This window comes from Methylobacterium sp. WL8, from assembly GCF_008040045.1.
In the GTDB taxonomy this organism is placed as follows: Bacteria; Pseudomonadota; Alphaproteobacteria; order Rhizobiales; family Beijerinckiaceae; genus Methylobacterium; species Methylobacterium cerastii.
This window is the reverse complement of record NZ_VRVF01000044.1, coordinates 1-42,648: the sequence shown is the minus strand read 5'-3', so window position 1 is coordinate 42,648 and position 42,648 is coordinate 1. Positions and strand designations below refer to the sequence as shown.

Below are 42,648 nucleotides of genomic sequence, written 5' to 3'. Positions count from 1 at the left end.
GCAGGCCCCGGTGGATATCGAGGAGGACGATCCCTACGGCGCCTCGCCGACGTCGCGCGCCGCGAGCCCGACGCAGGTCGCCCGCGCGCCGGCCCGCCCGGTCGCGCCCTCGGCCTACGCCTCGGCGCCCGCACCGCGCCCGATGCCGGCACGACCCGCCCCGCGCGTCGCGGCGGCCCTGCCCGGCGAAGACCCGGGCGGATTCGAGGAGCCGCTTTCGCTGGCCGCCCCCGGGCTGTCGTCGGGGCCGATCTACTGAGCGCCAAGGAAGCGACGAGTGTGCCTCGCGTGCCCCACCGGATCGCGAAAGCGTGGCCGCCAAGGTCGTCCGGCTTGACTTGAGCGTGCCCCGGGCCAACGTCGCCGGATGCAGGACACCTCGCGGAAAGCACCCGCCATGCGCTCGAACGCTCTCTCGGTCGCCGTCGGCGTCGGCCTCACCCTCGCCGGCTGCCTCCAGCCGGCCTTCGCGCGCTCGGCGCGGGAGGACATCGAGCCCTCCGAGGAGCGCGCCTTCCCGTTCGACGCGAACATCCCGGCCTGCCAGGATGCGGGCGTGCTGGAGAAAGTCTCGACGCAGTTCGCCGAGAAGGAGGCGAAGTTCTGGAACTCGTCCCTGACGATCGTGTCCTACGACACGATCGAGCGGACGGCGTGGCGGCCCTGGGGCCTCGACTACATCCCGCGCCGGTTCTGCAGCGCGACCGCCACCACCTCGGACGGCGTCCGCCGCAAGGTCGACTATTCCGTGCGCGAGAGCCTCGGCATCATCGGCGCGACCTGGGGCGTCGAGTTCTGCGTCCACGGCCTCGACCGCGACCTGAGCTACGCCTACGCCACCGCCTGCCGCATGGCACGCCCGTGAGGCGTGCCGGCCTCGCAATCGCGGCTGCCCGCTCCGCCGCCTTGACGGCCGGCCTCCTCACGGCAGGCGCGCAGGCTCAGGATTACGGCGGCTACGGCCGCGGCAACGACGCGCCCGGCAGCTTCGACTTCTACGTCCTGGCCCTGTCCTGGTCGCCGACCTATTGCGAGACCGCCGGCCAGCGCGACGACCGCCAATGCGCGGCCGGGCGCGGCCTCGGCTTCGTGGTGCACGGGCTGTGGCCGCAATACACCCGCGGCTATCCGCAGAACTGCTCGGCCGTGCAGCGCTCGCCGACCCCGCAGGCGATGGAGGTGGCCGGCCAGGTCTACCCGAGCGAGGGGCTGGCCCGCTACGAGTGGCGCAAGCACGGCACCTGCTCCGGCCTCGACCCGACCGCCTACTTCAACGCCGCGCGGACCGCACGCCTGGCGGTGACGATTCCCGACGACCTCAAGACCTCGGGCTCCGAGCGCCGCCTGGCGCCGATCGAGATCGCCCGGCAGTTCGTGACCGCGAACCAGGGTCTGCGGCCGGACATGATGGCGGTGTCCTGCGCCCGCGGGCAGCTGCAGGAGGTGCGGATCTGCTTCACCAAGGACCTGCGCGGCTTCGCCTCCTGCCCGGAGGTCGCGCGCGGCAATTGCCGCTCGCCCGAGATCACGGTCGGCGCCGCGCGCTGATCCTCGCGGTGAAATCCGCGCCGGACGGCTGGACCCGGGCCGCGCGATCCGCTTGATCAGCGGACATGAACTATCGCCACGCCTTCCATGCCGGCAACTTCGCGGACGTGCTCAAGCACCTCGTGCTGACGCGGGTGCTCGCGCACCTTTGCCTGAAGCCCGCTCCCTTCCGCGCCGTCGACACCCATGCGGGCCTCGGCTTCTACGACCTCACCGCCGACGAGGCCGGCCGCACCGCCGAATGGCTGGACGGCTGGGGCCGTCTCGACGATCCGTTCCCGGAAGCGGTCGAGGACCTGCTGACGCCCTATCGCGCCGCCGTCGCCGCGGTCCGGGCGCGCCACGGTGCCACGACCTATCCCGGCTCGCCGGCGCTGATCCGCGAGTTCCTGCGCGCCGAGGACCAGGGCGTCTTCGTCGAGCTCCATCCCGCCGACCATGCGGTGCTGCGCGAGCGCTTCAACGAACACGCCCGCACCAAGGTGCTCCACCTCGACGGCTGGACCGCGCTGAACGCGATGATCCCGCCGCCCGAGCGCCGCGGTCTCGTCCTGATCGACCCGCCCTACGAGGTGCCGGGCGAGATCGACCGCCTCGGCGCGCACCTCGCCAAGGCGGTGGCGAAGTGGCCGACCGGCGTGTTCCTGGCGTGGTATCCGATCAAGAACCTCGCCGCCGTCGATCGCATGGCGGGCGTGCTCGACGGCGCCCTCGTCCGCCCGGCGCTCCGCCTCGACCTGATGATCGATCGGCCCGACGACACGCGGCTCACCGGCAACGGCCTGATCGTGGTCAACCCGCCCTGGCGGCTCGCCGAGGAAGCCGCCCTGTTCCTCCCGGCCCTGGCCGACCGCCTCGCCCGCGGCGCCTACGGCGCGTTCCGGTGTGAAGTGATCGGGAAGGTCGGTTGAACGGCGTCCTTCCCTCCCCCGCGGAGGGGGGAGGGAATCGACACGCCTCACGCGTGCGCCAGGATCGCCAACAGCAGCAGTGCGATGATGTTGGTGATCTTGATCGCCGGGTTCACCGCCGGGCCGGCGGTGTCCTTGTAGGGGTCGCCGACGGTGTCGCCGGTGACCGCCGCCTTGTGGGCGTCGGAGCCCTTGCCGCCGTGGCGCCCGTCTTCGATGTACTTCTTGGCGTTGTCCCAGGCGCCGCCGCCCGAGGTCATCGAGATCGCGACGTAGAGGCCGGTGAGGATGACGCCGAGCAGGCTCGCGCCCACCGTGGCGAAGGCCTGCGACTTGCCGGCGACGAGCTGGATCGCGAAGAACAGCACGATCGGCATCAGCACCGGCAACAGCGACGGCACGATCATCTCGCGGATCGCGGCGCGGGTCAGCATGTCGACGGCGCGGCCGTAATCCGGCCGGTCGGTGCCGGCCATGATGCCCGGCTTCTCGCGGAACTGGCGGCGGACCTCCTCGACCACGGCGCCCGCGGCACGTCCCACCGCCGTCATCGCCATGCCGGCGAACAGGAACGGGATCAGCCCGCCGAGCAGCAGCCCGACCACGACGTAGGGGTTGGACAGCGAGAAATCGACCGTGACGCCCTTGAAGAAGCGGTACTGCGTGTCGCTGGCGTTGGCGATGAAGTAGTCGAGGTCTGAGGTGTAGGCGGCAAACAGCACCAGCGCGCCGAGGCCCGCCGAGCCGATGGCGTAGCCCTTGGTGACGGCCTTGGTGGTGTTGCCGACGGCGTCGAGGGCGTCGGTCGAGCGCCGGACCTCGGAGGGCAGCCCCGCCATCTCGGCGATGCCGCCGGCGTTGTCGGTGACCGGGCCGAAGGCGTCGAGCGCGACGATGAAGCCGGCCAGCGCCAGCATCGCCGTGACCGCGATGGCGATGCCGAACAGGCCGGCGAGCGCATGGGTGGAGATGATGCCGCCGACGATGACCAGCGCCGGAAGCGCCGTCGATTCGAGCGAGACGGCCAAGCCCTGGATCACGTTGGTGCCGTGGCCGGTGACCGAGGCGTCGGCGATCGACTTCACCGGCCTGAAGTTGGTGCCGGTGTAGAATTCGGTGATCACCACGATCAGCGCGGTGATGACGAGGCCGATCACCGCGCAGCCCAGCAGCCCGCCGGAGGTGAAGCTGACGCCGGTGGAGGTGGTGAAGCTGGTGGACAGGCCGCCGAACAGGGCGAAGTTCACCGCCGCGATCGCCACGATCGACAGCACGCCCGCGGTGATCAGGCCCTTGTACAGCGCCCCCATGATCGACTGGTTGGCCCCGAGCCGCACGGCGTAGGTGCCGGCGATCGAGGTGAGGATGCAGGACGAGCCGATGGCCAGCGGATAGATCATCATCGCCTCGAGCACGTTGCGGCCCGCGACGTCGACCTGGCCGCCGAAGAAGATCGCGGCGAGCACCATCGTGGCGACGACCGTGACGGCGTAGGTCTCGAACAGGTCGGCGGCCATGCCGGCGCAATCGCCGACGTTGTCGCCGACGTTGTCGGCGATGGTGGCCGGGTTGCGCGGGTCGTCCTCCGGGATCCCGGCCTCGACCTTGCCGACGAGGTCGCCGCCGACGTCGGCGCCCTTGGTGAAGATGCCGCCGCCCAGCCGCGCGAAGATCGAGATCAGCGAGGCGCCGAAGCCGAGCGCCACCAGGGCGTCGATGACTTCGCGGCTGGCCGGCGCGAGGCCGGCCCCGCGGGTGAGGTAGAGGTAGTAGAAGGCGACGCCGAGCAGCGCGAGGCCCGCGACCAGCATGCCGGTGACGGCGCCGGACTTGAACGCGACCTCGAGGCCGCCGCCGAGCGAGGTCGAGGCCGCCTGCGCCGTGCGCACGTTGGCGCGCACCGAGACGTTCATGCCGATGAATCCGGCAGCCCCCGACAGCACCGCGCCGATCAGGAAGCCGACCGCCACCTTGATTCCGAGGAAGAAGGCGAGCGCTGCGAAGAGCACGATGCCGACGAGGCCGATGGTGGCGTATTGGCGCTTGAGGTAGGCCTGCGCGCCCTCGGCGATCGCGGCGGCGATCTCCTGCATCCGCTGCGTGCCGGCGTCGCGTTTCATCACGTCGTTGATCGTCACGATTCCGTAGGCGACGGCGCACAGCCCGCCCAGGATGATCAGCAGCAAAGCGGTCATGCACCCGTCCCTTGTTTTCGTGATGCCTGGTTCTCGTGATGCGTGGCGCCGGCTTGGTCGTCGTCGAGCCGAACCCTCAGGGTCCCCTCGATCGGCTCGGGTTCGGCATTCCTTCGCAGAAGTGCCAGACTTGATTGCCAAACTTCGCGGTCGAGCGCAAACGCGACTTTCGATCGGCCCCACGAGATCTTGCTGCGCTGCAGCATAGACTTTTGAATTCTGTTCTTCGGAAGGGCGCTGGTCGCCGGGTGAGTGGCCGTCTAGGCGGCGACGGCGGGCGGCCGCATCGCCGATCGCCGCTTCAGCCGAGCGTTAACCCAGCATTAACCATAGCAACTACTACTCTTGGTTGCATAAAGGAGAGAGTGCTTCACGATGAGCAGCGATCAGGTGGCGAAGCTCGCGGCGACGATCGACGTGCTGACGAGCGCCGTGCAGTTCCTTGTTGCGGAGCGCGTGAGCATGCAACCGCCGGCGCTGCACGGCGCCCTGCTTCAGGTGCTGCAGCGCTCGCTCTCGGTTCCGGCGCAGAGCGACGCGGACGAGCGCGGCGGCGCTGCGGTGCAGGAGGCCGACCTCGCGCGCTGGACCCCGATCGTCGCGACGCACCTGATCGACGACGTGCGGCGCCAGCTCGGCCATCCGCCCGTGGCCGTCGCGCCGACCGCGCCCGCCAAGGTCCGGACGATCTCCGAGGCGTTTTCAGAAATGGCTGAACGCGCCCGCCGCGAAAACGCGCGCGGCGCCCTCGGCATCGCGAAAGCCGGGTAGTCCGCTGCCTGATCCGACGGTGCCGACGACCGAGACCGGCACGCCGGCCGCAGCGGCCGCGGCGCGGAACGCGTCGCAGGAATCGGGGGCCACGGTGCACAGAATCTCGTAGTCGTCGCCGCCGGTGACGGCGACGTCGAACAGGTCCGTCCGGCTCGCGATGGCGCGGGTGGCAGCCGGGGACAGCGGCACCGCCGCCGCGTCGATCTCGGCCGTCGCGCCGGCGCCGGCCAGCATCTTGGCGAGGTCGCCGGCCAACCCGTCCGACACGTCCATCGAAGCGGTCGCGAAGCGCAGGACTGCGTCGGCGAGGCCCAGGCGGGCTTGCGGGTGCAGGTAGCGGTCGGCGAGGTGCGCGCGCGCAGGCGCATCGAGCGCCCGGACCCAGCCGGCATCGGGATCGAGCCGCATCCGCAAGCCGAGCGCTGCGTCGCCGATGGTGCCGCTGACGCAGATCCTGTCGCCGACCCGCGCGGTCGCGCGGCGCACGATGCGCCCGGCAGGGACTTCGCCGATCGCGGTGACGCCGATCAGCGCCGGCCCGCCGGATTTCACCGTGTCGCCGCCGAGCAGCGGGCAGCCGGACGCCCGGCTCGCCTGTCCGAGCCCTTCGGCGAAGCGCGCCAGCCAGGCTTCGGTCCAGTCCGCCGGCAGGGCGAGGGTGAGCAGGAAGCCGCGCGGGACGGCGCCCTTGGCGGCGATGTCGGAGAGGTTCACCCCGAGCGCCTTGCGGGCGAGCGATTCCGGCGGGTCGTCGGGGAAGTAGTGGATGCCGGAGACGATCGCGTCCGCCGTCAGCACGAGGTCGTGGCCGGGGCTCGGCGCGAGGCTCGCCGCGTCGTCGCGCAAGCCGTCGGCGCCGGGGCCGGCGAGCGGGGCGAAGTAGCGCGCGATCAGCGCCTCCTCGGTGGGACGCGAGGAAATCACGTGATCGCCCGCCCGGCCGCTCACCCCTGCTTGGCGCCGGCCAGCTCCGCCGCGCGGGTCTGGCGCGCGACCTTGTCGAGCACGGCGTTGACCATGCCCGGCTCGTCGCCGGTGTAGAAGCTGTGGGCCACGTCGACGTATTCCGAGATCGCGGCGCGGGCCGGCACGTCGCGGCGGAACATCAGCTCGTAGGTGCCGGCGCGCAGGATGGCGCGCAGCACGACCTCGATGCGCTTCAGCGGCCAGCCCTGGCTCAGGGCCTGGTCGATCTGCGGATCGATCGCGCGCTGCTCCTCGACGACACCGCGCAGCAGGTCGCGGAAGAAGGCCGTCTCGGCCGGCGGATGCACCACGCCGTCGATCTCCTTGCCGAGCCAGAAGGTCTCGAACTCGGCGAGCGCGTCGAGGACGCCCTTGCCGGAGATCTCCATGTCGTAGAGCGCCTGCACGACGGAGAGCCGGGCGCCGGTGCGCGGGTTGATCTTGGTCATGCGGGTTCAGGCTCTCGTGCGACGGCGGCCGCGCGCTTGAGCGCGAGCACCGCGAGGGCGGCCTCGGCCGCGCCGCCGCCCTTGTTCATCTCGGAGACGCGGGCGCGGGCGTGGGCCTGCGCCTCGTTCTCCACGGTCAGGATGCCGTTGCCGAGCGGCAGGCGCAGGCGCACCGACAGGTCCATCAGGGCCCGCGCGCTCTCGCCTGCGACGATGTCGTAATGCCCGGTCTCGCCGCGGATGACGCAGCCGAGCGCCACGACGGCGTCGTAGGGCGTGCCGGCCGCCTCGGCCGCCTCGAGCAGGATGGCGACGGTCGCGGGAATCTCCAGCGCGCCCGGCACGGTCACGACCGCGGCGTGGGCCTCCGCCGCCGCGACGGCGCCGAGCGCCCCGGCGAGCAGGTCGTCGGACAGGCCGTCGTAGAAGCGCGCCTCGACCACGAGGACCCGGGCGCCGGGCGTTTTCGGAGGGACGTAGGCGTCGCTGCGGGGGACATGCATGGGACTCGTGGGACTCCGGCGGACCCACCGCGCGTGCGGAGGGCGCTGACCGACGCGCCGTCTCCGGCCGTCTCGCATCCAGGGTGTTCGGGCAGGGTGTCCGAGGGAGCGAGGGTTAGACCGAAGCGACCGGCTCCACAAGCATGCCGGCGCCGGCCCGCCTGCGGACAGGGCATCGCCTCCATGCGCCGGCGCCCGGTGCGACGGCCCGGGCATCGCTTTTACGACGCCGCCGCGCCCGTGATGGCCCGCGGCTTGCTCCCCGGTTTTCGCGAAGGGCGTGCCGACCGAAGGACCCGCATGAACGTCGAGGTGATCCAGCTGACGAAGCGCTACGGCTCGACGCTCGCCGTCGACGCGATCGACCTCAAGATCCCGTCGGGCGCCTATTGCTGCCTGCTCGGGCCGTCCGGCTGCGGCAAGACCACGACCCTGCGGATGATCGGCGGGCACGAGGCCGTCAGCTCCGGCGCGGTGGTGATCGGCCCGCGCGCCGTCGGCGACGCGCCGCCGTCCGAGCGCGGCACCGCGATGATGTTCCAGAGCTACGCGCTGTTCCCGCACCTCACCTGCCGCGACAACGTCGCGTTCTCGCTTCGCATGCGCGGGGTCACCAAGGCCGAGCGCCGCACGAAGGCCGACGCGATGCTTGACCTCGTGCAGATGGGCCACCTCGCGGACCGCCTGCCGGCGCAACTCTCTGGCGGGCAGCAGCAGCGCGTGGCGCTGGCCCGCGCGCTGGTCACCGGCCCGAAGGTGCTGCTCCTCGACGAGCCGCTCTCGGCCCTCGACCCGTTCCTGCGGGTGCGGATGCGGGTGGAGCTGAAGCGCATCCAGGCGGAACTCGGGCTCACCTTCATCCACGTCACGCACAGCCAGGAGGAGGCGATGGCGCTGTCCGACCTCGTGGTGGTGATGAACGGCGGCAAGATCGAGCAGGCGGGCGACCCGCGCACGGTGTTCGAGCGCCCGGCCTCGGCCTTCGTCGCCCGCTTCATCGGCGGCCACAACGTCATCGCCCTGCCCGAGGGCAAGGTCGCGGTGCGGGCCGACCGGATGCGGCTCGGGGCCGAGGCCGGCGCGGGCGCGGTGCAGGCCCGCGTGCTGGCCGTCGAATACCAGGGCGCCAGCGTGCAGGTGGCGCTCGAGGCGGACGGGATGACCGAGCCGGGCGGCCTGAGCGCGGTCCTCGACGACGCCACCTTCGCCGGCCGCCCGCTGGCGCCGGGCGACCGGGTCGCGCTCGGCTGGGACCCGGACGCCGCCCACCGCCTCGACGCCTGACGCGACCGCTCAACATAGACTAAGGAAAGCACGCGGATGACCAACGGCATCAAGTTCACGCGGCGCACGCTGCTCCAGGGGGCAGGCACCGCGCTCGCGGCCGGGCCGATCACCGGGTTTCCCGCCGTCCACGCCGCCGAGCCGGTGACGCTGCGCTATCTCGGCACCGCCGTGAACCAGTCCGGCGACATCGCCCGCAAGGTGAAGGAGGATCTCGGGATCACGATCGAGTACATCCCAGTCGTCACCGACGAGGTCACCAAGCGGGCGGTGACGCAGCCGAACTCGTTCGATCTGATCGACACCGAGTTTTTCAGCCTGAAGAAGATCGTCCCCTCGGGCAACATCCTCGGCATGGATGCGCGCCGGATCAAGAACGCGGACAAGATCACGCCGATCTTCACCAAGGGCGAGATCGCCGGCAAGGCGATCGGCGACCAGGGCACCGCGCCGAAGAAGGTGTTCTACCTCGAAGGCCAGACCGGCAAGTCCTTCGCCTCGTCGCCGACGGAGTGGATCACCCTGATCCCGACCACCTACAACGCCGACACCTTGGGCATCCGCCCCGACCTGATCAAGCGCCCGATCACCAGCTGGAGGGAGCTCCTGAATCCCGAGTTCAAGGGACGCGCCTCGATCCTCAACATCCCCTCCATCGGCATCATGGACGCGGCGATGGTGGTGGAGGCGACCGGCGACTACACCTACGGCGACAAGGGCAACATGACGAAGGCGGAGATCGACCGCACGATCAAGCTCCTGATCGAGGCCAAGCGCGCCGGCCAGTTCCGCGCCTTCTGGCAGGACTTCAACGAATCCGTGAACCTGATGGCGTCGGGCGAGACGGTGATCCAGTCGATGTGGTCGCCCGCCGTCACCAAGGTGCGGACGCAGGGCGTCGCCTGCACCTACCAGCCGCTGAAGGAAGGCTACCGCGCCTGGGCCACCGGCTTCGGCCTGCCGAAGACGCTGACCGGCCGCAAGCTCGATGCGGCCTACGACTTCGTCAACTGGTTCCTCTCGGGCTGGGCCGGCGCCTACCTCAACCGCCAGGGCTACTATTCCGCCGTTCCCGAGACCGCCAAGACCCAGATGGAGCCCTACGAGTGGGCCTACTGGATGGAGGGCAAGCCGGCCGAGAAGGACATCCACGGCCCCGACGGCGGCCTGCTCGAAAAGGCCGGCGCCACCCGCGACGGCGGCTCATTCGAGGCCCGCATGGGCGCGGTGGCGTGCTGGAACGCGGTGATGGACGAGAACACCTACATGGTCCGCAAGTGGAATGAGTTCATCGCGGCGTGACGCGGGTTCTTTCCATATCCGCGACGCCGCTTCCCTCCCCCCTCTTCGGGGAAGGGTGGGCCTCGCATCAGCGAGGGTCGGGAGAGGGGAGCGACAGCGCCGGATACGGCGCTCTCCTCTCCCCCCCTGCTGCGCAGGGTACCCTCCCCCGCAGCGGGGGGAGGGAAGAGCGCGCGCTCCATCGGTCGGAGGTCTCGCAATGAGCGACGTGGCGCTTCCCGCGCTTGCCGACGCCCCGGCGAAGACGGAGCAAACCGAGACGCCCGCCCGCCCGCGCCGGCGCCTGCCCTACCTCCAGGCGGCGCCGATGGCGCTGGTGTTCGTGGTCTTCCTCGCGATCCCGCTGCTGCTGACGCTGATGGTCAGCTTCTGGGAATACAACGAATACGAGATCATCCCGGCCTTCACGCTGCAGAACTACCGCGACGTGTTCGAGGGGTGCGGCAACCTCGCCGACCCGTGCACGACGGTGCGGACCTACCTCTCGACCCTGAAGTTCTGCGCGCTGACGCTGGCCTTCACGCTGATGGTCGGGTTCCCGGTGGCGTACTTCCTCGCCTTCCACGTCCGTTCGCGCGCGGTGCAGATGGCGCTATTCCTGCTGTGCACGATCCCGTTCTGGACCTCGAACGTGATCCGCATGATCTCGTGGATCCCGCTGCTCGGGCGCAACGGCCTCGTCAACGACACGCTCCGCAGCCTCGGGGTGATCGAGCGGCCGATCGAGGGACTGCTGTATTCCGACTTCTCGGTGACGCTGGCCTTCGTGCACCTCTACACGGTGTTCATGATCGTGCCGATCTTCAACAGCATGGCGCGGATCGACCGGTCGCTGATCGAGGCGGCCTACGATGCGGGCGCCACCGGCTGGCAGACCCTGTGGAGCGTCGTCGTCCCCCTGTGCAAGCCGGGCATCGCCATCGGCACCATCTTCGTGCTGACCCTGGTGATGGGCGACTTCGTCACGGTGGGCGTGATGGGCGGGCAGCAGATCGCCTCCGTGGGCAAGGTGATCCAGGTCCAGATGTCGTACCTGCAATTCCCGGCGGCGGCCGCCAACGCCGTGGTGCTGCTGGCTGCCGTGCTGATGATGATCCTCGGGCTGACCCGGGTGATCGACCTGCGCAAGGAGCTGTAGCCGTGAGCGACCGCCCCCGAGGCCTGGCCTTCACCGCGCTGGCGGCGTTCTTCGCGCTCTACGTGCTGTTCCTCTACGGCCCGACCCTGACGATCCTGGCGCTGAGCTTCCAGGGCCCGCAGGGCGGGCTGACCTTCCCGATGAACGGCGTCTCGACGCACTGGTTCGGCAAGCTCTGGGCCGGCGGCGGCATCGTCGACATCTGGGCGGCGTTCGGGCGCTCGCTCCGGCTCGGCTTCGTGGTGATGGTGCTCACCGTCGTGCTGGCGTTCTTCGCGGGCCTCGCCTTCCGCAAGGGCTTTCGCGGCGCCAACGCGCTCTTCGCCATCGCGGTGGCGAGCCTGATCGTGCCCTCGATCGTGGTCTCCCTCGGGATCGGCCTCGAGTTCCGGCTGGTCGACGACGCGATCAACGCGCTGGCCGCCGCCACAGGCTGGGGCTGGCTGCAGGACCACGGCACCGCGATGGGGCTCTACAGCTCGGCGCTCGGCGCTCACCTGACCTGGACGCTGCCCTTCGGCCTGCTGATCATGTTCGCGGTCTTCAACCGGTTCGATCCGGCCTACGAGGAGGCGGCGCGCGACCTCGGCGCGACCGGGGCGCAGACGCTGCGCCACGTCGTGGTGCCGATCCTGGCCCCCGCACTGGTCGGCGTCGCACTGTTCGGTTTCACCCTGTCCTTCGACGAACTCGCCCGCACCAGCCAGGCGATCGGCGGCCGCAACTCCCTGCCGCTCGAACTCCAGGGGCTCACCACCACGGTGACGACGCCGGAGATCTATGCGCTGGGAAGCCTGACGACGGCGGTTTCGGCGCTGGTGATCGGCACGGCGCTCGCCGCCAGCCTCCTCCTGCAGCGCCGCCGCGCGCGCCGGAGCCTGGCCGGCGCCTAGAGCATTATCCGTGCGGTCGCATCGTCTCCACGCGAGCCGGCATCCACGTCGCTTGAAAATGCTCCGGCGCCCTACTCCGCGCCAGCCGGCTCGTCGCCCGATTCGACGAGCGTCAGGCGCGGGGTCGAGGCCTTGCGCTCGGCGGTCTCGATCAGGCGCAGGCTCGTCGCCTGGCGGCTCTTCTTCAGGTCCTCGGCGATCGCGCCGGTGTTCCCGGCGATGCGCTTGGCGCGCTTGTCGTACTCCGCCATCGAGACGACCGAGGAATCACCGGTCTCGGGGGTGCGCGCCATGTCCACCTCGAAGGAAGAGACCGTCCGCACGAGCGCGTGGCGGGCATGGCTTCAACCTAGCACGCTTTCGCGTGATCGCTCCGAGGATTCGCGGGCGACGCACCGCGGGTTCGAGCGGCGGCGACATCGCTCGGCCGGGCACGCTTTCGTGTTCGTGCCGGTTGGTGTTTGCAAAATGTCGCGGGGTGTGCAAAAAGTACAACATCGACTTCTGGTCAGATATCCGGCCGCTCCGCCCGTAATGGTCGTGCGCTGTGTTTTCTCCCACAATTCGACGATTAGCGATCTGGCGCGTGATTCACATGCGCCGGTCGGCTTATGACGCCTGATAAGATGCGGAATTTTCTATGAGCACCGGCACCGTCAAGTGGTTCAACGATCAGAAGGGCTTCGGCTTCATCCAGCCGGATGACGGCGGCAAGGACGTCTTCGTGCACATCTCGGCTGTCGAGCGCGCTGGCATGCGCGGCCTGACCGAGGGCCAGAAGATCTCCTACGAGATGGAGACCGACCGTCGCAGCGGCAAGCAGTCCGCCGGCAGCCTCCAGGCCGCCTGAACCCGAGTTCGCCTCGGATCGTTGTCGAAGCCGTCCCACCCGGGACGGCTTCGCGCGTTTCTGAACGGCGCGACCGAATCGCGGCGAGGCGACCTCGCCGCGGACCGCCTTCAGCCAAGCGCTGGGGGCCGACCACCGCCGAGCCCCGCAGGCGACGACCTGTGCGCCTCGGTCCGACCCGTCTGACCGCATCCGGCATGGGGCCGGTGGCGCATAAGGATCTTGTGTGAATCAATCCAAGGACAACCAGTTCTCCGACCGGCTCGAGACCGCTGCGAAGGCGCGGGAAGCGATGCTGGCGCGCTATCGTTCGCGGCCGGCCGCCGACGATCCCGCCGTGGTCGCCCGCCAGGCCGAGCGCCAGGCCGTGATCGAGGCCCGCGAGGAGCGCAACAAGGAGCGCGAGGCCGCCCGGCTCGCCGCCGAGGTCCAGCGGATCGCCGAGGCGAAGGCCCAGCGCGAGTTCGAAGCCGCCGAGGTGCTGCGCATCGCCGCAGAGAAGGCCGAGCGCCAGGCCGCCCTCGCCGCCGAGCAGAAGGAGGCGCGCGACGCCCGCTTCGCCGCCCGCAAGCTCCGCGCCCGCAAGTAAGACCGAGACCGGCTCGCCGAGCCGAAACCCGGCGACAGCCCCTCCGCCAGCGGTTCACCCCGCGGGCGTTCGGGCCGGCGCCCTCAGCCCTAGCCGAATCCGTCTCCGCATCCGTCGCGCCCGTCCCGGGTTCGATACCCGGCGTCGCGGCGACCAGGAGTGATGTTCGATGTCCCACAAGTTCAAGCTCGGCCAGCGTGTCCGTCAGTCGCGCGGCGGCTTCGGCTCCGTGAAGGACGACGCGTCCGGCCTGCTCTGCGAGATCGTCCGCCTGATGCCCGAGGACCGCACCGGCGAGCCGGGCTACCGGATCAAGTCCTCGGCCGGCGAGCGCGCCGCGACCGAGAGCGAGCTGTCCCTCGCCGGCTGATCAGACCGACACCACCGCCAGCGAGTCACGTCTGCGCGACGTCTGCAGGGCGCGCGGGCGTGCCGTGCGTTGCCAAACGCCCGATCCTGCGCCATCTCACGCTCCGTGCCGGCCACGGCCTCGTCTGCCGGCCGCACGCGGCTCTTGCGGGACGGACCGGGCGGCGTTTCGTGCCCCGTCTCCGGACCGGGAGCCGTTCCATCCCCGGGCGGCGTTTCACGTCGGCCCCAACCCCAAGCAGGCAATGAGTAAGCGCACCAGGCAAAGGCCACAGGAGCGGGGCTCCGTGCTGTTCGACGTGGTCTACGAGGACGGTTCGCAGGCCTCCAACCGCCGCGTCCCGATGGAAATCCTCGGCGGCCTCGACGGCGACGATCCGGCTCGCGAGGTGATCTCGGCGCAGGACGAGGACATCGCCCAGAAGTCCGGGCGTCCGCAGCGGACGATCCTCTCGCTCTCGCGGTCCCCGATCCCCGAGGCGAAACCGAAGCCGCCCCGCGATGCGTAAGGGAGCGCGAGCGTGGGAGGGCACGACATGGGCCACAAGTTTCATCTCGGACAACTCGTCCGCCGCCGCGACCTCGCGGCGGCCCGCAACGGCAACCGCATCTTCGAGGTGATCGGCCTGCTGCCGGCCGATGCCGGCGCGCCGGGCTATCGCATCCGCAGCACCGAGGCCGGCACCCACGAGGTCCGCGAGGACGGGCTGACCGCGGCCTCGTGCTGCCCGGCGCCCGCGACCTGATCGACCGCGGGACCAAGCGCGCATTGGAGCGCCGCGTCGGGGGTGGCATAAGGCCGAGACGTCCCGATCCCGGGGCCTCGCCCGGACCCCCGCCCGATGCGCCGCCTTCCGCCGGCCCCGACATCCTTCGCCACCGACAGGCGCGCGCCGTGAACGCGCCGGACCTCGCGCCCGCGCGCCGCTCGGCCTCGCGCCGGCTGGCTAACCCGCGGACCCTGTGGAAGCGGGTCTCGCGCGCCGTCGGCGACCTGCTGCCGAAGGGCCTCTACGCCCGGTCGCTGATCATCATCATCGCGCCGGTGGTGCTGCTGCAATCGGTGATCGCCTACACCTTCATGGAGCGGCACTGGCAGCTGGTGACCAAGCGCCTGTCCTCGGCGGTCACGGCCGACGTCGCGGCGCTGATCGACATCTACGAGGTCTACCCCCAGGACAAGGACGCCGAGACACTCTCGCGCATCGCCGGCGAGCGGCTGAACCTCGACCTCGACATCCTGAAGGGCGCCAAGATCCCGCCGCCCGGGCCGCGGCCGTTCTTCTCGATCCTCGACGAGGCGCTGTCGGACGAGCTGAAGCGCCAGATCGGCCGCCCGTTCTGGATCGACACCGTCGGCCGATCGAACCTGATCGAGATTCGCGTCGCGATTCCCGACGGGGTGATGCGCATCACCGCGCGCCGCTCCCAGGCCTACGCCTCGAACTCGCACATCTTCCTGGTGTGGATGATCGGCTCGTCGATGGTGCTGCTCGGCGTCGCGATCCTGTTCCTGCGCAACCAGATCAAGCCGATCCTGCGGCTCGCCGCGGTGGCGGAAGGGTTCGGCAAGGGCCGCGAGATCGAGTTCCGCCCCCGCGGCGCCCGCGAGGTCCGGCAGGCCGGCCACGCCTTCATCGAGATGAAGCGCCGCATCGAGCGCGCGATGGAGCAACGCACGACGATGCTCAACGGCGTGAGCCACGACCTGCGCACGATCATCACCCGGTTCCGGCTCTCCCTCGCTCTGATCGACCAGAGCCCGGAGATCGACGAGCTCTCGCGCGACGTCGACGAGATGAGCCGCATGTTGGAGGGCTACCTCGCCTTCGCCCGCGGCGATTCGGCGGAGAACGCGGCGCCCACCGACATGCGCGCCCTGCTCGAGGACCTGCGCACCGACGTGGAACGCCTGGGCGCCCAGGTCTCGGATTTCGAGCTCGCCGGGTCGCCCTCCGTCACCGTGCGGCCCGACGCGTTCCGGCGCTGCCTGTTCAACCTCGCCGCCAACGCCGCCCGCTACGGCGAGACGGTGGCGATCTCAGGCCGGGCCGAGGCGCGGGCGTTCTTCGTCTCGATCGACGACGACGGCCCGGGCATCGCGGTCGAAAGCCGCGAGGAGGTGTTCAAGCCGTTCGTGCGCCTCGACGACGCGCGCCAGGATGCGGGCGGCTCCGGGCTCGGCCTGTCGATCGCCCGCGACATCGCCCGCGCGCATGGCGGCGACGTCTCGCTCCACGACAGTCCGCTCGGCGGCTTACGCGCGACGGTGCGGGTGCCGGCCTGAGGCCGGCGGCTGGTTCGGCCCGATGCGCGGCAAAAAAACGGTGCGGCGGGTGTCCCCACGACCGCGCCGGGGTGCTATGGACGGGCGATCCGTCCAAGCGCGTGGGTTACTTCGCCGCCCCGCACGACCTGAGTGCCGTTCATGAACCCGCTCGTTCCGCTCTTCATCCTGATCTCGCTGCCGCTCGCCGCGATCGGTCTCGTGCTCTACACCGACACCGGCATCGAGCCGGCCCTGTTCTACGCCTCGGTGAAGACCTTCGTGATCCTCGGCGCCATCGCCGTCGCGCTGTCGTTCGGCGCGAGCAAGCTCGCCGAGCGCTCGAAGCACTGATCGCCTCGCCCGCCGCGGCACGCTCCGTGCACGCGGGACGCTCCGTGCAGTAAGGGGCGGGTCGGCCGGGCGTTCGACGGCCCGGCCGCGCGAACCGGGAGGACGTTTCCATGATGCAGATCGTTCCGGCCTTCGGACGCATCGGCGAGGAGAACGCCTTCGCGGTGCTGGCCCGTGCCAACGCGCTCGCCGCTCAAGGACGCGACGTCATCAACCTCGGAATCGGCCAGCCCGACATGCCAACCCCGGCCCACGTCGTCGAGGCCGGCATCCAGGCGCTGCGCGACGGGCACCACGGCTACACGCCGGCCACCGGCATCCTGCCCCTGCGCGAGGCGGTGTCCCGCGACATCCACCGGCGCCACGGCGTCGAGGTCTCCCCTGAGAGCGTGATGATCGTGCCCGGCGGCAAGGTCACCATGTTCATGGCGATCCTGATGTTCGGCGAGCCCGGAGCCGAGATCCTCTACCCGGATCCCGGTTTCCCGATCTACCGGTCGATGATCGAGTTCACCGGCGCGACGCCTGTGCCGGTGCCGATCCGCGAGGCCAACGGCTTCGCGTTCTCGGCCGAGGAGACCCTTGCGCTGATCACGCCGCGGACCCGGCTGCTCATCGTCAACTCGCCGGCGAACCCCACGGGCGGCGTGACGCCGAAGGCCGAGATCGACGCCCTGGCGAAGGGTCTCGCCGACCATCCCGACGTCGCGATCCTGTCGGACGAGATCTACGGCACCATGACTTACGATGGCGAGGCGCATCACTCGCTGCTCAGGTACGAACAGATTCGCGACCGGCTGATCTACCTCGACGGCGCGTCGAAGACGTACGCGATGACGGGCTGGCGGCTCGGCTGGTCGGTCTGGCCGAAGCCGCTCTACGAGGCGGCGCGCAAGCTCGCGGTCAACGCCCATTCCTGCGTCAACGCCGCGACCCAGTGGGCCGGCATCGCCGCGCTGGACGGGTCGCAGGACTGCGTGGCCGAGATGGTCGCCGAATTCGATCGGCGCCGCACGATCGTGGTCGACGGCCTCAACGACCTGCCGGACGTGTCCTGCATCGTGCCCAAAGGCGCGTTCTACGCCTTCCCGAACGTGAGCCGCACCGGCTGGAAGGCGAAAGCCCTGGCCGCGTCGCTGCTGGAGCAAGCCGGCGTCGCCGTCATCGGCGGGCCGGATTTCGGCGTCCACGGCGAAGGCTACATCCGCCTCTCCTACGCCAACTCGGCGGAGAACATCTTGCGCGCGCTGGAGCGGATGAACGCGTTCCTGTCCGAGCGCAGGCCAGGCTGAGGCGCCCTCGCCCCCCCCGCGCCGTCATTCCGGGTCGCCGAAGGCGAGCCCGGAATCCAGAGCCGCCGCGTTCGCCGGATCGCAAGCTCCGGCGCCGCCCCTGGACCCGTCGCGGCTCTGGATTCCGGGCTCTGCTGCGCAGCCCCGGAATGACGGGTTTGGATGGGTGGGCGACCCCGAACGGAGCCGCCCGACCCGACCTCAGGCCGCCATCGACTGCGCGTTCGGCTCGGCCGCGCGCACGTCGTCGTCGACGTGCTGCTCGAAGCGCTTGAAGTTCTCCTTGAACATGCCGACGAGGCGGTTCGCGGTCTCGGCGAAGGCGGCCTTGTTGGCCCAGGTCTTGACCGGCTGCAGGATGTGCGGCTCGACGCCGGGCACCGAGACCGGCACCGCGAAGCCGAAATACGGGTCGCGGCGGAACTCGGTCTTCGACAGGGAGCCGTCGAGAACCGCCGAGAGCAGCCGGCGGGTGACGCGGATCGGCATCCGCCGACCGGTGCCGACGCCGCCGCCGGTCCAGCCCGTGTTGACGAGCCAGCAATCGACGTCGTGCCGGGCGATGAGGTCGCGCAGCAGGTTGCCGTAGGTGCTCGGGTGGCGCGGCATGAACGGCGCGCCGAAGCAGGTCGAGAACGTCGCCTCGGGCCCGGTCAGGCCGCGCTCGGTGCCCGCGACCTTGGCGGTGTAGCCGGAGAGGAAGTGGTACATCGCCTCCGCGCCGGTGAGCTTGGCGATCGGCGGCATCACCCCGAACGCATCGCAGGTGAGCATGACGATGTTCTTCGGGTGCCCGGCGCGGCCGGTGTCGCTCGCGTTGGCGATGAAGTCGAGCGGGTAGGCGCAGCGGGTGTTCTCGGTGAGCGAGGCGTCGTCGAAGTCGGGGATCCGCGTCTCAGGATCGATCACCACGTTTTCCATCACCGTGCCGAAGCGCTCGGTGGTGGCGTAGATCTCGGGCTCGGCGTTGCGCGAGAGGCGGATGGTCTTGGCGTAGCAGCCGCCCTCGAAGTTGAAGATCCCCTCCGGGCTCCAGCCGTGCTCGTCGTCGCCCAGCAACTTTCGCGAGGAATCGTTCGAGAGCGTGGTCTTGCCCGTGCCCGACAGCCCGAAGAAGATCGCCGAGCCGCCCTCGGCGTCGAGCGCCGCGTTGGCCGAGCAGTGCATCGGCATCACGCCCGCGCCCGGCAGGATGTAGTTCAGGTAGGTGAAGACCGACTTCTTCATCTCGCCGGCATAGGCCGAGCCGCCGATCAGCACGATCTTGCGCGTGAAATCGATGGCGATGACGGTCTTGGAGCGGCAGCCGTGGCGGGCCGGGTCGGCCTCGAAGCTCGGCAGGTCGATGATCGTCATGTCCGGCACGTACCCGGCGATCTCGGCGCGGGCTGGCCGGATCAGCAGGTTGCGGATGAACAGGGAGTGCCACGCGAATTCCGAGAACACCCGCGCCTTCACCCGGTAGCCTGCGTCGGCGCCGCCGTAGAGGTCCTGCGCGAACAGCTCGCGGCCTTCGGCGTGGGCCTGGAAGTCGGCGAGCAGGGTGGCGAACTGGTCGGGCGTGATCGCGCCGTTGTTCTCCCACCAGATCTCGTTCTCGGTGCTCGCGTCGCGGACCACGAACTTGTCCTTGGGCGAGCGACCGGTGTGGCTGCCGGTGGTGGCCACCAGCGCGCCGCCGCGCGCCAGGCGGCTCTCGCCGCGGACCAGCGATTCCTCGTAGAGGCGCGGGGCCTCCAGGTTCCAGTGCACGGCCTTCAGGTTGCGCAGGCCGATCGCCTCGGCGCCGTGGGCCGCGTTGTGATCGCCGATGTCGCTCATGGTCTCTCTCCCGGGCCCCTGCTCGCGCCGTGTCGCTGGTCCGGGCCGCGCGGCGCCGGATCAAGGGAGCGTCCGTGCGGTCGTACAGGACCGCCGCACGCTGGTTCGCCGCTCCCGGCCCGTTCTGGATCAGGCGGCAAGGCAATCGCGTCAACCTGGACCCGGGAGGGAGGAGGACAGACGGAGGCCGCTTTGTCAGGCCTCGGCACACCTGTAAGGTGCCGATCGCGACGCGCATGGCGCGTGGGACCGCAAGCCGCCTTCAACCCGGGCGCGAAGGCGGGTATCGGAGGGGACGCCCCCCATCCGTCCCGAGACGATCGAACCCTTCATGCCGCAAGCCGTCGCCGGCCCCGAGATCGAGCGCCTGATCCAGCTGCTCGCCCGGATGCCGGGCCTCGGCCCCCGCTCCGCGCGGCGGGCCGCCCTGCAGCTCATCAAGAAGCGCGACACCCTGCTCGCGCCGCTCGCCGACGCGATGCGGGTCGCGGTCGAGCGCATCGTCGTCTGCCGGGAATGCGGAAACGTCGACACCTGCGACCCGTGCACGATCTGCAGCGACCCGAAGCGCGACCCGACGGTGCTGGTGGTGGTCGAGGACGTGTCGGACCTGTGGGCGCTGGAGCGCTCCGGCGCGGTGCAGGCGCGCTACCACGTGCTCGGCGGCGTGCTCTCGGCCCTCGACGGCGTGCGGCCGGAGCACCTCAACATCGCCAGCCTCGCCGAGCGGGCGGCGAACCCTGAGGTGACCGAGATCATCATCGCGCTGAACGCCACCGTCGACGGGCAGACCACGGCCCACTACGTCACCGACGCGATCAAGGCGCTCGGTCTGAAGGTCACGCGGCTCGCCCACGGCGTGCCCGTGGGCGGCGAGCTCGACTACCTCGACGAGGGCACGCTCACCGCGGCGATCCGCAGCCGAACCGCGTTCTGAATCGCACCGAAGTGGAGGGCGCCGGCGGCATTTGACCGCCCTCCCCCCGCATCCTATTCCGGCGACACGCCTGTCCCCTCACCTGCCCCGCCACCCGGTCGAGCCATGACGATCCGTCCCCTCGTGATCCTGCCCGATGCGCGCCTGCGTCTGCCGTCGGAGCCGGTCGGCCCCGTGACGAAGGAGATCCGCACGCTCGCCGAGGACATGCTGGAGACGATGTACGACGCCCCCGGCGTCGGGCTCGCCGCGATCCAGATCGGCGTGACCAAGCGGGTGGTGACGATCGACACCTCGAAGGAGGAGGGGTCACGCAACCCGCAGGTGTTCCTCGATCCTGAGATCGTCTGGGCCTCGGAGGAGACGCGCGTCTACGACGAGGGCTGCCTGTCGATCCCCGAGGTCTACGGCGAGGTCGCGCGGCCCGACAAGGTGCGCGTGCGCTTCCGCGACCTCGACGGAGCGGTGCAGGAGATCGAGGCGGCGGGCCTGCTCGCGACCTGCATCCAGCACGAGATCGACCACCTCAACGGCGTGCTGTTCATCGATCACCTGTCGAAGCTCAAGCGCGACCGGATCGTGAAGAAGTTCACCAAGGCGGCCAAGCGCGACGCGGCCTGAGCGGACAGCAACCATGCGCGTCGTCTTCATGGGCACCCCGGACTTCGCGGTGCCGACGCTCGCGCGGCTGGCCGAGGACGGCCATTCGATCGCGGCGGTCTACACCCGCGCGCCTGCCAAGGCCGGGCGCGGCATGGCGCTCCGCCCCTCCCCCGTCCACGCGCTGGCGGACCGGCTCGGGCTTCCGGTGCTGACGCCCTCGACCCTGAAGGACCGAGAGGCCGCCGAGACCTTCTCCGCGCATCGCGCCGACGTCGCCGTCGTCGTCGCCTACGGCATGCTGCTGCCGCAGGCGATCCTCGACATCCCGCGCCACGGCTGCCTCAACCTGCACGGCTCGCTGCTGCCGCGCTGGCGCGGGGCGGCGCCGATCCACCGCGCGGTGATGGCGGGTGACGCGACGAGCGGCGTCGGCGTGATGCGGATGGAAGCCGGGCTCGACACCGGGCCGGTGGCGCTGGAAGACCGCATCCCGATCCGGCCCGGCATGACCACCGGCGACCTGCACGACGCCCTGATGCCGCTCGGCGCCGACCTGATGGCGCGGGCTCTGCGGGCGCTCGAGGCCGGGACCCTGACCTTCCGGCCGCAGGACGAGGTCGGCGTGCTCTACGCCCGCAAGATCAGCAACGACGAGGCGCGGATCTACTGGGCGCAGGATGCCGCGGCGGTCGCGGCGCATGTGAACGGTCTCAGCCCGTTTCCCGGCGCCTTCTTCGAGGCCGACCTCGGCAAGGGCGCGGAGCGGGTGAAGGTGCTGCGGGCCGTGGTCGCCCCCGGCTCCGCCGCCGCCGGGACGCTGCTCGACTCCGAGGGCACGGTCGCCTGCGGCTCGGGCGCCGTGCGGCTTCTCGAACTCCGCCGCGCCGGCAAGGGCGGCACCGCGAGCGGCGCGGAGTTCTTGCGGGGCGCGCGGCTCGAAGCCGGGGCGCGCCTGGTATGACCGGGATCGTGGAGGGCGCCGCCCCTCGCCGCACCGAACCGGCCGCCTGATGCCGCGCTACAAGCTCGTCATCGAGTACGACGGCGCGCCGTTTCGCGGCTGGCAGCGGCAGGCCGCGGATCCGAGCGTGCAGGGCGCGATCGAGGCGGCGGTGACGCGGTTCTCGGGCGAGACGCAGGGGCTGACCTGCGCCGGGCGCACCGATTCCGGGGTGCACGCGACGCATCAGGTCGCCCATCTCGACCTGTCCAAGGATTGGCGGACGGACGTGGTGCGCGACGCGCTGAACGCGCACCTGAAGCGGGTCCCGGTCTCGATTCTCTCGGCAGAGGTCGTCGACCCGGCGTTCAACGCCCGGCACTGGGCGATCCGCCGGCACTATCGCTACCGCATCCTCGACCGGCGCAGCCCGCCGACCTTCACCCGCGGCCAGGTCTGGCACGTGCCCTGGCCGCTCGATGCGGCGGCGATGCACGCGGCCGGGCAGAGCCTCCTCGGCCTGCACGACTTCACCGCCTTCCGCGCCGCCGAGTGCCAGGCCAACAGCCCGATGCGCACCCTCGACCGCCTCGACGTGACCCGCCGGCCGATGGGGTCAATGGAGGAGATCGTGGTCGAGACCGACGCGCGCTCGTTCCTGCACCATCAGGTCCGCAGCATGGTCGGCACGCTGATGCTCGCCGGCGGCGGCCGCCTCGACGCGGCCGGCGTCGCAGACATCCTCGCCTCCCGCGACCGCAGCCGCTGCGGCCCGATGGCCCCCGCCCACGGGCTGTGCTTCGTCGGCGTCGATTATCGACCTGAGATTAACGATTTCGCATTTAATTAATCTGAGATTGCTTTTCTAGCACGAAGAGCGATGATCCCCCGGCAAGTGGAGGGCGCTGTTTGCGCACCCGGGGGGCGACGACCATGGAAGGCCCGTTTCAGATCATCGTCTATCTGGCGACGTGCTTCGCGTTCTTCTCGCCGCTGATCTTCATCGCCGTGCGGGAATCGATCAAGAAGCACCGCCAGGAGATCATCACCGACCTCGCGACCGTGTTCGACATCGGTGACCCGGCCGGGACCAACCTGATTCCGTCATTCGAGTTCGTGAAATACAAGTACTTCGTCGGCGCCCGCCGAAGCCGGGACCCGGCGGCCGGCCGGGCGGAGGGCGAGCGGAGCACGGTCTGGGCGGAAGAGACCCGCGGCAAGCGCGAGGACTATTCGGTGATCGCGTGGATCATCGGCTCCGCCCCATTCGGAATCCTCGCGGCGACCTCGACCTTCTACGGCCTGTCCCTGCTCCTATCGGTGCTCGCCGAGCATATGACCGAGCCGAGCGGCCTGCGCTGGGGCGGCTTCAGCTACCCGACGCCGACGGGCGTCGGCATGGTCTGGCTGCTCGGCATCTGCGCAGCCTTCGCCGGCAGCTACATCACGGCTTTGCGCAGCCTGTACCGCGCGATCAAGAACTTCGACCTCAGTCCGGGCATGATCGCCAACGAGACCAACAAGATCCTCATCAGCTTCGTCCTCGGGCCGATCGTCTTCACCTCGATCATCTGGTTCGGAAGCCAGCTCGTGACGCTGGTGGTGCCGGTCTCGCCCGCGGTGACGGCGGCCGCGGCCATCACCGCCTGCTTCGTCGCCGGCGTCATGCCGGAGGTCGTCCTGCGCAGCATCATCCAGCGCGACCAGTTGAAGAACTTCAAGCGCGAGGAAGAAGAGGTCTTCCGGGCGTTCAAGATCACCCCGGTCGAGATCGTCGACGGCATCGACAGCGAGATCCGGGTCCGGCTCGACGACCACCACATCCACTCGACGCAGAACCTCGCTGCGGCCAACCCCCTGATGCTGTTCGTCGAGACACCTTACGGCGTCTACCAGATCATGGATTGGGTCGCGCAGGCGCAGCTCTGCTGCTCCGTCGGGCGGGACAAGATCGTGCGGCTGTGGCCGCTCGGCGTGCGGACGCTGTTCGACCTCGAACGGCTCGCCGCCGGTAAGGACCCGTCCAAGGACGCGCTTCTGCTGGAGGTCGGGCGCATCATCCTCGGCGAGGCGCTGGTGCCCCTCGACCCGAAGGATCGCGCCGCCACCGCCGCCCTCGTCCGCGCGAGCATCGAGTTGCGCCTCGACGACCCGCATGTGCAGCGCCTGCGACAGATCTACATCGCCGTCGGCGACCGGCTCGGCTCGAAGAGCCGCCGCTTCCGCGGCGGCGGCTACCGGGTGCTGTGCCGGAATCGGTCGCGCAAGGGCTGGATTTGCCGCGGGATTCGGGGCGAGCGCGCCTGAGCCTCTTCCTCAGGCGCCGGTTGGGAAGTAGGCGTCGAGCATCCGCACGTAGATCGCCGTCAACCGTTCCAGGTCGGCCACCGGCACGCACTCGTCGACCTGGTGCATCGTCTCGCCGACGAGGCCGAACTCGATCACCGGGCAGGCGTCCTTGATGAAGCGCGCGTCCGAGGTGCCGCCCGTCGTGGAGAGCGTCGGGCGCAGGCCCGTCTCGGCCGTGATCGCGTCCGAGACCAGGTCGACGAAGGCGTCGGGCCGCGTGAGGAAGGCCGGGGAATTCGAGGGCGCGAGGTCGAGGGTGTAGCGGACGGCGTTGCCGGCGGCCGCATCGAGGCGGCGGCGGATCTCGGCGCCGAGCGTCTCGGCATCCCAGCCCTCGTTGAAGCGGATGTTGAACACCGCCCGCGCATCCGCCGGGATGACGTTGGTGGCTTTGTTGCCGACGTCGATCGTCGTGAATTCGAGGTTCGAGGCGTCGAAATGCGCGGTGCCGCCGTCGAGCGGGTCGGCGGCGAGCGCCGAGGCGAGGCGCAGCATCCCCGGGATCGGGTTCTCGGCCCGGTGCGGGTAGGCGACGTGGCCCTGCCGGCCGTGGACCGTGAGCTTGCCCGTGAGCGATCCGCGCCGCCCGATCTTGATCATTTCGCCGAGCGTGCTCGGGTTCGTCGGCTCGCCGAGCAGGCAATGGTCGAAGCGCTCGCCCCGGGCCTTCGCCCAATCGAGGAGCTTGACGGTCCCGTTGACCGCCGGCCCCTCCTCGTCGCCCGTGACGAGGAACGCGATCGACCCGGAAAAATTCGGGCCGCGCGCCTGCAGGAAGCGCAGGGCGGCGGCGAGCATGCAGGCGATGCCGCCCTTCATGTCGACGGCGCCGCGCCCGTAGAGGATGCCGTCGGCCATCGCACCGTCGAACGGTCCGCTCCGCCACGCCGCCGCGTCGCCGGGCGGCACCACGTCGGTATGGCCGGCGAACAGCAGGCACGGGCCGCCCGATCCGATCCGGGCGTAGAGGTTCTCGACGTCGGGCGTGCCGGGCTCGGAGAAGACCGGACGCGCGACGGAGAACCCGGCCTCGGTGAGGACCCGGTCGAGCAGGGCCAGGGCGCCGCCCTCCTCGGGGGTCACCGAGGGGCAGCGGAGCAGCGCCTGCGCCAGATCGAGGGGGCTCGCTTGCACGCTCACGCCGGGCGCCCGACGACCGGAGGCCCGGGGATGGTCGGGCAGGTCGGCCTGCTCGCGCAAGACGACGTAGTCCCGGAGCGCGGAGCCTGCATCTTCAACCCTTCTTGAGAAACGAAGCTTACGACAACATGGGGCCGGGACAAAAGCCGCCCGACGGGTCGCGCACGCGAGGGGAGCACCGAGGCATGGATGCGAAGGCGGGGTCCGAGCCGGCCAAGGCCGGCAGCCATCTCAGCCTCGTGCCCGCGCCGTCGGAGAAGCGTTCCGGCGGCCGCCGCAACGCGGTGATGATGCCGGCCACGATCGTCTGCCCCGACGGGGCGACCCATCCTTGCGTGATCCGCGACATGTCGGCGACGGGCGCGAAGCTCGCGATCTCGCGCCGCCACCGGCTGCCCGCCGAGGTCACGCTCGCGATCCCGGGGCAGGCCGTCGCCTACGCAGTCGCGCGCCAATGGCAGCGCGGCGACTTCGCCGGCGTCGTGCTGGCTGTCGCCAAGCCCGACGCCGACACATCCGACGCCGACATGCCTGCACCCGAGATGCCTGCACCCGAGATGCCTGCACCCGAGATGCCCGGCGCAGCTACTTGAGGACCACCACCTGCGCGTCGCCGACGCGGCGCATCACGCTGACGGTGACGTCGTCGCCGTGGCGGTGGAAGCGGAGATCCACCCGCGATTCGCCCAGCCGCACGTTGTAGAGCGAGACGCCGTCGAGGAACGCCGGCAGGATCGGGTTGCGCAGGCGGACGCGGTTGCGGGCGTGGTCGAGCTCCAGGCCGAGGCAGGCCGAGAGGAACGCGAACGGCGCCGCCGCCGCCCAGGCCTGCGGGCTGCACGCCACCGGATAGGAAACCGGCCCGCGCTGGCGCCGACGCATGAAGCCGCAGAACAGTTCCGGCAGCCGCTTCTGGTCCTGGTACAATGCGGTCTCGAACATGCCCTGGAAGATGCGCGCGGCCTCGTGCTTGAGGTCGTAGCGCGCGAGCCCCATGGCGATGATCGCGTTGTCGTGCGGCCAGATCGAGCCGTTGTGGTACGACATCGGGTTGTAGCGCGCCTCGCCGCGGGCGATCGTGCGCACGCCCCAGCCGTTGAAGCCGTCCTTGGACAGCAGCGTCGCCGCCACCTGCGCCGCCCGCTCGGGCTTGGCGATGCCGGTGAACAGGGCGTGACCCGCATTCGACGAGCGCACGGCGCATTGCCGCTTCTCGCCGTCGAGCGCCAGGGCGTAGGTGCCGATCTCTTCGTTCCAGAACGCGGCGTCGAACGCATCCCTCAGGGCGTCCGCCTCCAGGGTCAAGGTCTCGGCCATCGCGTCGTGGCCGAGCATCGCCGCGAGCTTGGCCATGCCGTTCTTGGCGGCGTAGACGTATCCCTGGACTTCGCACAGCGCGATCGGACCCTTGGCGAGGTGGCCGTCGTCGTGGAAGATCGAATCGTGGCTGTCCTTCCAGCCCTGGTTCTCGAGCCCCTTGTCGGTGTCGCGGGCGTATTCGACGAAGCCGTCGCCGTCCCGGTCGCCGTAATCGTTCATCCAGGCGAGCGCGAGCTCGAGCGCCGGCCAGATCCGGGTGATCGTCTCGCGGTCGCCGGTGACGGCGTAGTATTCTGAGGCCAGCATCACGAAGAGCGGCGTGCCGTCAATGGTGCCGTAATAGTGCCGGAACGGCACCTCGCCGAGCATCGCCATCTCGCCGCGGCGGGTCTCGTGCAGCACCTTGCCCGGCTGCGCGTCGGCGGCCGGGTCCACCGCCTTGGCCTGCGTCACCGCGAGGTAGCGCAGCACGCCCTTGGCGAATTTCGGGTCGATCCACAGCGCCATCATCGCGGTGATGATGCCGTCGCGCCCGAACACCGTGGAGTACCAGGGGATGCCGGCGAACGGGTAGATGCCCTCCGGCGTGCGGCTGGCCAGCATGTAAAGGTCGGCGGTGGCGCGGCAGGCGGCCTCGTTGAACTGGTCGTTCGACGAGATGATCGTAGTGATGCCGGCGGTCAGCTCGCGCAGGTCCCGGCGCGCGTCGCGGTAGGCGCGGGCGAAGACCATGCCCTCGTAAAGGCCCTTCGGCGGCTTCACCGCGGTGCTGCCAGAGGCCAGCGAGAGCGCGGCGGCGGCGTCCTCGCCGGTCTTCTCGACGGAGGGCGCGCTGGTGAAGGCGCGGTGCGCCTCGCAGACCACGCGGACGAACAGCGAGGCGCGGCCCTCGGGGGCGAGCGTCACCTCGAACACCGCGCGGCCGGGCTCGAGCAGCTTGGGCTTCGGCCCGAAATGCAGGGCGGTGGTGCGGACGATCTCGTCGAGGCCGACGTAGCGGAACTGGACCTCGTGCTCGCTCGCGACCTGCACGGCGCGCTTGCCGCGGCTGGTGCGGGCCGTACCGCGGACCTCGAACAGGTCGCGGTAGTCGGCGTCGAACGTCACCTCGATCCGGAGCGTCCGGTGGCGCGAATCGTAGGAGCGCAGGCCGATCCGGTCGTAGCAGGCGCCGCGGAACAGGAACTTGGTGCGCTCGATGGCGATGATCTCGCGCGGCAGCGTGATCTCGTCGCCGCCGTCGAGGCGGATGTCCGGCGTCGTCATGTCGACGGAGAGCGCGCCGTTGTCGTCCTGCATCACCGAGGACAGCATCAGCGGGCGCTGGCCCTCGATGGTGAAGTGCAGGCGCGAGAGGTAGCGCGTGTCCTGGAAGTACAGCCCCTCCGGCCCCGGCTGCACGCCGATGTCGCCGAAGGAATCGAGCACCGCGAAGGCCTCGCCGAACTTCAGCGAGCGCAGCGGCCGGTCGACCAGGGAGGTCTGCGCCTCGATATGGTACTGCGGCAGCACCTCGTCGGCATCCTGGAAGCCGTGCGCGACCGTCCGCGATCCGTCGCCGCCGAGCTGCGCCTTTGCCGTCGTCGTGTCCGCCATGCGTGACCTGCTCCGCGCATCCAGGAGTGCGAATCGAAAGGGCCGCCGGATCGCGAATTTGCGATGCGGCGGCCCTGGTGACCGTCTGATTGAGCCGTTTGTACGACGCCGCGCCGACGGAGAAAACCCTCGTCCGCGTCGGTCAGCTCATCCGCATCCAGCCCGAAGCAAGCCGGATGCCGGAGGTGTGGGATCAGGCCGGCATCGCGGCGATGGAGATCGCCGGACGGGCCGAGCCGTTCATCTCGCCGTAATGCGGGGCGAAGGACGCGGCGCCCGGCAGCGCGATGACCGAATCGCGGGCGGAAAGCAGCTGCTCGTAGGCGGCGACGTACTTCTTGACCATGCACTCGGCGGTGAAGGCGGTCTCGAAGTGGCGGCGCACGCCGGCGCGGCTCATGGTCTTGACCTTGGCGACCGCGGCGACCGCGTCGTCCATGGTCTCGCACAGGACGCCGCTGACGCCGTCGGCGATGACCTCCGGCACGGAGCCGTTGCGGAAGGCGATCACCGGGGTGCCGGCCGACATCGCCTCGATCATGACGAGGCCGAAGGGCTCCGGCCAGTCGATCGGGAAGGCCAGCGCCAGGGCGTTGCCGAGGAATTCCTTCTTCTGATCCTCGTTGATCTCGCCGATGTACTCGACCAGCGGGTGGTGGGTCATCGGCTCGATGACCTCGTCCCAGTACTTCTGGTCGGCCTTGTCGACCTTGGCGGCGATCTTCAGCGGCGTGCCGGAGCGGATCGCCATCTCGATCGCGCGGTCGGGGCGCTTCTCGGGGGAGATGCGGCCGAGGAAGGCGAGGTAGCCGCCCTTGGCCTCCGGCGAATAGGGGCAGTTCTGGGCCGGGAGGCCGTGATGGATCGTCGACAGCCAGTTGACGTTCGGCGGCATCGGCTCGCGCTGGTTGTCGGAGATCGACACCAGCGGCATCCCGGTGAAAGTCTTGTAGACCGGCATGAAGTCCGGCACGTCGAGGCGACCGTGCATCGTGGTGATGCACTTGTGGTTCAGGTCCTCGAACATCGGGTACTGAAGCAGGTCGATGTGGAAGTGCAGGATATCGAACTCGTGCGCCCGGCGATGGACCTGATGCAGCATCGCGAGGTGGCTCGCGGTGTGGTCGCGGTAGCCGAGCAGGCGCAGACCCTCGGGCGTGCAAGCCGCGAGCTTGGCCGAGGTCTCGGAATCGCCGCTCGCGAACAGGGTGACGTCGTGGCCCTGGCGGACCAACTCTTCGGTGATCCAGCTGACGACGCGCTCGGTGCCGCCGTAGAACTTCGGCGGTACGGCTTCCGAGAGCGGGGCGATCTGGGCAATGCGCACGAAAGGTCTCCTGAGTAGCCAGCGTTTCGGGGATCTAACCCGACCCGGGCTGAGTGGGACATGAACGAAACCCACGGCCAAGGTTATGGTTCCTTGTGCGGTGCGAAGGCAGCTCTCTGTCGGCGTCGCCGCGACTTGTCCCCGGTATCCTCGAAGCCCCTTCGGACCCGACGCGGACCCGACGCGAACCCGGCGGCGCGAACAGCCTGTACGGTGCCGAAGTCGGCCGAAAACACCGAGCCGAGCCATTTGCGGAAACCAAGATCGTAAAATCATAGTTTTGAAGTATTCCAAATCGATGTTGTGCCCTTTGGGCGACGCATCGCGAAGGATCTTGCTTATACGTCGCTTTATTTCGTCCGATCATTGCAAGTACCGCCCATGATCCGCCAAGGGATCGAGCGGGGCCGATCGCCTCCGACACTATGAGCGCGAGCGAGAACGATGGTCTGGGACGGCGGAGATACGAGACGACGACGCGCTGAGACCACCGGTTGCTTGCTGGCCTCGGTGGTCTCGCTGACGGCCGGCCTCGCCTCCGCGGCCGAGGCGCAGACCGCCCCGGCGGCGGACGAGGTCGTCCTGTCGGAGCTGAGCGTCACCGGCGTCAGCGCCGAGCGGGCCGGCGGCCCGGTCGCCGGCTATCGCGCCGCACGCTCGGCCACCGCCACCCGCACCGACACGGCGTTGCGGGACACGCCGCAATCGATCCAGGTGGTGCCGCGCGACGTGCTGGTGGACCAGCAGGACGTCCGCCTCGCCGACGCGTTGCAGAACGTCAGCAACGTGCAGCCGGGCGGCACCCTGCAGGGCCGCAGCGAGACCTTCATCATCCGCGGCTTCGCCACCCAGACCTACGCGATCGACGGCGTCCTGCTGAACCAGGCGAGCAACTTCTACACCGTCCAGCGCGACCTCGCCGACGTGGAGCGCATCGAGGTTCTGAAGGGGCCGGCCTCCGTGCTCTACGGCCGCGGCGAGCCGGGGGGCCTGATCAACGTCGTCACCCGCCAGCCGACCCTGGTGCCCTCGGGCGACCTCAGCATCCAGGGCGGCAGCTTCGGCTTCCGCCGCGTGCAGGGCTCGGTGTCGAGCCCGATCCCGAGCGTCGAGGGCCTGGCGGCCCGCATCAGCTTCGCCGGGCAGTCCGACCCGACCTTCCGCAACTACGGCGGTCGGGACAATTCCCGCACCTTCGTGGCGCCGGCCTTCACCTGGAACCCGTCGCCCGACACCCGCGTGTCGTTCCTCGGCGAGTTCACCCGCACCGACACCCAATACGACGAGGGCCTGATCGCCCGGAACGGGCGCGTGCCCCTCGACGACATCGGCCGGTACTACGGCGAGCCCTTCAGCCGCTACAACGGCACGGCGAATTTCGGTCTGCTCCGCATCGAGCACGACGTGAACGAGAACGTCACCCTGCGCGAGGTCTTCAGCGCCCAGGGCGGCGCCTTCGACCTGATCGCGACCCGCGCGACCGGCCTGACAAACAACAACAGCATCGTGGCACGCCGGGAGACCGCCGTGCGCTCGGCCTACGCCTCGATCGACAGCCAGACCGAGATGGTCGCGAAGTTCGACCTGTTCGGCCTGCGCAACACCGTGCTCGTCGGGTTCGAGTATACCAACGGCTATCGCCATTCCTACACGACGCAGAGCACCGGCTACCCGTCGGTCGGCTTCCTCAACCCGACCTTCGGCTCGGCCGTCGTCGGCACGACCTTGCAGGGCGACCTCCGGCAGAACAACGACCTCTACGGCCTCTACGTGCAGGACCAGGTCGACCTCGGCTACGGCCTGCAGCTGCTGCTCGGCGTCCGCTACGACACCGGAACGCAGTTCTACTTCAATCGGACGCCGACCTCGCGCGCGGTGCCGCCGGACCAGGAGCTGTCGGGAACCTCGCCGCGCGTCGGCCTCGTCTACCGGCCGTTCGATCCGCTGACGCTGTATGCGAGCTACACGACCTCGTTCAAACCGCAGACCGCCAACGTCCTCAACGTCTCGAACCCGGCCCCCGAGACCGGCGACCAGATCGAGGTCGGAAGCCGCCTCGACCTCACGCCGGACCTGACCCTGAGCGCGGCCGCCTTCCGCATCACCCGCCAGAACGTCGCCGCCACCGACCCGGCCAACACCGGCTTCTCGGTGATCACCGGCGAGCAGCGCTCGCAGGGCGTCGAAGCGGACCTGGCCGGCCAGATCCTGCCCGGCTGGAAGGTCATCGGCAGCATCGGGCAGCTCGACGCGCGGATCACCAAGGACACGACCTTCACGGTGGGCAACCGCCTCGTCGGCGTGCCGAGCTTCAGCACCAGCCTGTGGTCGACCTACCAGTTCCAGGACGGCTTCCTGCGCGGCTGGACCGTCGGCGGCGGCATCACCTATGTCGGGCGGCGCACGGGCGACCTGAACAACAGCTACTCCGTCGGCGGCTATGCGCGCCTGGACGCGGCGTTGTTCTACGATTTCGACGAGCACGGCCGCTTCTCGCTGAACGCGCGCAACCTCACCGACCGGCGCTACATCGAGCAGCCGTTCAACCAGTTCAACAACGCACCCGGCGCGCCGCTCTCCGTGCTCGCCACCATCACCGCCAAGCTGTGACCCGGCCTCCGGACGCTCCGGCGGGAACGTCGGGATCGATCGGGCATCCGCGAAGGCATTGAAGCGGAGCGCGGTTTCTGCCATAAGCCGCCCCGCGTGGAACCGCCCGGCCGGTTAGGGCTGCCGTGGCGGTTCATGCTGCTCCACCAGAAGCATCCATCGAGCGCACCCCTCCGGCCATCGTCGGACGGCAGGGGTTTCGCGCAGCGGAGAGCCAAATGCCCAAGCTGAAGACCAAATCGGGCGCCAAGAAGCGCTTCAAGATCACCGGGACCGGCAAGGTCATGTACGCCCAGGCCGGTAAGCGCCACGGGATGATCAAGCGGACGACGAAGCAGATCCGCAACCTGCGCGGCACCACCACCCTATTCGAGGGCGATGCCGCCAACGTGAAGAAGTACTTCCTGCCCAACAGCCGGTAAGCGCTTCACGACCGCCGAGACTGCTTTTTTCGATCCAGGAGATACAACATGGCCCGCGTCAAACGCGGCGTGACCAGTCACGCCAAGCACAAGAAAGTCCTCAAGGCCGCCCGTGGCTATTACGGCCGGCGCAAGAATACGATCCGCATCGCCAAGCAGGCGGTCGAGAAGGGCATGCAGTATGCCTACCGCGATCGTAAGAACAAGAAGCGTACGTTCCGCGCCCTCTGGATCCAGCGCCTGAACGCCGCCGTCCGCGAGCACGGCCTGACCTATTCGCGCTTCATCGACGGCCTGGCGAAGTCCGGCATCGTCGTCGACCGCAAGGCGCTGTCCGACCTCGCGATCCACGAGCCGGCGAGCTTCGCCGTCGTGGTCGAGAAGGCCAAGGCCGCGCTGCCGGCCGCGCAGCCCGCCAAGGCGGCCTGAGCCCCATCCGAGCGACGAACCGGCGAAAGGCGCGGGGCTCCCTCGGGGGCGCCGCGCCTTCGTCATGTTCGCAGACCCCTTGTCCGCCAGCCCGCGCCGCTGCGCCGGGCGGCGACCCGCACGCGATGGGACCGCGATGACCGATCTCGACACCCTCGAAGGCGACCTGCTTGCCCAGGTCGCGTCCGCAGCCGACGAGGCGTCGCTCGAGGCCGTGCGCGTCGCGGCGCTCGGCAAGAAGGGCAGTGTTTCCGAGCTCTTGAAGACGCTGGGCGCCATGAGCCCCGAGGAGCGCAAGGCGCGCGGCCCCCTGATCAACGGCCTGCGCGACCGGGTGCAGGGCGCGATCGCGCAGCGCCGCGAGGCGCTGGCCGAGGCGGCCCTCGAAACCCGGCTCGCGGCCGAGCGCATCGACGTGACGCTGCCCCTGCGCGAGGCGCCGGAAGCGCGCGGGCGCATCCACCCGATCAGCCAGGTCATCGACGAGATCACCGCGATCTTCGCCGACATGGGGTTCTCGGTCGCCGAAGGCCCGGACATCGAGACCGACGAGCTGAACTTCACCGCGCTGAACTTCCCGCCGGGCCACCCAGCGCGCGAGATGCACGACACCTTCTTCCTCGCGCCCGACGCGGAAGGGAAGCGCAAGGTGCTGCGCACGCACACCTCGCCGGTCCAGATCCGCACCATGCGGGCGCAAAAGCCGCCGATCCGGGTGATCATCCCGGGCCGGACCTACCGGCACGATTCCGACCAGACCCACACGCCGATGTTCCATCAGGTCGAGGGGCTGGTGATCGACAAGGCGGCCAACATCGCCAACCTGAAATGGGTCCTGGAAGAGTTCTGCAAGGCGTTCTTCGAGGTCGACGCCGTGAAGATGCGCTTCCGGCCCTCGTTCTTCCCTTTCACCGAGCCCTCGGCCGAGGTCGACATCCAGTGCTCGCGCAAGGGCGGCGAGATCCGTTTCGGCGAGGGCACGGACTGGCTCGAGATCCTCGGTTGCGGCATGGTGCACCCGAACGTGCTGACCAATTGCGGGCTCGATCCGAACGAGTTCCAGGGCTTCGCCTTCGGCGTCGGCATCGACCGCATCGCCATGCTCAAGTACGGCATGCCGGACCTGCGGCCGTTCTTCGAGGCCGACATCCGCTGGATCGAGCATTACGGCTTCCGCCCGCTCGACGTGCCGAGCTTGATCGGCGGGCTGACGGGGTAAACGTCTCGGGAGGTTTCGATGACCGAGTTCGAGGTCCAGACGATCGCACAGCGCGTCCTCGGCGCGTCGTTGCACGGTGCGGGTTTCGATGCAGCGCACGTCGAGGCACGTCCCAACTCCGCAGGCGAGGATGCGCTCTTCATCACGGTGCGCTTCAAGCCCGGCGCAGGCGTCACGGGGGGCGGCGTGACCGGCGAAGCCATGGTCGCACTCGGGCACGCTCTGGAAGCCGCCGGCGAACACCGTTTCCCGTATCTGATCTACGCGTTCCCTGACGATCCGCCCCCGTATTCGGACGACGTCCAGGCCGCGGAATGAAGCCTCGCCGGATACCAGGGCCCCTCGTCGCCGACCTGATCGCGACGGCCGAACTGCTCGCCGCGAGTCCCGGGCAGCCGACGTTCCGGCAGGCCTGCATGCGGCGTGCCGTGAGCGGCGCGTATGACGCCGTGTTCCACGCCCCGTGCGCGACCTTTTCCGACGCCCTCGTCGGATGGAGCAAGGCGTCGATCCTGGCGCCGATCTATCGCTCGCTCGATCATGGACCCGTTCTCAAGAAGCTGCGAAGCCGGGAAGCCCGACAGATCGACGAGCGGATCGAACGCGTCGCCTTCCTGTTCGGCAGCCTGCAGGAGCAGCGTCATGCCGCCGATTACGCTCCTCCCTCACCCCTTTTCAGCCGAACCCAGACGTTGACGCTCGTTGCGGATGCGCAGGAAGCCGTTTCTCTGTCGAGCGGCCTCGAAGCGCCCAAGCGTCTGCAACTCGCCATCCTTCCGATCGCGCGACAGCGCGCCGCCTGAACCGAAGCGTCTCGAATCCCATGAAATTCACCCTCTCCTGGCTCAAGGACCACCTCGACACCGAGGCGTCCCTCGACGTGATCGCCGAGACGCTCACCCGGATCGGGCTCGAGGTCGAGGGCGTCGAGGACAAGGCCGCCGCGCTCAAGCCCTACGTGATCGCCAAGGTGCTCAGCGCCGAGCCGCATCCCAACGCCGACCGGCTCCGGGTCTGCAGCGTCGACGCCGGGGACGGAAAGCCGCTCCAGGTGGTCTGCGGCGCGCCGAACGCGCGGGCGGGCATGCTGAGCGTGTTCGCGCCGCCCGGCACCTACGTGCCAGGCAGAGACATCACCCTGTCCGTCGGCAACATCCGCGGCGTCGAGAGCCGCGGCATGCTATGCTCGGGGGCCGAACTCGGCTTGGGCGACGACCACGACGGCATCCTCGACTTGGCCCAGGACGCGCCGGTCGGCACGCCCTACGCCCTCTGGGCCGGGCTCGACGACCCGGTCATCGAGATCAACCTGACCCCCAATCGCCCGGATTGCGCCTCGGTGCTCGGGATCGCGCGCGACCTCGCCGCCACCGGAATCGGCGCCCTGAAATCTTCGGCCGAGCCGCAGATCCTGGGCGAAGGCCCCTGCCCCGTCGCGGTGTCGCTCGACGTGCCGGCGGCGAGCGGCCTCGCCCCGCACTTCGCGCTGCGCTTCGTGCGCGGCGTGACCAACGGTGCATCGCCGGACTGGATGCAGGCGCGGCTGCGGGCGATCGGGCTGCGCCCGATCAACGCGCTCGTGGACATCACCAACTACATGACCTTCGACCGCGGCCGGCCGCTGCACGTGTTCGACGCCGCGAAGGTCGCGGGCGACGTCGTCGTCCGGCTCGCCCGCGCCGGCGAGACCCTGAAGGGCCTCGACGGGCGCGACCACGCGCTCGGCGGCGATATGGTCGTCATCGCCGACGACGACGGCGTCGAGTCGGTCGCCGGCATCGTCGGCGGGGCGGCCTCGGGCTGCGACGCCGCGACCACGGACGTGCTGATCGAATCGGCCCTGTGGAATCCGGCCAACATCGCACAGACCGGCCGGCGCCTCGGCGTCATCACCGACGCCCGCTACCGCTTCGAACGCGGCGTCGACCCGGCCTCGACGCTGACGGGGCTCGACCGGGCGACGCAGCTCGTCCTCGACCTCTGCGGCGGCACGCCGACCGAGGCGACGGTCGCGGGTGCGATGCCCGAGAGCGACCACGCCATCGACTTCCCCTGGTCCGAGGTGCGTCGCCTCGCCGGGCTCGACCTGTCCCGCGCCGAGATGACGGTGACGCTCGAAGCCCTCGGCTTCCGGGTCTCCGGCACCGGCGACCGGGTGAAGGTGGTGCCGCCGTCCTGGCGGCCGGACGTGGAGGGCAACGCCGACCTCGTCGAGGAGATCATCCGCATCGCGGGCCTCGACCGGATCGAGCCGAAGCCGCTGCCGCCGCTGGCGGGGATCACGCGCCCGACGCTGACCCTGATCCAGAAGCGCACCCGCCGCGCCAAGCGCGCGCTGGCGAGCCGCGGCCTGATGGAAGCGGTGACGTGGTCGTTCATCCCGCACGACGACGCGGTGCTGTTCGGCGGCGGCGGCGCCGACCTCGTCCTGGCCAACCCGATCGCGTCGGAGCTCTCCGACATGCGCCCGAGCCTGGTGCCGGGCCTGCTCCGCGCCGCGCAACGCAACGCCGACCGCGGCTATCCCGACGCGGCCCTGTTCGAGGTCGGGCAGTGCTTCGCCGACGACGCGCCGGAGGGTCAGACCATCCGCGCCGCGGCCGTGCGGCGGGGGTCGGCGAACCTCGCCGGCGGCGGTCGGCACTGGGACGGCACAGCGCCGACCGTGGACGCCTTCCAGGCCAAGGCCGACGCGCTGGCGATGCTCGCGGCGTTGGGCGTGCCGACCGGCGGCCTCCAGGTCGTGGCCGCCGGCGCCGACTGGCTGCATCCCGGCCGCTCGGGCACGCTCCAGTTCGGCCCGAAGAACCAGGTCGGCCACTTCGGCGAGGTGCACCCCCGGGTGATGAAGGCGCTCGACCTGAAGGGCACGCTGGTGGCCTTCGAGATCGTGCTCGACGCGATCCCGGCGCCGAAGCAGAAGCCGACCAAGACCAAGGGCGCCGCGATGCTCTCGGACTTCCAGCCGGTGTCGCGCGACTTCGCCTTCGTGGTCGGCCGCGACGTCGCCGCCGGCGAGATCGTCAAGGCGGCGGCGGGCGCGGAGCGCAAGCTCGTCGCCGGCGTCGAGGTGTTCGACGTGTATGAAGGCGCCGGCGTGCCCGAAGGCTCGAAGTCGGTGGCGATCGCGGTGCGGTTGCAGCCGGTGGAGCGGACGCTGACCGACGCGGAGATCGAGGCCGCGAGCGCCCGGATCGTCGCCGAGGTCGGCCGCAAGACCGGCGCGACCTTGCGCGGCTGATCCCACCCCAACCGAGGCGACCCCGATCATGACCGACGCCGAATCCCTGTGTCAGGCGCTGTCCCTGGCCGAGACCCTGCCCGAGCCGCTGCTGCGGCGCGCGCTCGCAGAGCCGGACCTCGTCGCCGGCGAGACCCTGCGCCTGCTCTCCGAGGCGGGCGCCGGCGCGGAGCTGACGCCCGAGCAGGAGAACCTGCTGTTCTGGGGTGTGCACGTGCTGGCCCACGCCCGCGACGCGCGGCTGCTCGAACCGCTCCTGCGCTTCCTCAAGCAGGACGAGGAGACCGTCGACGCGATCCTGGGCGACGCCGTCACCACGACGCTCGCGCGGATGGTGGCGAGCCTGTTCGACGGCCGGACCGACCCGCTCTTCGCGCTCGTCCTCGACAGCACCGTCGACGACGCCGTGCGCCAGGCCCTGCTCGGCGCCTGCGTCTACCTCACGATCGAGGGCCGGATCGACCGCGGCGCCATGCGCGACCTGCTGGTCCGCTTCGACGACGCGAAGGCGGCCGTCGAGGACGGCATGGGCTGGGTCGGCTGGGAGGAGGCGATCGCCTTCCTCGGCTTGCGCGAGCTCGCCCCGCGGGCCGAGGCGGCGCGGCGCGACAAGCGCATCACCGACGAATTCAGCGACGCCGCGTGGTTCAAGGAGACCCTGCGCGAGGCCGAGCGCAAGCCGGACGACCGCGAGCGCCTCGACCCGTGGAACCATGGCTACTTGGACGACCCGATCACTCAGCTCGCCTGGACCCGCGAGGGCTACGGCATGCCGGCGGTCAACCCGTTCAAGGATGTCGGGCGCAACGATCCGTGCCCGTGCGGCAGCGGCAAGAAGTTCAAGAAGTGCTGCCTCGGCAAGGCGGACCAGCGGGACATGAGCGAGATCGTCAGCCTTCTCGGGAAGATCCCGAACCGCTGAGCGGGTTCGCCTCGTCAAAGGCGTAGCCCAGGGTCTCGAACCGCATCGCGCGGGCGTCGACCATCAGCAGGCGGCCGACCAGCGGTTCGCCGAAATCCGTCACGGCGCGGATCACCTCCATCGCCATCAACGAGCCCATCACGCCGGCGAGCGCCCCGAGCACCCCGGCCTCGGCGCAGGGCGGGACGGTTCCGGGCGGCGGCGGGTTCGGAAAGAGGCAGCGATAGGTCGGGTTCGGGCGGCCGTCCGGCCCGGTCTCGTGGGCGCGGATCGTGGTGAGCGTGCCGTCGAAACGGCCGAGCGCGGCGGTGACGAGGGGCCGGCGCGCTCGGTAGCAGGCATCCGAGACCGCGTACCGCGTGGCGAAGTTGTCCGAGCCGTCGGCGACCACGTCGTAGTCGGCGGCCAGCGCCTCGGCCGACGCGGCGTCGATCCGAATCGGATGCGCGACCACCGCGACGTGCGGGTTGAGGCGGGCGACGGCGTCAGCCGCGCTCTCGACCTTCGGCCGCCCGACGTCCGGCGTGCCGTGGATGATCTGGCGCTGCAGGTTGGAGAGCGACACCGTGTCGTCGTCGACGATGCCGATCGTGCCGATGCCGGCGGCGGCGAGATATTGGATCAGCGGCGCGCCGAGCCCGCCGGCGCCGACCACCAGCACCCGCGCCGCCTTCAGCCGGCCCTGCCCCGGGCCGCCGATCTCCGGCAGCACCAGGTGGCGGGCGTAGCGTTCGATCTCGTCGGGGTTCAGGGCCATCCCGTGCAGATAGGCCGGGGGCCGGATCGGCGAAAGCCTGGATCCACGGAATGCACGGCCCCGGAAACGCAGGGTAGGTTCGCACAAGAAAAGCGCCGCCTCGCTGAGCGAGACGGCGCTTCGGAATCTCGTGACGCGCGCGAACGGATCAGCGCGGCGCCAGGATCATGATCATCTGGCGGCCTTCGAGCATCGGCTCGCTTTCCACCTTGGCGATCTCGGCGGTCTCGGTCTTCACCCGCTCGAGCAGGCGCAGGCCGATGTCCTGGTGCGCCATCTCACGACCGCGGAAGCGCAGGGTCACCTTGACCTTGTCGCCCTCCTCGAAGAAGCGCTGCACCGACTTCATCTTGGTGTCGTAGTCGTGCTTGTCGATGCCGGGACGGAGCTTGATCTCCTTGACCTCGACCGTCTTCTGCCGCTTGCGGGCCTCGTTCTGCTTCTTCTGTTCGTTGAAGCGGAAGCGGCCGTAATCGAGCAGCTTGCAGACGGGAGGGACGGAGTTCGGCGCGATCTCGACGAGGTCGAGGCCGGCCTCTTCGGCTAGCGCCAAGGCGTCGAAGAAGGCGACGACGCCCCGGTTCAGGCCGGTGTCGTCGATGAGCTGCACGTCGCGCACGCCGCGGATGTCCCGGTTGGCGCGAGGCCCGTCCTTCTGCGGGGCCGGCATGGCTCTCATGGGTCTACGAATGGCGGTGTTCTCCTGATGCAACGACGAAACGGCGGCCGCTGGCATCCCGTTCCGGGCTACCCTGACCACCGATCGCTCCGGCCTATCCCGGACAGCTTACCTTGGCCGAACCGTGCGGCAAGTCAACACATGTCGGGGATCGACTCGACACGATGCCGACTTCCGCGACGCGAAAGCCTTTCGTGTGATGTGAAGGTCCGGGGCGAAAAGACAAGCCCCCCAGCAGAACTTCCCGTCGGCGCGCGGTCACGCCGGCCCCGCTCGGCCGAGCAACCCGGCGTAGATCGCCAGCGTGTCGTCGACCATGCGCGCGAGGGAGAAGTTGGCCTCGACATGCGCGCGTTCGCGCCGCGCCAGCGCGTCGCGGGCGCTGGCGCCGAGCGAGAGCGCTTCGGCCAGCGCGCCCGCGAGCGCCGCCGCGTCGCCGGCGGGCACGCGCCAGCCGGTGCGCTGCCCGGCCGGAACCTCGGGGGGGCTGAGGACGGTCTCGGGGACCGCGCCGAGGTCGGACACCACCACCGGCGTGCCCAGCGCCTGGGCCTCGACCGCCGAGCGGCCGAACGCCTCGGGCTCCACCGACGGCACCGCGACGACGGAGGCCGCCCGGAAGGCCGCCGGCATGTCTGTGCAATGCCCGACCCGCCGGACCACGCCTTCGAGCCCGCGCGCCGCGACCAGCGCGTCGAGCTCGCGCTCGTAGGCGACGCGGCCCTGGGGGTCGCCCGCGAGCACGATGGCGAAGTCGCCGACCCCTTGCGCCTTGAGCAGCGCCGCCGCCTCGATCAGGATGCGCTGACCCTTCCAGGCGGTGAGACGCGCCGCCAGCAGCACGACCCGCTCGTGCGGCGCGACGCCCCAGCTCCGGCGCAACGCCTCGACGCGGGCGGCGCCGACCGCCACGGGGGTGAAGGCGGAGAGGTCCGTGCCGCGGTGGATCACCTGCACGCGGTCGCCCGCCTGCTCGGCATGCAGGCGCCGGATCAGGTCGGCGGTGTAGTGCGAGTTGGCGATCACCACGTCGCCGCGCGCCATCACCGAGTTGTAGAGCACCTTCACGCCCGTCCGGCCGGAATAGCTGCCGTGATAGGTGGTGACGAAGGGCAGCTTCAGCCGCCGCGCGGCGCCGAGCGCGACCCAGGCCGGGGCGCGGGAGCGGGCGTGGATGATCTGCACCCCCTCGCGCCGGCACAGGCGGGCCAGCCGGCCGACGTTGAGCGCCATCTGGAGCGGGTTCTTCGAGGCGGCGGGAAACGGCAGGCAGATGCCGCCCTTGGCCTGCAGCTCGCCGACGAGTCGGCCGCCTTCCGTGGCGACCAGCGCGCGCGCGCCGGCCGCGGCGAGGCCGGCTGCGATGTCGACGGTGGTGCGCTCGGCGCCACCCGCATCGAGCTCGGGAATGATCTGGAGGACGCAGGCGCCGGCCAGCGGCGCGGCGTCGCCGGGAAATCCGACCGCCGGCCGGTGATCCTCCGTCATGAGGGATCGCGCGGCGAGAGGGCGCAGGCGGGCCGCGGCCGCAGGGAAGCGTTCATTGTCATAGGATCACGGGTACGCTTTACGGTCTGGTAAACGGCGGCTGAAGACGCGGCGTTCAGGTCGGGAACGCAGGCCTCGACGAAGGCGGGAGAACGGGATGCGGGACGGCACGACGCTGGAGCACGTCACGGTAGGCGAAGGGGCGGACGCACGTCGGATCGCGGTGCGGGTGCGCGACGGCGTCGGCCCGGCGATCGTCTGGCTCGGAGGCTTCCACTCCGACATGGGCGCCACCAAGGCGATGGCGGTCGACGCCTTCGCCGCCGCCGAGGGGCGGCTTTTCGTGCGGTTCGACTATTCCGGCCACGGCGAGTCGGAGGGCGCGTTCGCGGCCTGCACGATCTCGACCTGGCTCGAAGACGCGGAAGCCGTGCTCGCCGCGCACGCACCGGAGGCGCCGGTGCTGATCGGCTCGTCGATGGGCGGCTGGATCGCCTGCCTGGCGGCGCGCAACTGCGCGGCGCGCGGCGAGCCGGCGCCGACCGGCCTCGTGCTGATCGCGCCGGCCCTCGACTTCACCGAGGACCTGATGTGGGACAAATTCTCGCCCGAAATCCGCAGGACGCTGGAACAGGACGGCGTCTGGCTGCGCCAGAGCGCCTACGCTCCGGAGCCCGACGCGATCAGCATGGCGCTGATCGAGGATGGCCGGCGCAACCGCCTTTTGACCGGTCCGCTCGACCTCGGCTGCCCGGTCCACATCCTTCAGGGGATGAACGACCCGGACGTGCCGCACCCGCATGCCTTTCGCATCCTCGAAAGGCTGCCGGCGGCGGGCACGGTTCTCACGCTGATCGCCGACGGCGACCACCGCCTGTCGCGGCCGCAGGACGTCGCGCGGCTGCTCTCGGCGGTGGCGGAGATGGCGACGCCCGCTAGAGCATTTTCCATGATCTCCGGATCACGGAAAATGCTCTAACTGACTGTGTAGTCGTATTTTCTTCACGCGAGCCGGCATCCACCTCGCTTGAAAATGCTCTAGCAGGCTGCTGCAGAAGTCGCTGGCAGGCTTGTCGCGGAGATGATTCACTCTGTTAGAGGCAGGGGTGGGATCAGGCGATGCGCGGGCGCGGAGATCGGTCGGAGAACCTGTTCAGCTACGTCC

Annotated in this window: 43 protein-coding genes and 1 pseudogene; 32 read left to right on the top strand and 12 right to left on the bottom strand. The window is 70.1% G+C overall.

The window, feature by feature from the left end:
• The 4 genes and pseudogenes from FV234_RS16260 to rlmJ form a co-directional block, all read left to right on the top strand.
• Nucleotides 1-259, top strand: a pseudogene (locus tag FV234_RS16260) (extensin); the annotation flags it as partial.
• 138 nt (nt 260-397) lie between these two features.
• Entirely contained in the window at nt 398-865 is a 468-nt protein-coding gene (locus FV234_RS16255; RefSeq protein WP_147761412.1) for a hypothetical protein, read from the top strand.
• Nucleotides 866-906: 41 nt separating this feature from the next.
• Nucleotides 907-1,548: a ribonuclease T2 gene (locus FV234_RS16250; RefSeq protein ID WP_238270755.1), complete on the top strand. Its 642-nt coding sequence runs from the start codon at nt 907-909 to the stop codon at nt 1,546-1,548.
• Nucleotides 1,549-1,613: 65 nt separating this feature from the next.
• Nucleotides 1,614-2,459 carry a 23S rRNA (adenine(2030)-N(6))-methyltransferase RlmJ gene (gene rlmJ, locus FV234_RS16245; protein ID WP_147751328.1) on the top strand — a complete coding sequence of 282 codons (846 nt, stop codon included), beginning with the start codon at nt 1,614-1,616 and terminating at the stop codon, nt 2,457-2,459.
• Nucleotides 2,460-2,506: 47 nt separating this feature from the next.
• On the opposite strand, the gene FV234_RS16240 is transcribed toward rlmJ, so the two are convergent.
• Nucleotides 2,507-4,654 carry a sodium-translocating pyrophosphatase gene (locus FV234_RS16240; protein WP_147830385.1) on the bottom strand — a complete coding sequence of 716 codons (2,148 nt, stop codon included), beginning with the start codon at nt 4,652-4,654 and terminating at the stop codon, nt 2,507-2,509.
• Nucleotides 4,655-5,044: 390 nt separating this feature from the next.
• Between FV234_RS16240 and FV234_RS16235 the strand changes: the two genes are divergently transcribed.
• On the top strand, nt 5,045-5,425 hold the full coding sequence (locus FV234_RS16235) for a hypothetical protein (protein WP_246686214.1): 381 nt from the start codon (nt 5,045-5,047) through the stop codon (nt 5,423-5,425).
• Here the strand turns inward: FV234_RS16235 and thiL are convergent.
• Genes thiL through ribH form a run of 3 tightly spaced genes read right to left on the bottom strand, consistent with a single transcriptional unit; the run spans nt 5,357 to nt 7,346 of the window.
• Entirely contained in the window at nt 5,357-6,349 is a 993-nt protein-coding gene (gene thiL / locus FV234_RS16230; RefSeq protein WP_147761461.1) for a thiamine-phosphate kinase, read from the bottom strand. The genes FV234_RS16235 and thiL overlap by 69 nt on opposite strands.
• Nucleotides 6,350-6,372: 23 nt before the next feature.
• The gene (gene nusB / locus FV234_RS16225) at nt 6,373-6,843 is read right to left on the bottom strand and encodes a transcription antitermination factor NusB (RefSeq protein ID WP_147751325.1); all 471 of its coding nucleotides are present in this window, start codon (nt 6,841-6,843) and stop codon (nt 6,373-6,375) included.
• A complete protein-coding gene (ribH, locus tag FV234_RS16220; RefSeq protein WP_147761415.1) occupies nt 6,840-7,346 on the bottom strand; it encodes a 6,7-dimethyl-8-ribityllumazine synthase in 507 nt (168 codons plus the stop codon). Before ribH ends, nusB begins: the two co-directional genes overlap by 4 nt.
• Nucleotides 7,347-7,646: 300 nt before the next feature.
• On the opposite strand from ribH, the gene FV234_RS16215 reads away from it, so the two are divergent.
• The 4 genes from FV234_RS16215 (at nt 7,647) to FV234_RS16195 (ending at nt 11,963) form a co-directional block, all read left to right on the top strand.
• The gene (locus FV234_RS16215) at nt 7,647-8,630 is read left to right on the top strand and encodes an ABC transporter ATP-binding protein (RefSeq protein ID WP_147830381.1); all 984 of its coding nucleotides are present in this window, start codon (nt 7,647-7,649) and stop codon (nt 8,628-8,630) included.
• A gap of 36 nt (nt 8,631-8,666) precedes the next feature.
• The gene (locus FV234_RS16210; protein WP_147761417.1) at nt 8,667-9,932 is read left to right on the top strand and encodes an extracellular solute-binding protein; all 1,266 of its coding nucleotides are present in this window, start codon (nt 8,667-8,669) and stop codon (nt 9,930-9,932) included.
• Nucleotides 9,933-10,131: 199 nt separating this feature from the next.
• Nucleotides 10,132-11,070, top strand: a complete 939-nt coding sequence (locus FV234_RS16200; protein ID WP_147761418.1) for an ABC transporter permease — start codon at nt 10,132-10,134, stop codon at nt 11,068-11,070.
• A 2-nt stretch (nt 11,071-11,072) separates the two neighbouring features.
• Nucleotides 11,073-11,963, top strand: a complete 891-nt coding sequence (locus tag FV234_RS16195; RefSeq protein ID WP_147761419.1) for an ABC transporter permease — start codon at nt 11,073-11,075, stop codon at nt 11,961-11,963.
• 71 nt (nt 11,964-12,034) lie between these two features.
• Here FV234_RS16195 and FV234_RS16190 read toward each other — a convergent pair whose 3' ends face one another.
• Nucleotides 12,035-12,256 carry a hypothetical protein gene (locus tag FV234_RS16190; RefSeq protein WP_147751319.1) on the bottom strand — a complete coding sequence of 74 codons (222 nt, stop codon included), beginning with the start codon at nt 12,254-12,256 and terminating at the stop codon, nt 12,035-12,037.
• A 347-nt stretch (nt 12,257-12,603) separates the two neighbouring features.
• Between FV234_RS16190 and FV234_RS16185 the strand changes: the two genes are divergently transcribed.
• The 8 genes from FV234_RS16185 (at nt 12,604) to FV234_RS16150 (ending at nt 17,683) form a co-directional block, all read left to right on the top strand.
• Nucleotides 12,604-12,813, top strand: coding sequence for a cold-shock protein (locus tag FV234_RS16185; protein ID WP_147726903.1), 210 nt, complete (start codon nt 12,604-12,606; stop codon nt 12,811-12,813).
• Between the two features lie 226 nt (nt 12,814-13,039).
• Nucleotides 13,040-13,402 (top strand): DUF6481 family protein, encoded by a 363-nt coding sequence (locus FV234_RS16180; protein ID WP_147751318.1) that lies wholly within the window; start codon nt 13,040-13,042, stop codon nt 13,400-13,402.
• 169 nt (nt 13,403-13,571) lie between these two features.
• Nucleotides 13,572-13,772 carry a hypothetical protein gene (locus FV234_RS16175; protein ID WP_147751317.1) on the top strand — a complete coding sequence of 67 codons (201 nt, stop codon included), beginning with the start codon at nt 13,572-13,574 and terminating at the stop codon, nt 13,770-13,772.
• A gap of 244 nt (nt 13,773-14,016) precedes the next feature.
• Nucleotides 14,017-14,280, top strand: coding sequence for a hypothetical protein (locus FV234_RS16170; protein WP_147751316.1), 264 nt, complete (start codon nt 14,017-14,019; stop codon nt 14,278-14,280).
• 27 nt (nt 14,281-14,307) lie between these two features.
• Nucleotides 14,308-14,517, top strand: a complete 210-nt coding sequence (locus tag FV234_RS16165; protein WP_147751315.1) for a hypothetical protein — start codon at nt 14,308-14,310, stop codon at nt 14,515-14,517.
• Nucleotides 14,518-14,714: 197 nt separating this feature from the next.
• Complete coding sequence (locus FV234_RS16160; protein WP_238270865.1) at nt 14,715-16,058, top strand: ATP-binding protein; 1,344 nt, start codon at nt 14,715-14,717, stop codon at nt 16,056-16,058.
• 141 nt (nt 16,059-16,199) lie between these two features.
• Complete coding sequence (locus tag FV234_RS16155; protein ID WP_147751313.1) at nt 16,200-16,391, top strand: hypothetical protein; 192 nt, start codon at nt 16,200-16,202, stop codon at nt 16,389-16,391.
• Between the two features lie 110 nt (nt 16,392-16,501).
• A complete protein-coding gene (locus tag FV234_RS16150) occupies nt 16,502-17,683 on the top strand; it encodes a pyridoxal phosphate-dependent aminotransferase (protein ID WP_147830379.1) in 1,182 nt (393 codons plus the stop codon).
• Between the two features lie 201 nt (nt 17,684-17,884).
• Here FV234_RS16150 and FV234_RS16145 read toward each other — a convergent pair whose 3' ends face one another.
• Nucleotides 17,885-19,504: a phosphoenolpyruvate carboxykinase gene (locus tag FV234_RS16145; protein ID WP_147761422.1), complete on the bottom strand. Its 1,620-nt coding sequence runs from the start codon at nt 19,502-19,504 to the stop codon at nt 17,885-17,887.
• 331 nt (nt 19,505-19,835) lie between these two features.
• Here FV234_RS16145 and recR point away from each other — a divergent pair, with 331 nt between their 5' ends.
• From recR to FV234_RS16120, 5 genes are all read left to right on the top strand, one after another.
• Complete coding sequence (gene recR, locus FV234_RS16140; protein WP_147761423.1) at nt 19,836-20,441, top strand: recombination mediator RecR; 606 nt, start codon at nt 19,836-19,838, stop codon at nt 20,439-20,441.
• A 105-nt stretch (nt 20,442-20,546) separates the two neighbouring features.
• Nucleotides 20,547-21,062, top strand: a complete 516-nt coding sequence (locus tag FV234_RS16135; protein ID WP_147761424.1) for a peptide deformylase — start codon at nt 20,547-20,549, stop codon at nt 21,060-21,062.
• A gap of 13 nt (nt 21,063-21,075) precedes the next feature.
• Nucleotides 21,076-22,005, top strand: coding sequence for a methionyl-tRNA formyltransferase (gene fmt, locus FV234_RS16130; RefSeq protein WP_147830377.1), 930 nt, complete (start codon nt 21,076-21,078; stop codon nt 22,003-22,005).
• Between the two features lie 49 nt (nt 22,006-22,054).
• A complete protein-coding gene (gene truA, locus FV234_RS16125) occupies nt 22,055-22,834 on the top strand; it encodes a tRNA pseudouridine(38-40) synthase TruA (protein WP_147761426.1) in 780 nt (259 codons plus the stop codon).
• Between the two features lie 83 nt (nt 22,835-22,917).
• Nucleotides 22,918-24,291 carry a hypothetical protein gene (locus FV234_RS16120; protein WP_147830375.1) on the top strand — a complete coding sequence of 458 codons (1,374 nt, stop codon included), beginning with the start codon at nt 22,918-22,920 and terminating at the stop codon, nt 24,289-24,291.
• A 9-nt stretch (nt 24,292-24,300) separates the two neighbouring features.
• On the opposite strand, the gene dapE is transcribed toward FV234_RS16120, so the two are convergent.
• Nucleotides 24,301-25,473 (bottom strand): succinyl-diaminopimelate desuccinylase, encoded by a 1,173-nt coding sequence (dapE, locus tag FV234_RS16115; RefSeq protein WP_147830387.1) that lies wholly within the window; start codon nt 25,471-25,473, stop codon nt 24,301-24,303.
• A 185-nt stretch (nt 25,474-25,658) separates the two neighbouring features.
• Between dapE and FV234_RS16110 the strand changes: the two genes are divergently transcribed.
• Nucleotides 25,659-26,066: a hypothetical protein gene (locus FV234_RS16110; RefSeq protein WP_147830373.1), complete on the top strand. Its 408-nt coding sequence runs from the start codon at nt 25,659-25,661 to the stop codon at nt 26,064-26,066.
• On the opposite strand, the gene FV234_RS16105 is transcribed toward FV234_RS16110, so the two are convergent.
• Entirely contained in the window at nt 26,059-28,389 is a 2,331-nt protein-coding gene (locus FV234_RS16105; protein ID WP_147761429.1) for a glycogen debranching N-terminal domain-containing protein, read from the bottom strand. The genes FV234_RS16110 and FV234_RS16105 overlap by 8 nt on opposite strands.
• A gap of 193 nt (nt 28,390-28,582) precedes the next feature.
• The gene (locus FV234_RS16100; protein ID WP_147761430.1) at nt 28,583-29,716 is read right to left on the bottom strand and encodes a glycosyltransferase family 4 protein; all 1,134 of its coding nucleotides are present in this window, start codon (nt 29,714-29,716) and stop codon (nt 28,583-28,585) included.
• Between the two features lie 519 nt (nt 29,717-30,235).
• On the opposite strand from FV234_RS16100, the gene FV234_RS16095 reads away from it, so the two are divergent.
• From FV234_RS16095 to FV234_RS16060, 8 genes are all read left to right on the top strand, one after another.
• Nucleotides 30,236-32,326, top strand: a complete 2,091-nt coding sequence (locus FV234_RS16095) for a TonB-dependent siderophore receptor (RefSeq protein WP_246686215.1) — start codon at nt 30,236-30,238, stop codon at nt 32,324-32,326.
• Between the two features lie 218 nt (nt 32,327-32,544).
• Complete coding sequence (gene rpmI / locus FV234_RS16090) at nt 32,545-32,748, top strand: 50S ribosomal protein L35 (protein WP_018044555.1); 204 nt, start codon at nt 32,545-32,547, stop codon at nt 32,746-32,748.
• A 48-nt stretch (nt 32,749-32,796) separates the two neighbouring features.
• Nucleotides 32,797-33,177 carry a 50S ribosomal protein L20 gene (gene rplT, locus FV234_RS16085; protein ID WP_147751300.1) on the top strand — a complete coding sequence of 127 codons (381 nt, stop codon included), beginning with the start codon at nt 32,797-32,799 and terminating at the stop codon, nt 33,175-33,177.
• Between the two features lie 136 nt (nt 33,178-33,313).
• Complete coding sequence (gene pheS / locus FV234_RS16080) at nt 33,314-34,396, top strand: phenylalanine--tRNA ligase subunit alpha (protein ID WP_147761432.1); 1,083 nt, start codon at nt 33,314-33,316, stop codon at nt 34,394-34,396.
• Between the two features lie 18 nt (nt 34,397-34,414).
• Complete coding sequence (locus FV234_RS16075) at nt 34,415-34,714, top strand: hypothetical protein (RefSeq protein ID WP_147761433.1); 300 nt, start codon at nt 34,415-34,417, stop codon at nt 34,712-34,714.
• Complete coding sequence (locus FV234_RS16070; protein WP_147761434.1) at nt 34,711-35,199, top strand: hypothetical protein; 489 nt, start codon at nt 34,711-34,713, stop codon at nt 35,197-35,199. The genes FV234_RS16075 and FV234_RS16070 overlap by 4 nt, the downstream gene beginning before the upstream one ends.
• A 20-nt stretch (nt 35,200-35,219) precedes the next feature.
• Complete coding sequence (gene pheT, locus FV234_RS16065) at nt 35,220-37,637, top strand: phenylalanine--tRNA ligase subunit beta (protein WP_147830369.1); 2,418 nt, start codon at nt 35,220-35,222, stop codon at nt 37,635-37,637.
• Between the two features lie 28 nt (nt 37,638-37,665).
• The gene (locus tag FV234_RS16060) at nt 37,666-38,559 is read left to right on the top strand and encodes a DUF1186 domain-containing protein (RefSeq protein ID WP_147830367.1); all 894 of its coding nucleotides are present in this window, start codon (nt 37,666-37,668) and stop codon (nt 38,557-38,559) included.
• Here the strand turns inward: FV234_RS16060 and moeB are convergent.
• The 3 genes from moeB to FV234_RS16045 form a co-directional block, all read right to left on the bottom strand.
• The gene (gene moeB / locus FV234_RS16055; RefSeq protein WP_147814046.1) at nt 38,528-39,316 is read right to left on the bottom strand and encodes a molybdopterin-synthase adenylyltransferase MoeB; all 789 of its coding nucleotides are present in this window, start codon (nt 39,314-39,316) and stop codon (nt 38,528-38,530) included. The genes FV234_RS16060 and moeB overlap by 32 nt on opposite strands.
• 148 nt (nt 39,317-39,464) lie before the next feature.
• Nucleotides 39,465-39,986 carry a translation initiation factor IF-3 gene (infC, locus tag FV234_RS16050; RefSeq protein ID WP_238270738.1) on the bottom strand — a complete coding sequence of 174 codons (522 nt, stop codon included), beginning with the start codon at nt 39,984-39,986 and terminating at the stop codon, nt 39,465-39,467.
• 267 nt (nt 39,987-40,253) lie between these two features.
• Complete coding sequence (locus FV234_RS16045) at nt 40,254-41,483, bottom strand: glycosyltransferase family 4 protein (RefSeq protein ID WP_147761438.1); 1,230 nt, start codon at nt 41,481-41,483, stop codon at nt 40,254-40,256.
• A 157-nt stretch (nt 41,484-41,640) separates the two neighbouring features.
• Here FV234_RS16045 and FV234_RS16040 point away from each other — a divergent pair, with 157 nt between their 5' ends.
• Nucleotides 41,641-42,462, top strand: coding sequence for an alpha/beta hydrolase (locus FV234_RS16040; protein WP_147761439.1), 822 nt, complete (start codon nt 41,641-41,643; stop codon nt 42,460-42,462).
• Nucleotides 42,463-42,648 lie beyond the last annotated feature (186 nt).

Excerpts from the sequence above, each read along its gene's own strand:
- FV234_RS16170 (WP_147751316.1), top strand. The coding sequence starts at position 14,017 with ATGAGTAAGCGCACCAGGCAAAGGCCACAGGAGCGGGGCTCCGTGCTG.
- FV234_RS16210 (WP_147761417.1), top strand. The coding sequence starts at position 8,667 with ATGACCAACGGCATCAAGTTCACGCGGCGCACGCTGCTCCAGGGGGCA.
- FV234_RS16110 (WP_147830373.1), top strand. The coding sequence starts at position 25,659 with ATGGATGCGAAGGCGGGGTCCGAGCCGGCCAAGGCCGGCAGCCATCTC.
- FV234_RS16215 (WP_147830381.1), top strand. The coding sequence starts at position 7,647 with ATGAACGTCGAGGTGATCCAGCTGACGAAGCGCTACGGCTCGACGCTC.
- FV234_RS16105 (WP_147761429.1), bottom strand. The coding sequence starts at position 28,389 with ATGGCGGACACGACGACGGCAAAGGCGCAGCTCGGCGGCGACGGATCG.
- FV234_RS16175 (WP_147751317.1), top strand. The coding sequence starts at position 13,572 with ATGTCCCACAAGTTCAAGCTCGGCCAGCGTGTCCGTCAGTCGCGCGGC.
- nusB (WP_147751325.1), bottom strand. The coding sequence starts at position 6,843 with ATGACCAAGATCAACCCGCGCACCGGCGCCCGGCTCTCCGTCGTGCAG.
- FV234_RS16185 (WP_147726903.1), top strand. The coding sequence starts at position 12,604 with ATGAGCACCGGCACCGTCAAGTGGTTCAACGATCAGAAGGGCTTCGGC.
- infC (WP_238270738.1), bottom strand. The coding sequence starts at position 39,986 with ATGCCGGCCCCGCAGAAGGACGGGCCTCGCGCCAACCGGGACATCCGC.
- FV234_RS16255 (WP_147761412.1), top strand. The coding sequence starts at position 398 with ATGCGCTCGAACGCTCTCTCGGTCGCCGTCGGCGTCGGCCTCACCCTC.
- rpmI (WP_018044555.1), top strand. The coding sequence starts at position 32,545 with ATGCCCAAGCTGAAGACCAAATCGGGCGCCAAGAAGCGCTTCAAGATC.
- truA (WP_147761426.1), top strand. The coding sequence starts at position 22,055 with ATGCCGCGCTACAAGCTCGTCATCGAGTACGACGGCGCGCCGTTTCGC.
- FV234_RS16060 (WP_147830367.1), top strand. The coding sequence starts at position 37,666 with ATGACCGACGCCGAATCCCTGTGTCAGGCGCTGTCCCTGGCCGAGACC.
- pheT (WP_147830369.1), top strand. The coding sequence starts at position 35,220 with ATGAAATTCACCCTCTCCTGGCTCAAGGACCACCTCGACACCGAGGCG.
- FV234_RS16165 (WP_147751315.1), top strand. The coding sequence starts at position 14,308 with ATGGGCCACAAGTTTCATCTCGGACAACTCGTCCGCCGCCGCGACCTC.
- FV234_RS16190 (WP_147751319.1), bottom strand. The coding sequence starts at position 12,256 with ATGGCGCGCACCCCCGAGACCGGTGATTCCTCGGTCGTCTCGATGGCG.
- FV234_RS16120 (WP_147830375.1), top strand. The coding sequence starts at position 22,918 with ATGGAAGGCCCGTTTCAGATCATCGTCTATCTGGCGACGTGCTTCGCG.
- rplT (WP_147751300.1), top strand. The coding sequence starts at position 32,797 with ATGGCCCGCGTCAAACGCGGCGTGACCAGTCACGCCAAGCACAAGAAA.
- FV234_RS16200 (WP_147761418.1), top strand. The coding sequence starts at position 10,132 with ATGAGCGACGTGGCGCTTCCCGCGCTTGCCGACGCCCCGGCGAAGACG.
- moeB (WP_147814046.1), bottom strand. The coding sequence starts at position 39,316 with ATGGCCCTGAACCCCGACGAGATCGAACGCTACGCCCGCCACCTGGTG.
- pheS (WP_147761432.1), top strand. The coding sequence starts at position 33,314 with ATGACCGATCTCGACACCCTCGAAGGCGACCTGCTTGCCCAGGTCGCG.
- FV234_RS16135 (WP_147761424.1), top strand. The coding sequence starts at position 20,547 with ATGACGATCCGTCCCCTCGTGATCCTGCCCGATGCGCGCCTGCGTCTG.
- FV234_RS16240 (WP_147830385.1), bottom strand. The coding sequence starts at position 4,654 with ATGACCGCTTTGCTGCTGATCATCCTGGGCGGGCTGTGCGCCGTCGCC.
- rlmJ (WP_147751328.1), top strand. The coding sequence starts at position 1,614 with ATGAACTATCGCCACGCCTTCCATGCCGGCAACTTCGCGGACGTGCTC.
- FV234_RS16075 (WP_147761433.1), top strand. The coding sequence starts at position 34,415 with ATGACCGAGTTCGAGGTCCAGACGATCGCACAGCGCGTCCTCGGCGCG.
- FV234_RS16045 (WP_147761438.1), bottom strand. The coding sequence starts at position 41,483 with ATGACGGAGGATCACCGGCCGGCGGTCGGATTTCCCGGCGACGCCGCG.
- ribH (WP_147761415.1), bottom strand. The coding sequence starts at position 7,346 with ATGCATGTCCCCCGCAGCGACGCCTACGTCCCTCCGAAAACGCCCGGC.
- fmt (WP_147830377.1), top strand. The coding sequence starts at position 21,076 with ATGCGCGTCGTCTTCATGGGCACCCCGGACTTCGCGGTGCCGACGCTC.
- FV234_RS16145 (WP_147761422.1), bottom strand. The coding sequence starts at position 19,504 with ATGAGCGACATCGGCGATCACAACGCGGCCCACGGCGCCGAGGCGATC.
- FV234_RS16155 (WP_147751313.1), top strand. The coding sequence starts at position 16,200 with ATGAACCCGCTCGTTCCGCTCTTCATCCTGATCTCGCTGCCGCTCGCC.
- FV234_RS16070 (WP_147761434.1), top strand. The coding sequence starts at position 34,711 with ATGAAGCCTCGCCGGATACCAGGGCCCCTCGTCGCCGACCTGATCGCG.
- FV234_RS16150 (WP_147830379.1), top strand. The coding sequence starts at position 16,502 with ATGATGCAGATCGTTCCGGCCTTCGGACGCATCGGCGAGGAGAACGCC.
- recR (WP_147761423.1), top strand. The coding sequence starts at position 19,836 with ATGCCGCAAGCCGTCGCCGGCCCCGAGATCGAGCGCCTGATCCAGCTG.
- FV234_RS16040 (WP_147761439.1), top strand. The coding sequence starts at position 41,641 with ATGCGGGACGGCACGACGCTGGAGCACGTCACGGTAGGCGAAGGGGCG.